47 protein-coding genes (1 of these 47 running past the window's edge) are annotated in these 57671 nt (G+C 54.7%); 11 read left to right on the top strand and 36 right to left on the bottom strand.

Features of this window, described 5'->3' with window-relative positions:
* Nucleotides 1–1002, bottom strand: the 5' portion of a protein-coding gene (mutL, locus tag J7E24_RS12335; protein ID WP_215138461.1) for a DNA mismatch repair endonuclease MutL. Its footprint begins 1086 nt before the window's first position; 1002 of the gene's 2088 nt are visible here — the first part of the coding sequence; it begins with the start codon at nucleotides 1000–1002; the stop codon falls past the left edge of the window.
* 456 nt (nucleotides 1003–1458) lie between these two features.
* On the opposite strand from mutL, the gene J7E24_RS12330 reads away from it, so the two are divergent.
* Nucleotides 1459–4413, top strand: coding sequence for a glycoside hydrolase family 3 N-terminal domain-containing protein (locus tag J7E24_RS12330; RefSeq protein WP_215138460.1), 2955 nt, complete (start codon nucleotides 1459–1461; stop codon nucleotides 4411–4413).
* 134 nt (nucleotides 4414–4547) lie between these two features.
* Nucleotides 4548–5684 (top strand): N-acetyl-alpha-D-glucosaminyl L-malate synthase BshA, encoded by a 1137-nt coding sequence (bshA, locus tag J7E24_RS12325; RefSeq protein ID WP_215138459.1) that lies wholly within the window; start codon nucleotides 4548–4550, stop codon nucleotides 5682–5684.
* A 517-nt stretch (nucleotides 5685–6201) separates the two neighbouring features.
* On the opposite strand, the gene J7E24_RS12320 is transcribed toward bshA, so the two are convergent.
* Nucleotides 6202–6741 (bottom strand): hypothetical protein, encoded by a 540-nt coding sequence (locus tag J7E24_RS12320; protein WP_215138458.1) that lies wholly within the window; start codon nucleotides 6739–6741, stop codon nucleotides 6202–6204.
* Between the two features lie 217 nt (nucleotides 6742–6958).
* On the opposite strand from J7E24_RS12320, the gene J7E24_RS12315 reads away from it, so the two are divergent.
* Nucleotides 6959–7312, top strand: coding sequence for a HesB/IscA family protein (locus J7E24_RS12315; protein WP_215138457.1), 354 nt, complete (start codon nucleotides 6959–6961; stop codon nucleotides 7310–7312).
* 138 nt (nucleotides 7313–7450) lie between these two features.
* Here J7E24_RS12315 and J7E24_RS12310 read toward each other — a convergent pair whose 3' ends face one another.
* The 3 genes from J7E24_RS12310 to J7E24_RS12300 form a co-directional block, all read right to left on the bottom strand.
* The gene (locus J7E24_RS12310) at nucleotides 7451–8797 is read right to left on the bottom strand and encodes a DUF2254 domain-containing protein (protein ID WP_215138456.1); all 1347 of its coding nucleotides are present in this window, start codon (nucleotides 8795–8797) and stop codon (nucleotides 7451–7453) included.
* A 71-nt stretch (nucleotides 8798–8868) separates the two neighbouring features.
* Nucleotides 8869–9387: a DUF421 domain-containing protein gene (locus J7E24_RS12305; RefSeq protein WP_215138455.1), complete on the bottom strand. Its 519-nt coding sequence runs from the start codon at nucleotides 9385–9387 to the stop codon at nucleotides 8869–8871.
* A gap of 23 nt (nucleotides 9388–9410) precedes the next feature.
* Complete coding sequence (locus J7E24_RS12300) at nucleotides 9411–10358, bottom strand: mechanosensitive ion channel family protein (RefSeq protein WP_215138454.1); 948 nt, start codon at nucleotides 10356–10358, stop codon at nucleotides 9411–9413.
* Between the two features lie 99 nt (nucleotides 10359–10457).
* Here J7E24_RS12300 and J7E24_RS12295 point away from each other — a divergent pair, with 99 nt between their 5' ends.
* Nucleotides 10458–12689, top strand: a complete 2232-nt coding sequence (locus tag J7E24_RS12295) for a penicillin acylase family protein (RefSeq protein ID WP_215138453.1) — start codon at nucleotides 10458–10460, stop codon at nucleotides 12687–12689.
* A gap of 199 nt (nucleotides 12690–12888) precedes the next feature.
* A complete protein-coding gene (locus tag J7E24_RS12290; RefSeq protein WP_215138452.1) occupies nucleotides 12889–14457 on the top strand; it encodes a glycerol-3-phosphate dehydrogenase/oxidase in 1569 nt (522 codons plus the stop codon).
* A gap of 25 nt (nucleotides 14458–14482) precedes the next feature.
* On the opposite strand, the gene J7E24_RS12285 is transcribed toward J7E24_RS12290, so the two are convergent.
* From J7E24_RS12285 to J7E24_RS12260, 6 genes are all read right to left on the bottom strand, one after another.
* Nucleotides 14483–15121 (bottom strand): hypothetical protein, encoded by a 639-nt coding sequence (locus tag J7E24_RS12285; protein ID WP_215138451.1) that lies wholly within the window; start codon nucleotides 15119–15121, stop codon nucleotides 14483–14485.
* Nucleotides 15122–15231: 110 nt separating this feature from the next.
* Complete coding sequence (locus J7E24_RS12280; protein WP_215138450.1) at nucleotides 15232–16104, bottom strand: ChaN family lipoprotein; 873 nt, start codon at nucleotides 16102–16104, stop codon at nucleotides 15232–15234.
* 126 nt (nucleotides 16105–16230) lie between these two features.
* A complete protein-coding gene (locus J7E24_RS12275; protein WP_215138449.1) occupies nucleotides 16231–17619 on the bottom strand; it encodes an ABC transporter permease in 1389 nt (462 codons plus the stop codon).
* 313 nt (nucleotides 17620–17932) lie between these two features.
* Complete coding sequence (locus tag J7E24_RS12270) at nucleotides 17933–18877, bottom strand: ABC transporter ATP-binding protein (protein ID WP_215138448.1); 945 nt, start codon at nucleotides 18875–18877, stop codon at nucleotides 17933–17935.
* 139 nt (nucleotides 18878–19016) lie between these two features.
* On the bottom strand, nucleotides 19017–19559 hold the full coding sequence (locus tag J7E24_RS12265; RefSeq protein ID WP_215138447.1) for a hypothetical protein: 543 nt from the start codon (nucleotides 19557–19559) through the stop codon (nucleotides 19017–19019).
* A 95-nt stretch (nucleotides 19560–19654) separates the two neighbouring features.
* Entirely contained in the window at nucleotides 19655–20170 is a 516-nt protein-coding gene (locus tag J7E24_RS12260) for an RNA polymerase sigma factor (protein WP_215138446.1), read from the bottom strand.
* Nucleotides 20171–20430: 260 nt separating this feature from the next.
* Here J7E24_RS12260 and J7E24_RS12255 point away from each other — a divergent pair, with 260 nt between their 5' ends.
* The gene (locus J7E24_RS12255; protein WP_215138445.1) at nucleotides 20431–21330 is read left to right on the top strand and encodes a TraB/GumN family protein; all 900 of its coding nucleotides are present in this window, start codon (nucleotides 20431–20433) and stop codon (nucleotides 21328–21330) included.
* Nucleotides 21331–21421: 91 nt separating this feature from the next.
* Here the strand turns inward: J7E24_RS12255 and dnaJ are convergent, their stop codons facing one another.
* The 7 genes from dnaJ to J7E24_RS12220 all read right to left on the bottom strand — a co-directional run bounded on the left by dnaJ (nucleotide 21422) and on the right by J7E24_RS12220 (nucleotide 29402).
* Nucleotides 21422–22564: a molecular chaperone DnaJ gene (gene dnaJ / locus J7E24_RS12250; RefSeq protein ID WP_215138444.1), complete on the bottom strand. Its 1143-nt coding sequence runs from the start codon at nucleotides 22562–22564 to the stop codon at nucleotides 21422–21424.
* A gap of 180 nt (nucleotides 22565–22744) precedes the next feature.
* Nucleotides 22745–23287 carry a nucleotide exchange factor GrpE gene (locus J7E24_RS12245; RefSeq protein WP_215138443.1) on the bottom strand — a complete coding sequence of 181 codons (543 nt, stop codon included), beginning with the start codon at nucleotides 23285–23287 and terminating at the stop codon, nucleotides 22745–22747.
* Between the two features lie 160 nt (nucleotides 23288–23447).
* Nucleotides 23448–24443, bottom strand: a complete 996-nt coding sequence (gene obgE / locus J7E24_RS12240; RefSeq protein WP_215138442.1) for a GTPase ObgE — start codon at nucleotides 24441–24443, stop codon at nucleotides 23448–23450.
* Nucleotides 24444–24595: 152 nt separating this feature from the next.
* A complete protein-coding gene (locus tag J7E24_RS12235; RefSeq protein WP_215138441.1) occupies nucleotides 24596–25219 on the bottom strand; it encodes an adenylate kinase in 624 nt (207 codons plus the stop codon).
* 121 nt (nucleotides 25220–25340) lie between these two features.
* Nucleotides 25341–25973, bottom strand: a complete 633-nt coding sequence (gene hpt / locus J7E24_RS12230) for a hypoxanthine phosphoribosyltransferase (protein ID WP_317195657.1) — start codon at nucleotides 25971–25973, stop codon at nucleotides 25341–25343.
* Between the two features lie 90 nt (nucleotides 25974–26063).
* Nucleotides 26064–28268 carry a sodium-translocating pyrophosphatase gene (locus J7E24_RS12225; protein ID WP_215138440.1) on the bottom strand — a complete coding sequence of 735 codons (2205 nt, stop codon included), beginning with the start codon at nucleotides 28266–28268 and terminating at the stop codon, nucleotides 26064–26066.
* 219 nt (nucleotides 28269–28487) lie between these two features.
* Nucleotides 28488–29402 carry a M20/M25/M40 family metallo-hydrolase gene (locus J7E24_RS12220; RefSeq protein WP_215138439.1) on the bottom strand — a complete coding sequence of 305 codons (915 nt, stop codon included), beginning with the start codon at nucleotides 29400–29402 and terminating at the stop codon, nucleotides 28488–28490.
* Nucleotides 29403–29636: 234 nt separating this feature from the next.
* Between J7E24_RS12220 and J7E24_RS12215 the strand changes: the two genes are divergently transcribed.
* Together J7E24_RS12215 and J7E24_RS12210 are read left to right on the top strand one after the other, a co-directional pair.
* The gene (locus tag J7E24_RS12215; RefSeq protein WP_251047177.1) at nucleotides 29637–30827 is read left to right on the top strand and encodes a tol-pal system protein YbgF; all 1191 of its coding nucleotides are present in this window, start codon (nucleotides 29637–29639) and stop codon (nucleotides 30825–30827) included.
* A gap of 52 nt (nucleotides 30828–30879) precedes the next feature.
* The gene (locus tag J7E24_RS12210; RefSeq protein ID WP_215138437.1) at nucleotides 30880–32250 is read left to right on the top strand and encodes a hypothetical protein; all 1371 of its coding nucleotides are present in this window, start codon (nucleotides 30880–30882) and stop codon (nucleotides 32248–32250) included.
* Here J7E24_RS12210 and J7E24_RS12205 read toward each other — a convergent pair.
* A complete protein-coding gene (locus tag J7E24_RS12205) occupies nucleotides 32202–33269 on the bottom strand; it encodes a glycosyltransferase (protein WP_215138436.1) in 1068 nt (355 codons plus the stop codon). The genes J7E24_RS12210 and J7E24_RS12205 overlap by 49 nt on opposite strands.
* Before the next feature lie 139 nt (nucleotides 33270–33408).
* Between J7E24_RS12205 and rffA the strand changes: the two genes are divergently transcribed.
* Nucleotides 33409–34569, top strand: coding sequence for a dTDP-4-amino-4,6-dideoxygalactose transaminase (rffA, locus tag J7E24_RS12200; RefSeq protein WP_215138435.1), 1161 nt, complete (start codon nucleotides 33409–33411; stop codon nucleotides 34567–34569).
* Between the two features lie 241 nt (nucleotides 34570–34810).
* Here the strand turns inward: rffA and J7E24_RS12195 are convergent, their stop codons facing one another.
* The 13 genes from J7E24_RS12195 to J7E24_RS12135 form a co-directional block, all read right to left on the bottom strand.
* A complete protein-coding gene (locus J7E24_RS12195; RefSeq protein WP_262898875.1) occupies nucleotides 34811–35953 on the bottom strand; it encodes a glycosyltransferase family 4 protein in 1143 nt (380 codons plus the stop codon).
* A gap of 34 nt (nucleotides 35954–35987) precedes the next feature.
* Complete coding sequence (locus J7E24_RS12190; RefSeq protein WP_215138433.1) at nucleotides 35988–36794, bottom strand: glycosyltransferase family 25 protein; 807 nt, start codon at nucleotides 36792–36794, stop codon at nucleotides 35988–35990.
* Between the two features lie 188 nt (nucleotides 36795–36982).
* Nucleotides 36983–38206, bottom strand: coding sequence for a glycosyltransferase (locus J7E24_RS12185; RefSeq protein WP_215138432.1), 1224 nt, complete (start codon nucleotides 38204–38206; stop codon nucleotides 36983–36985).
* A gap of 53 nt (nucleotides 38207–38259) precedes the next feature.
* On the bottom strand, nucleotides 38260–39459 hold the full coding sequence (locus J7E24_RS12180) for a glycosyltransferase family 4 protein (RefSeq protein WP_215138431.1): 1200 nt from the start codon (nucleotides 39457–39459) through the stop codon (nucleotides 38260–38262).
* 11 nt (nucleotides 39460–39470) lie between these two features.
* Nucleotides 39471–40574, bottom strand: a complete 1104-nt coding sequence (locus tag J7E24_RS12175) for a glycosyltransferase family 61 protein (RefSeq protein WP_215138430.1) — start codon at nucleotides 40572–40574, stop codon at nucleotides 39471–39473.
* A 127-nt stretch (nucleotides 40575–40701) separates the two neighbouring features.
* On the bottom strand, nucleotides 40702–41649 hold the full coding sequence (locus J7E24_RS12170; RefSeq protein WP_215138429.1) for a glycosyltransferase: 948 nt from the start codon (nucleotides 41647–41649) through the stop codon (nucleotides 40702–40704).
* A gap of 47 nt (nucleotides 41650–41696) precedes the next feature.
* Complete coding sequence (locus J7E24_RS12165) at nucleotides 41697–42644, bottom strand: glycosyltransferase family 2 protein (protein WP_215138428.1); 948 nt, start codon at nucleotides 42642–42644, stop codon at nucleotides 41697–41699.
* 170 nt (nucleotides 42645–42814) lie between these two features.
* Entirely contained in the window at nucleotides 42815–43774 is a 960-nt protein-coding gene (locus J7E24_RS12160; protein WP_215138427.1) for a glycosyltransferase family 2 protein, read from the bottom strand.
* Between the two features lie 109 nt (nucleotides 43775–43883).
* Nucleotides 43884–45665, bottom strand: coding sequence for an ABC transporter ATP-binding protein (locus tag J7E24_RS12155; RefSeq protein ID WP_215138426.1), 1782 nt, complete (start codon nucleotides 45663–45665; stop codon nucleotides 43884–43886).
* A gap of 506 nt (nucleotides 45666–46171) precedes the next feature.
* Nucleotides 46172–47335, bottom strand: coding sequence for an acyltransferase family protein (locus J7E24_RS12150; protein WP_215138425.1), 1164 nt, complete (start codon nucleotides 47333–47335; stop codon nucleotides 46172–46174).
* A gap of 127 nt (nucleotides 47336–47462) precedes the next feature.
* Nucleotides 47463–48581 (bottom strand): acyltransferase family protein, encoded by a 1119-nt coding sequence (locus J7E24_RS12145; RefSeq protein WP_215138424.1) that lies wholly within the window; start codon nucleotides 48579–48581, stop codon nucleotides 47463–47465.
* A gap of 45 nt (nucleotides 48582–48626) precedes the next feature.
* On the bottom strand, nucleotides 48627–49538 hold the full coding sequence (locus J7E24_RS12140; RefSeq protein WP_215138423.1) for a glycosyltransferase: 912 nt from the start codon (nucleotides 49536–49538) through the stop codon (nucleotides 48627–48629).
* A 303-nt stretch (nucleotides 49539–49841) separates the two neighbouring features.
* Entirely contained in the window at nucleotides 49842–50960 is a 1119-nt protein-coding gene (locus J7E24_RS12135; protein ID WP_215138422.1) for a DegT/DnrJ/EryC1/StrS family aminotransferase, read from the bottom strand.
* Between the two features lie 395 nt (nucleotides 50961–51355).
* On the opposite strand from J7E24_RS12135, the gene J7E24_RS18020 reads away from it, so the two are divergent.
* Together J7E24_RS18020 and J7E24_RS12125 are read left to right on the top strand one after the other, a co-directional pair.
* Nucleotides 51356–51988, top strand: a complete 633-nt coding sequence (locus tag J7E24_RS18020; RefSeq protein WP_215138421.1) for a helix-turn-helix domain-containing protein — start codon at nucleotides 51356–51358, stop codon at nucleotides 51986–51988.
* An 89-nt stretch (nucleotides 51989–52077) separates the two neighbouring features.
* On the top strand, nucleotides 52078–52491 hold the full coding sequence (locus J7E24_RS12125) for a hypothetical protein (RefSeq protein ID WP_215138420.1): 414 nt from the start codon (nucleotides 52078–52080) through the stop codon (nucleotides 52489–52491).
* 256 nt (nucleotides 52492–52747) lie between these two features.
* Here J7E24_RS12125 and J7E24_RS12120 read toward each other — a convergent pair whose 3' ends face one another.
* The 4 genes from J7E24_RS12120 to J7E24_RS12105 all read right to left on the bottom strand — a co-directional run bounded on the left by J7E24_RS12120 (nucleotide 52748) and on the right by J7E24_RS12105 (nucleotide 57497).
* Entirely contained in the window at nucleotides 52748–53716 is a 969-nt protein-coding gene (locus tag J7E24_RS12120; RefSeq protein ID WP_215138419.1) for a hypothetical protein, read from the bottom strand.
* A complete protein-coding gene (locus J7E24_RS12115; protein ID WP_215138418.1) occupies nucleotides 53701–54117 on the bottom strand; it encodes a sugar 3,4-ketoisomerase in 417 nt (138 codons plus the stop codon). Before J7E24_RS12115 ends, J7E24_RS12120 begins: the two co-directional genes overlap by 16 nt.
* Nucleotides 54118–54637: 520 nt before the next feature.
* Nucleotides 54638–55567, bottom strand: coding sequence for a glycosyltransferase family 2 protein (locus J7E24_RS12110; protein WP_215138417.1), 930 nt, complete (start codon nucleotides 55565–55567; stop codon nucleotides 54638–54640).
* A gap of 355 nt (nucleotides 55568–55922) precedes the next feature.
* Nucleotides 55923–57497 carry a hypothetical protein gene (locus J7E24_RS12105; protein ID WP_215138416.1) on the bottom strand — a complete coding sequence of 525 codons (1575 nt, stop codon included), beginning with the start codon at nucleotides 57495–57497 and terminating at the stop codon, nucleotides 55923–55925.
* Between the last annotated feature and the right edge of the window lie 174 nt (nucleotides 57498–57671).

Here is a 57671-nt window from a genome sequence, read left to right as displayed (position 1 = left end):
CGAAGGGGCCATGTTGTGCAGGCCCAGGCTCTGTTTCACGGCCGAGCGCACAATGGCGTACACCGTTTTTTCGTCCTCGAACTTGATTTCGGTTTTGGTAGGGTGCACGTTGATATCGATGCTCTTCGGGTCGAGGTCGAGAAACAGCACGTAGAACGGATGCGTGTCCTTGGGCAACAGCCCCTCGTAGGCCGTGAGCACGGCATGGTTGAGGTAGGCCGAGCGGATAAAGCGGTTGTTGACGAAGAAGAACTGGTCGCCCCGGCTTTTCTTGGCCGATTCGGGCTTACCGATAAAGCCGCGCACCGTCAGAAACGGGGTTTCCTCCTCCACCTGCGCCAGCTGCTCCTTGTAGCCGTTGCCCAGCAGGGCCACAATGCGCTGCCCGAGCTTGCCGGCCGGCAGGTTGAACACCTCCAAATCGTTCTGGAACAGCGAAAACGCAATCTGCGGGTTGGCCAGCGCCACGTGCTGAAACTCGTCGAGGATATGGCGCATCTCCACGGCGTTGCTCTTGAGAAAGTTGCGGCGGGCCGGCACATTGAAAAACAGGTTTTTCATGCTGATGCTCGTGCCGTCGGGGCAGGCCACGGGCTGCTGGCTCGTAATCTGCGAGCCTTCTACCAGCAGCAGCGTGCCGGTGTCCTGGTCGCGGGTTTTGGTGCGCAGCTCCAGCTGGGCCACGGCGGCAATAGAGGCCAACGCCTCGCCCCGGAAGCCCAGTGTGCGGATGCGGAACAGGTCGTCGGTGGTGCGAATTTTGCTGGTGGCGTGGCGCTCCAAGCTCATGCGCGCGTCGGTGGGGCTCATGCCGGCGCCATTGTCCACCACCTGCACCAGCTGCTTGCCGGCGTCTTTCACAATCAGCTGCACCTGGGTGGCACCGGCATCCACGGCGTTTTCGAGCAGCTCTTTAACGGCCGAAGCCGGGCGCTGCACCACTTCGCCGGCCGCAATCTGGTTGGCCAGGTACTCGGGTAGCAGTTGAATAATATCGGGCATTTTATTTTGGAAGGAGCTAAGAGTTGGGAGCCAGAAGATAGGAGCTGGAGAGATAAAGGACCTGTCATGCTGAGCGAAGGCGCAGCCGTAGCCCAAGCATCTCTACCGCCAAAGCATTCCTGATTTTAAGGTTTACTGTTGCAGTAGAGATGCTTCGGCTCCGCTCAGCATGACGAGACTTTTTAGGCTTTTTTTCCGGCCTCTCCGCGGGGTTATCCGCCTGATAACAACCGGCGTCGGGAAATTCTCCGTAAGTTTGTAGCCAACTTTGGCAGGCCGCGCCGACACCAATCGGCTAGCTTCGGCGTTGGGCGGGGTGAGCGGCCGGGTTGTAAAGGCAGTGGCGGTGGTGTAACACGCGGCCAACTATTGTCCAGACCTTGGTTGAAGGAGCAAAATTACTGTTTTTCGGCTCGTCATCCGCTAGTACCAATTTAGTCAGAATCACCGGGGCCGATGCGCAAAGAATTTAGGATTGGGCTTTTTTTGCTGGTCCTGGCCCTCACCGGCCTGTTTGTTTCCTCCTCCGCCCCACCGCCGGCCGACATGGGCCGGCCCATGACTGCGGCCGAGCAGCACTGGGTCGATAGCGTGTTCACGGGCCTCACGCCCGAACAGCGGCTGGGCCAGCTGTTTATGGTGGCCGCTTACTCCAACAAAGACCGTAAGCACGTTCAGTACACCGAGTTTCTGGTGAAGAACTATGGCATTGGCGGGCTGATGTTTCTGCAGGGCGGGCCGCGCCGACAGGCCCACCTCACCAACCGCTACCAGGCCGCCTCCAAGGTGCCGCTGCTTATTGCCATGGATGCCGAGTGGGGCCTCGATATGCGCCTCGATTCGAGCATGCACTTTGCCAAGGGCATGACCCTGGGTGCCATGGACGACGACGAGTACGTGTACCAGATGGGCCGCGAAATTGCGCTCAACCTCAAAACGCTGGGCGTGCACGTGAGCTTCTCGCCCGTTATCGACGTCAACTCCAACCCCAGCAACCCGGTTATCGGCAACCGCGCGTTTGGCGAAGACAAGGAGCAGGTGGCGGCCCGCGGCGTGCGCTACATCCGCGGCCTGCAGGACCACGGCGTAATGGCCGTGGTCAAGCACTTCCCCGGCCACGGCGACACCGACGTGGACTCGCATGTAGCCCTGCCAGTTATCAACTCCGACCTGGCCCGGCTCACCAACATCGACCTTTACCCCTTCCGCCGCGCCATCGACCAGGGCGTAATGGGCGTGATGGTGGGCCACCTTTATGTGCCGCTGCTCGATACCAGCCGCACGCTGTCGGCTACCATTTCGCCCAACCTGGTTACGGGCCTGCTCAAGGAGAAAATGGGCTTCCGGGGCCTCGTATTCACCGATGCGCTCAATATGAAGAGCGTATCGAACCTGTATAAGGGCGGCGAGCTGGATGCGCTGGCCCTGCTGGCGGGCAACGACGTACTGCTATTTTCGGAGGATGTGCCGATGGCCGTACAGAAGATAAAGGAGGCTATTGCCGACGGCCGGCTGGCGCAGGCCGACGTGGATGCGCGGGTGCGCAAAATGTTGCGGGCCAAGTTCTGGGCCGGCCTCAACCACTACCGCCCCATCGATGTGCCCAACCTGATGGCCAACCTGAACCGGCCCCTGAGCCGCATGGTGCAGCAGCAGATTTATGAGCACGCGGTAACAGTCGTGAAGAACGACGACGATATTCTGCCCTTTCAGCGCCTCGATACACTGCGTATTGCTTCCATTACCATTGGCTCGCAGGCGGACACCTACCGCGAAACGATGGGCAAGTACCAGAACGGGCCGGTATATGCCGTGCCCAACCGCTACGCCCCCGACTCTACCTTTGCGCGTATTGGCCGGCAGCTGGCGCCCTACAACGTAGTGGTGGTGAGCCTGCACAACATGAACAACACGCCGGTCCACAACTACGGGCTCGGCGACGGGGCACTCAGGTTTCTGAAAACACTGCAGGCCAACCCGCGTCTGAAAACGGTGGTGGTCGTGTTTGGCAACGCGTACGCCCTCAAAAATGTGGAAACCAGCCGCAACCTGGTGTGCGGCTACGAAGACAATTTTGCCTCGCAGCTGGTCGTGCCGCAGGTGCTGTTTGGGGCGCTGCCCGCCAAAGGCCGCCTGCCGGTTACGGTGTCGGAAACCCTGAAAGCCGGCCAGGGCCTGCCCACACCCGATTTCCGCCGCCTGCGCTACGGCACGCCCGAGGAAGTAGGCCTCGACTCGCGCATTCTGGCCCAGATTGATAACGTGGCCCTGGAGGCCGTGGCGTACGCCGCCGCCCCCGGCTGCCAGGTGCTGGTTGCCAAAGACGGTATGGTGGTGTTCGACAAAAGCTACGGCTTTTACACCTACGACAAGAAGCAAGCCGTCAACAACGGTACGCTCTACGACTTGGCCTCGATAACCAAGGTTGCCGGCACGCTCCAGGCCATTATGTGGCTCAAGGATGAAGGCCGCCTCAACCTGGACGAAAAGGTAGCCACTTACCTCACGGAGCTGAAAACGACCAATAAAAAGGATATGACGGTGCGCGACGTGTTGATGCATCACGCAGGCCTCAAGGCCGGTATTCCTACCTGGGAGCGAACCATTACCAGCGCCGGGCCTAAACCCGAGTTCTACGCCAGCACCGAATCGCCCAAATTCGCACGCGAGGTAACGCCCAACCTGTTCAGTGCCACCTCCTCCGATGATGCCGTGTGGGGCTGGGTGCAGGAGTCGGCGTTGCTGCCTAAAGTCAAGGGCAAGTACCCCATCGAGTATTCCGATCTGAGCTTTATTGTGATGAAGCGGCTGGCCGAAAAGCTGCTTAAGCAGCCCCTGGAGCAATTTTTGGCCAAGCAGTTCTACCGTCCGCTGGGCCTGAACTCGATGACCTACAACCCGCTGGCCAAGTTTCCGAAGTCGTGCATTGCGCCCACCGAAAACGACACCTACTACCGCCGCACCCTGCTGCAGGGCAGCGTGCACGACCAGACGGCTGCCCTCGTAGGTGGCGTAGGTGGCCACGCCGGCCTGTTTGCCAACGCCAACGACCTGGCCGTGCTCATGCAGATGAACCTGCAGAACGGCCGCTACGGCGGGCAGCGGTTCTTCCAGACGCCGATAGTAACCGAGTTTGCCCGCGGCGTAGAGGCCGGCAGCCGCCGGGGCCTAGGCTGGGACCGGGGCGACCCAAGCAAGCCCGAAGGCCCCACCAGCAACCTGTCGCCGGCCAGCACGTTCGGCCACACCGGCTTCACCGGCACCTGCGTCTGGATGGACCCGGAAAACAAAATCCTCTACATTTTTCTTTCTAACCGCGTATATCCAGACGCCGGCAACAAGAAGCTGGTGCAGTACAACATCCGCACCCGCATCCACGACGTCATCTACAAGGCACTGCAAAAGTCATGACCTGTTGTCCGGCATTTCCGTTTATTTGACTCCGCAACCGGCGGCGAGGCGTTCTGCTTATAGAACGCAACTCGCCGCCGGTTTTTTTCTCTTTCGCGTAGCGCTGTTACGCTTCTTCTCGCCCACTCCCTCTCATGAACATCGGCATCGTTTGTTATCCCACTTTCGGCGGCTCGGGCGTCGTGGCCACCGAGCTGGGTAAGGCCCTGGCGCAGCGTGGGCACCGCGTCCACTTCATCACCTACAGCCAGCCGGTGCGCCTGGATTTCTTCAACGAGAACCTGTTCTACCACGAGGTCTATATTCCGCCCTACCCCCTGTTTCAGTTCCCGCCCTACGAGCTGGCGCTGGCCAGCAAAATGGTGGACATTGCCCAGAACGAGAAGCTGGATGTGCTGCACGTGCATTATGCCATTCCGCATGCCTCGGCTGCCTTTATGGCCAAGCAGATTCTGCTTACCCGCGGCATCCGCATTCCGGTAGTCACCACGCTGCACGGCACCGATATTACGCTGGTAGGCAAAGATGCCAGCTACGAGCCGGTCGTTACGTTCAGCATCAACCAGAGTGATGGTGTAACGGCCGTATCGGCCGATCTGCGGCGCGAAACCTACGAGTATTTCGCCATCGAGAAGGAAATTGAGGTGATTCCGAACTTCATCAACCTGGAGCGTTTTCAGAAGCAGGCCAAAAACCACTTCAAGGCGGCTATTGCCCCCGAGGGCGAAAAGCTGCTGGTGCACACCAGTAACTTCCGCTCGGTGAAGCGGGTGGACGATGTGGTGAACATTTTTGCCGGTGTGCGCAAGCAAATGCCCGCCAAGCTGCTGCTGGTCGGCGACGGCCCCGACCGACCGCGCATCGAAAAGCTCTGCCGCGACATTGGCCTGTGCCAGGATATCCGTTTCCTGGGCAAGCTCGAAGCCGTGGAGGAAGTGCTCAGCATTGCCGACCTGTTCCTGATGCCTTCCGAGAAGGAAAGCTTCGGCCTGGCCGCGCTGGAGGCTATGGCCTGCGAGGTACCCGTAATCAGCACCAATGCCGGCGGCATTCCCGAGCTGAACGAGCACGGTGTAACCGGCATGGTCAGCAACGTGGGCGACGTGGCCGACATGGTAAAAAATGCCCTCTACGTGCTCGAAGACGAAAACCTGCCCCGCTTCAAAGCCGCCGCCCACGCCCGCGCCGAAACCTTCGCCCTCGATACGGTAGTGCCCCTCTACGAAGCCTGCTACCAGCGCGCCATCGACGCGGTAGCGGTGGGTGTATAAGGGCTGTCATTGCGAGGAGGCACGACGAAGCAATCCGTTCGGTAAAGCGCAAAGCCCTTATAAGCAGAAAGCCCCTGACGTCCGTGCTGGCGTCGGGGGCTTTTTCATTTGCAACGAATCGTTCTGGACACGGGCTGCATGGCTGCGCACTACAAATCTTCATCCGTAGACGCGGGGCTGGCGCTTATGTACGCCATACCGGCCGTTACTGCTAGCGTAACTAGAAACAGTAGCAGCGGCGTAGTGCCCGAGTTGCTTCCCATAGCGAGGTATATTCCTAGCCACCAACTGATGAAGGCCATGAGCAGGGTGGCAACACAACTGGGACGCTTATTGGTTGCCTTAGCTACCACTACCGGCACCAGCAGTCCTATTCCAAGTGGAACACCCACTGCCAGCAGAATAACGGCCCATAGTATTGAGCCCATTGACTGACCCTTAAGCATTTCAGCATGTGCGGAGCCACTCATCAATACCCCTGCCATAACAACTATTATTAACCGGTTGCGCATCCGCATCAGAACATAGCCACAGCCTCGCGCTTCACAGCCAGAATGGCGGCGGCGGTGGGGTCGGGCAGCTCATCGTTCATCATGGTTTCGAGGATGCGGCGCGCCAGCTCGGAGCCGCGGGCTTCGGCAGAGTTGGGCAGCTTTTGAAACTGGCTGCTGATGAGGTTGCTGACACTATTCTGGGCCAGCCGGACGGCCGCCCAGGTTTCGGGCTGCATGTATAGCTGCTGGCTGAGGTTGTGCTCCACTTCAGCCCGGATTTCCTGGAGCAGCAGCCGGTGGTAATCGGCGGCCGATTGGTTGGCGCTGCTGATGCGCACCAGCAGGTTCTGGGGGCTGAGGCGCTCGAGCAGCAGCGTCACGCGCTCCAGGGCCTGCAGGCGGAGCGGCAGCGTGGTTTTGCTGGCTTCCAGGCGCATCTCAATCAGGCGGCGCTGCTGCTCGCGCTCCAGAAACTGCTGAAACAGGAAGTAAATGGCGCCGGCCACAATAAGGGCCGGCAGAATGATTTTGAGCAGGTCGAAGATATAGGCGGTAGTGTCCATGCAGCTAATTAGAAGTAGAAACGAGTACCTAAGCGGTACCCGGGGCAGCTCGTTGCGGAGGTAAAGATAGGCGGTGAACCGCCGGGGCCAAGCCGTTGTTGTAGCCTCAAACGCCATCCTGCCGCCGCCGAGTGTGCCGGGAGGTCTTTGCCGGGGCTTCTGCCCAACTACCGGCGGCGTTGTATCTTTGCCCCTCTTCTTCTAAACCGAACGCATTATGGCAACGGCCGTTTCCACCAAACTTGCTCCCATCAGCCTCACTCCCCGCGCCCTGGAGGAGGTTCGCAATATTCTCGTTGAAAAGGCGGTTCCCGGCGAATACGGCCTGCGCGTTGGCGTGCAGGGCGGCGGCTGCTCGGGCATGAGCTACCTGCTGGGCTTCGATAAGCCCAAGGAGCAGGACGAGACCTTCGACATCGACGGGGTGCTGCTCATCATGGATAAAAAGCACGCCATGTACGTGCTGGGCATGGAAGTCGACTTCCAGGACGGCCTCAACGCCCGCGGCTTCGTCTTCAGCAACCCGCAAGCCAAAAGCACCTGCGGCTGCGGCTCCTCGTTCTCGGCCTAATTCAGGCGGTTGGCTGGCAGTTGCCGGCTGCTTTCTGCCAATGGTAAAATCCTCCACCAATGCATCGGTGGAGGATTTTTCTTTTTCAGGCTGTCACTGTATCGGCCCGGCAGGCAACAATATGTATGGCGGCGGTGGCTAAACCATCGGTATTTGCGGCAGTAGAGCCTGGGCCAGAAATGCCCGCACCTCTAGCAGCCGCTGCCGCACCTGAATCTGCTCGTACTCGCGGGTGAGGGTGGTGTCGATGGCCTGCTCGATGAGGTTGCACTGCTGGCGCAGGCTCTGGCGGCGGGTGTAGGAGCCGGTGCGGCGGGCCACGGTTTCGAGGGCCGACAACAGCCGCATCAGCACGGCCACATTATCGTCACCGTTGCTCCGAATCTGGTCGAAGGCCAGGCATACAAAATCGTTGAAGTTGCGGGTGCGGGCAATTACGCGCACCTGGCCGGCCTGGGCCCGCAGGGGCTGATCCAGCTCGCGGTTGGCCAGAAACGTCAGCATCGTGCCCAGCCAGTCGATGCACATAACGGCGGTAGTGGTGTCGTTGATGCCAGGCGACAGCGCTTTGAGGGCAATATCCACAATCTGGCGGAAGCCAAAGGCTACATCCTGCTGGTTGATGCTGCGCTGCGTGTCGATGGTAAAATAGCCGTTGAACTGCTGCTGCTCTTCGTTGGAGGGCTCGTGGTCGGCGCCGTAGCTGGCCACCGACAGCAGGGGGGTGTCCTGGGTAACGAAGTCGCCGAGGCGGTGTTCGAGGCGCACCACCAGGTTCTGGTCTTCGGCGTGCTGGAGCAGTTCCTCGCTGGCCACCCCCTGAATGTAGCCCGATGCTCTGGCCACGATAGGATGCCAGTGCAGGTCGGCTTCGCGGAAGTCCTTTTCTGCTTCGGAGCCGGCTTCTTCGCCCACCTGCTTGGGAAAGATGCGGCTCATGCCCTTCATGGTTTCGCGGGCGGCTTCGGCAATAATATTGCCCGCCTGAATAGACGTGGCAATATGATGGATAAAAAAAATCAGCATGCCAATGCTCACCAGCGCCATAAGCAGGGCAAACGACACGGCCAGCGGCGGAATAAAGCCGCTTTCGTCGCCCCCACGGACTGTGCGCAGCACCACCAGGCAATACACGAAGATGCTCACAAAGAAGCCCATCACCACCTGGTTGGCCCGGTCGCGCATGAAGTTGCGCAGGATGCGCGACGTGTACAGCCCCGAAACCGTGGCCAGCGTGGAGAGCGTGAGCGAGAAAATGAGGGCGGCTACCGTAATGGCAGAGCTGGCAATGGCCGACAGCATCCCCCGGGCCCCATCGGCCCCGGCCCCGAATAGCAGCGGATAATCGCGCGTCCATTTATTGCTGGTACCGGCATCAAGCAGCACTAACCCATAGGCCAGCAGCAACGCCGCCAACACCATCAGGGTAGGCACAAACCACAGGCTTGCATTGATATTGATCCACCAGCTCTTAATTCTTATCATACACGAGGCGCCACCGCAGTGGGCAGGAAACAGGATTTACAGGGGCAGCAGCAGCCTGGCAGCTGGTTTTGCTATGGCTTGGAAACGTTACGCAGGGCCGAATCGGGGGCGTCGGCCACTTGCCCGATGGCGTTGAGGGTTCCGTCGTTTTCGAGTACCACTGCTGCGGCATCGGCCAACGACGCAATGCCCCGCTCGCGCAGGCTGGCCAGGATTTCTCCTTCCGTAACGCGCTCCGCTTTCATGACGGCCGGTATGAATTGGCCCCGGTACACAAGCAGGGCAGGCTCCGATTTAACGAGCTTGTCCACCGTCTGAAACCGCACCGACAGCCAGGTAATGCCGTATTGCAGGCCAATAAGCAGCCCCATGCCCAACAGGCCATCGGCCAGGGCCACGCTTTTGCTGAGCAAGGTAGAAGCCAGCATGGAACCCAAAGCCACCGTCACGATGAGGTCGAAGGCGTTCATTTTGGAGAGCGTGCGCTTGCCCGAGGTGCGCAGCAGCAAAATCAGGCCGACGTACGCCAGCACGCCGATTACTACAATCCGAAGCAGGCTGCTCCAATTGGTAAAGAAGAATTTTTCCATAGGTTTCTGGTGAAAATGAACCGCTAGACCGCCCCCGGGCTATCCCCCGATTTAACGGCCGGCTTCTTGGGGTCTTCGGGCGGGTCGGCAAGCGTACCGGGCTCGGCCATGGCCACCTGAATGGGTACGGCCGGCATTTTGGTGGGCAGGCGCAACTCCAGAATATCGGGTGGCAGGGCGTAGCCGCCGGCCATAAGGGCCTTTTTCACCCGGTTCATCACCCGGCTGCGCAGTTCCAGTGTAGCCCGGCGGTAATCATCAGTGTCGGTCCAGAAAAACACTTTCAGGTTCACGGTGCTGGCGGCCAGCTCATCGACGACGGCAAATGGCTCACGCTCAGTTAACACTTCCGGCTCTAAGCGCACCTGCTCCAGAATGAGGGCAATGGCAGCGGCCACATCGTCGTCGTAATCTACGCCTACCACAAACTCCTGGCGGATGAAGCCGTCGCGGGTGTAGTTGATGAGCGGCTCCTTGAGCACAATGGCATTGGGAATGGAGATGTCGCGGCCGTCGAAGGTGCCCATTTCGGTGGTGCGCAGGTTGAGCTTGGTAATCTGCCCAAACATGTCCTGAATTTTCACGGTGTCGTTGACGCCGAAGGGGCGGTTGAAAGCCAGGATGATGCCGGCCAGGAAATTCTCGGCAATGTCCTTGAAAGCAAAACCCACCACGAAAGCCGACAGCCCCGCCGCCCCCAGAATACCGCCCACCACGCCCGAAAAACCCAGGATGTTGAGCGCCACCACCAGCCCTACCAGCACCAGCACCCAACGGCCTACCTGCGTCAGAAAATCGGTCAGCAGCGGGTCGTCGGAGTGGGCGCTGAGCTTGGCTGCCAGCCAGGTTCGCAGCCGACTGGCCCCTACCCATACCACGCCCATCACAACGGCCGCAATCAGCAGCCGCGGCAGCATGTACAGGAGCTGTTCCCAATAAGTATTGATTACCTGACTGAATTCGTCGGACATTCGGATGGCGTAATAGTGTAAGTGGTGCTGTGTGTACGGGGGCGTTGGTTGTCAGTTGCCGGGCACGGGTAACTAGCCGTTGCCGCCTATATTGCGCCCATGCGCCTTCCCATCCTTGCTCCACTCCTGCTGCTGAGCGCCTTCGGGGCGCGGGCCCAGGCCTTTCAGCCCGCCGAAATTGCCCGCTGGCAGCGCCAGGCCCGGCAGGTCACCATCACCCGCGACACCTGGGGCGTACCCCACGTAAGCGGCAAAACCGATGCCGATGCCGTGTTCGGCCTGCTGTACGCGCAGTGCGAAGACGATTTCGCGCGCGTAGAGGCCAACTACCTCGATGCGCTGGGCCGCCGGGCCGAAGTGGAGGGGGAAAGCGTGCTGTATCACGACCTGCGCGCCCGCCTGTTCATGGACAGTACCCGGGCCATTGCGCTCTACCAGAAAAGCCCCGCCTGGATGCGGCAGCTGCTCCAGGCTTTCGCCGACGGCACCAACTACTACCTGCACACCCACCCCCAAACCAAGCCGCAACTGCTGCGCCGCTTTCAGCCCTGGATGCCGCTGCTGTTTTCGGAAGGCAGTATTGGAGGCAACGTAAGCGTAGTGCCTGTCGAGCGGCTGAAGACCTTTTACAGCCGCCAGCTGGCCCCCGGCACCGGCTGGCAGCCTCCGCAGTTGCCCGTCAAAGAAGACCTGCTGGACCGCTCCTCGCTGGGCTCCAATGGCTTTGCCATCACGCCGCAGCTCAGCGCCAGTGGCCACCCACTGCTGCTCATCAACCCACATACCTCGTTCTATTTCCGGCCCGAAGTGCAGATGACCAGCCAGGCCGGCCTGAACGCCTACGGAGCCGTCACGTGGGGCCAGTTTTTCATCTACCAGGGCTTCAATGAGCACTGCGGCTGGATGCATACCTCCAGCTACGCCGACTCGATGGACGAGTATCTCGAAACCGTGGCTCAGCAGCCCGACGGCCGCTATACATACCGCTACGGCGCCGAGCAGCGGCCCGTACGCCAGGCGCCCGTGCGCGTGGCCTACCGCGCCGCCGATGGCACCACCAAGCACCGCGAGTTTACTACCTACCACACCCACCACGGCCCGGTAGTAGGCCAGCAGCCCGACGGCCAGTGGCTGACGGTGCGCATGATGGACACGCCCGTAGCGGCCCTGGAGCAGTCGTACCTGCGCACCAAGGCCACCGATTACGCCAGCTTTCGGCAGGTGATGAAGCTGAACGGCAACGCCTCGAACAACACAGTGTTTGCCGACAGTAAGGGCACCATTGCCTACTGGCACGGCAACTTCATGCCCCGGCGCGACCCGCAGTTTAATTGGAGCCGGCCGGTAGATGGTAGCAACCCCCAAACCGAGTGGCAGGGGCTGCACCCGGTGGAAGACATTGTACAGGCGAGAAACCCGGCCAGCGGCTGGCTGCAGAACTGCAACGCCACGCCTTTCACGGTGGCCGGCCCCGGCAGCTCCCCCTCCCCGGCCGCCTACCCCGCCTACATGGCTCCCGACGCCGAAAACTACCGCGGTCTGAATGCCGTGCGGGTATTGAGTGAAAAGTCAAAGTCGAAATTCACCCTCGATACGCTGTTGGCCGCCGCCCGCGACCCGCACCTGACGGCCTTCGACGAGCTGCTGCCGGCACTAAGCGAGGCCTACCAAACCGTAGCCGACGGCCCCGATGCCCCCCAGGGCGACATCCGAGAGGCTATAGCGCTGCTGCGGGCCTGGAACCACAACTATGCCACCACCTCGGTGGCCCAAACCGTGGCCACCTACTGGGCCGAGCGGCTGCTGCGCCTGGCCCGCCCCCGCGTGAAGCCCGGCCAGCCCCTCGACCAGCTGGCGCTGATTCGGTTCGCCATCAAAACCACCACGGCTCCCGAGAAAGTAAACGCCCTGCAGGAAACCCTGGATGAGCTGACCGCCTCGTTCGGCAACTGGCGCCAGCCCTGGGGCGACATCAACCGCTTCCAGCGCCTCACCGGCCGCATTGAGGAAGTGTACGACGATAAAAAGCCCAGCCTGCCGGTGGCCTTCACCTCCTCGGCCTGGGGCTCGTTGGCTGCCTTTGGCTCGCGGGCCCGGGCCGGCACCCAGAAACGCTACGGCGACGTGGGCAACAGCTTTGTGGCCGTAGTCGAGTTTGGCCCCCGCGTGCGGGCCCGCTCGGTGCTGGCCGGCGGCATTAGCGGCCAGCCCGCTTCGCCCCACTTCACCGACCAAGCCCCGCTGTATGTGCAGCAGCAGTTCAAAGACATCTGGTTCTATCCCGAAGACATCAAGCAGAACGCCAAGCGCACGTATTCGCCGGGGCAGTAAGGGTGAGTGCGAGGGTGAATGTAGAGTAAATAGAACGTCATGCTGAGTGCAGCCGGAGGCGAAGTCGAAGCATCTCTACTGCAATGGTAATTCTGTCGAATGCAACGAAGCGGTAGAGATGCTTCGACTTCACTCAGGATGACCGTTTTTCCCTTCTCCCTTGCCACTCCACTTTTCTCCTTATCACTCCCGCTCTTCCATGTCTCATTTCCACCGCCCTACCCTACTGGCCCGGCTCACCAGCCAGCCCCAATGGGATGTACTTGTTATTGGGGGCGGGGCCACGGGGCTGGGGGTGGCCCTCGATGCCCTGAGCCGGGGCTACCGCACGCTACTGCTGGAGCGCGACGATTTTGCCAAGGGCACCAGCAGCCGCAGCACCAAGCTTGTGCACGGGGGCGTGCGCTACCTGGCCCAGGGTGATGTTGGGCTGGTGCGCGAGGCCCTGCACGAACGGGGCCTGCTGCGACAGAATGCGCCGCACCTCGTCAGCAATCAGGAGTTTATCATTCCCAGTTATAGCTGGTGGGGAGGCCCGTTTTATACCGTTGGCCTGAAGCTGTACGACTGGCTGGCGGGCCGCCGCAGCTTCGGCGACTCGCGGCACCTGAGCCGCACCGAAACCCTGCGCCGCCTCGGCAACCTGCGCCCCAGTGGCTTGCGCGGGGGTGTGCTCTACCACGACGGCCAGTTCGATGACGCCCGCCTGGCCGTGAACCTGGCCCAGACTGCCCTCGAAGCGGGTGGCACCCTGCTTAACCACTGCGCCGTAACCGCCCTGCGCAAAGACACAACCGGCCACCTGACTGGCGTAGAGGCGCTTGACCAGGAAACCGGCCGAACCTACGAGCTGCGGGCAAAGGTGGTAGTGAATGCCACCGGCGTGTTCGTGGATGAGGTGCTGCGCCTCGATGAGCCCACGGCCCGCCCGCTGGTGCAGCCCAGCCAGGGCGTGCACCTGGTAGTAGGCGCCGATTTCCTGCCCGGCCACTGCGCGCTGATGATTCCGAAAACCGACGACGGCCGGGTACTATTTGCCGTGCCCTGGCAGGGCCGGGTGCTGCTAGGCACCACCGACACGCCCCTGCCCGCCGCCAGCACCGAACCCCGGGCCCAGGAGGCAGAAATCGACTTCATCCTGCGCACCGCCGGCCGCTACCTCACGCGCGCACCCGGCCGGGCCGATGTGCTGAGTGTGTTTGCCGGTCTGCGCCCTCTGGCCGCTCCCATTGACGGCACCACCAGCACCAAGGAGATTTCGCGCAGCCACAAGATTATTGTTTCCGAAAGCGGCCTACTCACCATTACGGGTGGTAAATGGACCACTTACCGCCGTATGGGCGAAGACGTAGTGGACCGCGCCATACTGCTGGGCAGGCTGGCCCCGGCCCTCAGCCGCACTGCCCAGCAGCCCATCCACGGGGCCCACCCCACCCCCGACCACCACGCGCCGCTGGCCGCCTACGGTACCGATGCCACGGCCCTGCGCCAGCTCATGCGCGAGCAGCCTGCTTTGGCCGAAAAGCTGGTGCCGGAGTTCGCTTTCACACGGGCCGAAGTAGTGTGGGCGGCCCGCTACGAACTGGCCCGCACCGTGGAAGACGTGCTGGCCCGCCGGGTGCGGCTGCTGTTTCTGGATGCCCGCGCCGCCAGCCGCGCCGCGCCAGCCGTAGCCGAACTGCTGGCCCACGAACTGGGCCACGATGCCGCCTGGCAGCAGCAGCAGGTGGCAGAATTCACGGAGCTGGCCCGGGGCTACGTGCTATAGCGCCCGGCAATAAGCACTATGCCGGCTAATCCAGTGCGTGCGGGTAGCCGATAATTTCGGCTTCGGCGGCCAGTTGGGCCCAGTCGGTCAGGTCGGCATTCAGGGCCTGGGCGGTGGCCTGGGTGAGAGGCTCGTGGCGGTAGAAGCGGGCTACATCGGCTCCTTCCAGCGGCTCGCGCTCGGTTTCGTCGAGGTAGTAGCCGTTAGCCCAGTCGGCGTAGGTTTCGGGGTTATGGTCGAACATGGCCAGCAAATCCTCCGAACCGTCGTCCTCCGCCTCATCCACTATGCCGGTCTGCCAGCCGTGGGCGGGCGTGTACCACAGGCAGAAGTTGGTACCGATAGAGGCCACCGGCTCACCGAACATAAACTCTTCGAAAGCAGCCGGCAAGCCTCGGGTAAGCTGCCCCTTATCGGCTGCCTCATATCCCGAAAGCGAGCCGTTGATGCAGCAGCCCTCGGGCCGGAATAGCACCAGGAGTTGGTCGCCCTCGCCGTCATTCATTTCCAGCAGCTGCTCGTCGGCGTCCCACTGCGGGTCGTAGGTGTAGTAGCGGTACTCGGGGTCGGGCGAGTTGATGGCGTCGAGCATGGCCAGGGCCTGGCCAAGGCGCTGCAGGTCGGCGGCGGACGGCAGGGCGGCGGGGTTGAGGCTGGAAATCATTTTCTGGAGCTTTTTGCTGACAGTTGGTGGCCGTTAGCTGATGATCGGGTGGAACAGAACGGATGCTAGCGCCGGGCGTATGCCCACGGGCTTCTACCGAAACCGGCGGCTCAGTACGTTTTGGTCATATCGGCCGGCACTACCAACACGAAATCGGCTTTCTGCTGGTTGTCTTTCTCCAGGCTGGCTAACTGTTCCTGCCACACCGTACTGATGGTGAGCACCTTCAGCTGCGGGTTCTGCTGGTGTAGGTAAGCCAGAATACCATCGTGGTTGTCGGAGTGGTAGCTGCCGTTGAGGTGCAGCAGCAGGTGGCTGGCAGGGCGGGCCTGGTTAAGAAAGAAAGCCATGGTGGCATCCTTGAGGGCCTGGGCCTGGATGATGTTCTGCACCCCGGCGGCGTGGGCCGCATCGCCCCCGAACATTTTCACCATATTCTTATAGCCGGGCAGCTCGTAATCCACCGTTAGCGGCAGCGGAACCAGCCAGGCTTTGGTAGCGGCGCTCAGCGTGTCGAGGGCCGCGAGGCTGCCTTTGGCCACCAGCGAGGCGTAGCGGCGCGGCACGTTGGTGCCCACCACCCGAAATTTCTGCTGGCGCGCCAGTTGCAGCAGCGGTTTGTAGTCGGTGCGGTAGTTGGGCCAGGGGCGGCTGCTGGCCTCGAAGGCCTTATCGTCCAGCTCGCCGGTGATGTACTGGTCGACCAGCGGCTGCACATCGCGCTCGAACATTTCGAGGCCCAGCACCAGCTGGCCCTGTTTCAGGCGGAGCAAATCTTTGGTGAGCTGCAGCTGCAGCCAGTGCGCCATGGGGTCGTTGTGCTGCTCGCCGAAGAACACCACATCGGCGGCAGCCAGCTTTTTCAGCATGGCCTCATAGCCCACCGGCTTGCCAGCGGCCGCAAACAGACGGTAAGCCGGCCGGTCCTGGGCCCTGCCCAGCATGGGGCCGATGAGCAGTAGCATAAAGAGGAGAATACGCATACCTCAAAGATACGTCTGCCACTGCGCCTTCTGCGAAAACACTGCGTCCTCTGCGGGCTAAGTCGTTGTTACGATTTTAGCCCGCAGAGGACGCAGTGTTTTCGCAGAAGGCGCAGTGCTGTTCGGTTAGCCTTTATAAAACAGCCATTTCGACAACTCTTTGTAGGTAACCTTCTTGCCGTACATGAGCACGCCCACCCGGTAGATGCGGGCGGCCACCCACACGGTGCCAATGAAGCCCACAATCAGCAACGCAACCGACAGGGCCAGCTGCCACACCGGCACGCCAAACGGCAGCCGGATAACCATGGCAATGGGCGAGGTAAACGGTATCATCGACATCCAGAAAGCCACCGGCCCATCGGGGTTGCGCAGAATCACACTCACGCCGATGATGTAGCTCAGAATCAGGGGCATGGTAATCGGGAACATAAACTGCTGGGTGTCGGTCTGGTCATCGACGGCTGCCCCAATAGCCCCGAACAACGCCCCATAGAGCAGGTAGCCGCCCAGGAAGTAAATCACGAAGCCAACCACAATCATGCCCAGCGGCAGACCGCGCAGGGCCTTAAACACGCTGAACCGCTCCGATACGGCGGCGGCCGGATCGGCCGGCGTGGCGGCGTTGTCGGCGCTGGCTACTTCGGCACCGCCCATTACCTGGGCCGCCCGCTCGGTACCGCCCGGGTTGGCCGCCATTTCGGTTTTGGCCGTGGCAGTCAGCTTATCGGCAAAAAGGGCAGTTATGGCCGAGGTGGCACCCACCGACAGCAAGCCCCAGAGCAGAAACTGGGTGAGGCCCACCCCCGCAATACCCACAATTTTGCCCATCATCAGGTCAAACGGCTTCACCGATGACAGCATCACTTCCATAATCCGGCTCGACTTTTCCTCCCCCACGCCGCGCATAATCTGCACGCCGTACATGAAAATGAACAGGTAGATAAGCAGCGCCAGCGCGTAGGCAATGCCCGAGGTGGCCAGCGCGTTGCTGTTCTTTTCTTTACCGGTTTCGTCGAGGTTGATGCTGGCCACATCGATGTTGGTTTTCAGCGCATCCAGCTTTTCCTGCGACAGGCCCGAGGCGCGCATTTTATCTTCCGAAAACAGCTTATCGAGGGCGTTTTCCACGGCCTGCTGCTTGCGGATGCTCACATTGCCCTTGGCATACAGCTGCACCCCCTTGGGGGCCTCCAGGCTCAGGCCGGCCGGCAGGTACAGCAGCCCGTCATCCTCCGATTTGAGGTAGTCCTTTTTCACCGTTTCCAGCGGGCCCTGCACCGGCGTAAATTGCATCTGCTTCGTCGATATGAGCCGCGCCCCCAGGCGCTGCCCGCTCATGTCGAGCACCTGCACAACGTCCTGCGTGTCGTTGTCGGAGGTGGCAATCTTGACGATAAAAAAGCCGAACGCGGCCACAATCAGCGGCACGAGCAGCGTCATAATCAGGAAGCTGCGCTTTTTTACCCGGGTCAGATATTCGCGCTGGGCAATGAGCCAGAAGTTGGAAGGCATAGTTTTCTGAGCTGTTAGCTTTTAGCTGGTGGCTATTAGCTTTTGTTTCGGTTGATTGATAACTGCTGTTACGCAGTGGTTTCGTTGAAGTGCTGCTAGGTAAGTAGCGCGAACTTTGTAGTTCGCGTCCCCCGCGCCGTTCACGCTGTTTTAATGGCGCAGGGACGCGAACTACAAAGTTCGCGCTACTTCCCCCTGCGTAACAGCAGTGATAATTATGCTAAGAGCAACGTGGCGCAAAGATTCTCCGGTACGAATTCTTATTAAACGCATGTAGGAAAAAGCTATCCGCTATCAGCTAATGGCTAAAACCCTAAGCTACCGGCATTTCTTCCAGCAGCGTTTCGGGCATGGTTTCCTTCACCCGACGGATGAAGATTTCGTTGATGCTCGGAATCAGCTCGCGGAAAGCGTGTACCTCCACGTTGCCGATGAGGTAGCGCAGCAAATCGTTGGGCGTGGTGCCGGCGTGCAGCCGGATGATGTCGTGGAAGTGGCTGTTTTCGCGCTCATGATGCTCCAGCACCTCGAAATCGGGGTGCATCACCATCAGCCGGCCCTTGCCCTCTACCGAGTAGGTCTGGGTGCGGAAGGTGTCCTTCACGGTGCTTACCGGCCCGTCGAGTACCTTGCGTGAGCGGTTGATGAGGGCAATGTTGTCGCACATTTCCTCTACCGATTCCATGCGGTGCGTGGCCAGGATGATGGTCGCGCCCTTGTCGCGCAAGGCGAGTATTTCGTCCTTGATGAGGTTGGCGTTGATGGGGTCGAAGCCCGAAAACGGCTCATCCAGAATGATGATGCTGGGCTCGTGGAGCACGGTGGCGATGAACTGCACCTTCTGCTGCATGCCCTTGCTCAGGTCCTCTACGTTTTTCTCCACCCAGGGTGCCAGGTCGAAGCGCTGAATCCAGGCCTTGATGCGCTGGGTAGCGTCGGAGCGGCTCAGGCCCTTTAGGCGGGCCAGGTACAGCAGCTGCTCGCCCACTTTCATCTTCTTATACAGGCCGCGCTCCTCGGGCAGGTAGCCGATTTCGCCGATATGCTTCGGAGCCAGCTTCTCACCGCGGATGCGGATTTCGCCACCATCGGCCCCGGTTATCTGGGTGATGATGCGGATGAGCGAGGTTTTGCCGGCGCCGTTGGGTCCGAGCAAACCGTAAATGCTGCGGTCCGGTATTTCCAGGCTTACATCGTTCAGGGCGACGTGCTCGCCGTACGTTTTGCGCACGTTCAGGGCTTCGAGGGCTGCTTGCATTTTTGTTTTGAGCTGTTAACCTTTAGCTGATTGCTAATAGCTTTCGTTCGGAAGGAGTAAGACTCGGGAAAACTTGCGGACGCTTAAATGTAGCGTTTTCTGAATTCTTGGTTTGGCGAATTTCAACCAACCGGCCGCCTCAGTCCCGCAACTCGTGCAGAGCCGCTTCCAGCTGGTCGAGGTAGCGGCCGTAGCGGCGCTGGTGCTCCTTCTGGCCCATGCGGTAAGCCGCGTATAGCAGCAACAGCAATAGCACAACGCCCCCGGCCGCAATGCTCAGGTGCCAGCCCCAGTTGGGTTGGCCGGGCTGCAGATAGGCCCACAAATAGGTTCGGCGCACTATTACTACAAAAACTGCCAGCAAGGCCAGCGACCCTACGCCCACATAGTCGTGCAGGCGCATCAGGTGCCGAAACCGGATGATGCGGGTAGTCAGGAACTGATACAGGTTGGGCTGCTGCTGTTCCATCTGGCCGATAAGCTTAAGCCGCTGGTACACAATCAGGCCCACCAGACACAGCACGGCAAAGATGCCCGCCGCAAAGAGCTGCAGCTTTACCGCGTCACGGAAGAAGATAAGCGCATCGAAAACGATTAGCACCAGCCCCATACCTACGAATTTCAGCTCCCGGGAAGCGTTTTTCTTCAGCCTAACCAGCGGATTAGAGGAAGTATAGGACATGAGCATAGCGCGGAGGGATTGTTCAGAGGTAAGGGTATCTGCAGAAGGAACAACGGGCTGGTCCTGCCAGCGGCTCCGAAAATCATCGAGTTCCATCAGGCGGGTTGGGTTAGGAGTTGGCGGAGCTTGTCCTGCACGCGGTGCATCTTCACGCGCACATTGTTTGGGGTGATGCCCAGGATATCGGCCATTTCGGCGTAGGTTTTCTCTTCGAGATAGAGCAGCACAAAGGCTTTTTCGACGTCGGAGAGGCGGGTAATGGCCCGGTAGAGTTCGGCCAGGTCGTCGGGGTCGGGGCCTTCGGGCGGGGGTGCGGGTACCTCGGGCAAACCTTCGGGGCCGGGCAGGTGGTCGGCGGCAGGGCGACGGGTGCGGCGGCGCAGGTCCGATATAGCCACGTTCAGGGCCACCCGGTAGAGCCAGGTGCCCACCTGCACGTCGGGCCGGGCTTCGTAGCGTGGCCACGCCCGCCACAACTGCAGCACCATTTCCTGGTATAAGTCCTGCCGGTCGTCGGCATCGGCGCAGTACAGGCGTGCCACCCGCCGCAGCCGGGGCTGGTGGGCATTCAGGAGTTCCAGAAAATCGGGGGCTACCGGAGTCGGCGACATGCAACGTAGTTTTGCCAGGTATATCGGCCAAACTCAGCAGGCATTACACGCCGGGCCGAAAAAATTTCTGGCAGAAATTGATACCTATGTATGCGGCGTTAGCGGCCGCCTAGCCTTGCTCTTTGCTCATTTCACTATCTGCTGCAAATAAATATTGCCGGGTTGTGTAATGTACGCTGTACTCGGCCGATATACAGACAGAACAAAGCTGTCGGTTCGTAATTTTCACGCATTTATTTCCTCATCTTTTCCCATCAAACATGCGCCTTACTACCCTTTCACTGGCTGCTGCCTTTCTACTAGCCAGCCCCTTGGCGCAAGCCCAAAAAACAGCAAAAGCCCCCAAAACAGCGGCTACTGCGGCAACCACCAAGTCCTTGCTCTGGGAAATTTCGGGCAACAAGCTTGCTAAGCCATCCTATGTGTTCGGTACTATCCACCTGCTCTGCGCCGACGACCTCAAGGTGAGCGAGGTGGTGAAGAAGGCCATCGACAACTCGCAGCAAATTGCCCTGGAGCTGGATATGGACAGCCCCACGATGATGGAGGAAATGCGCGGGCAAATGATGCTACCGGCCGGCCAGACCGTGCAGGGCTGCATGACCAAGGAAGAGTACGCCGCCGTAAACGACTACTACACCAACGAGCTGAAGATGCCCTTCGCCCAAATGGGCACCATGAAACCCTTCATCCTGTCGTCGTTGATGTACCCCAAAATGCTGGGTTGCCCAATCGGCAGCTATGAAGGAACACTGATAGGCATGGCCAAAGCCAAGCAAGTGGAAGTTATCGGCCTCGAAACGGTGGCAGACCAGATGGGCATTTTCGATAAAATCCCCTGCGATAAGCAGGCGCAAATGCTGTCGGATATGGTGGTTAAGCGCAGCGAGGCCCAGCAGGAATTTAAGGCCCTGTTCCAGCTGTATCAGGCCCAGGATGTAGAGGAGCTTTTGAAGGCAACGTTAGCCAGCCAGTTCGGCATGAAGGAGTACGAGGACGAGCTGCTGACCAACCGCAATAAGCGCTGGATACCCCTGATGGCCCAGCAAGCCACCAGCAAACCGACCTTTTTTGCCGTTGGCGCCGCCCACTTGGGTGGCTCGAACGGCGTGCTGGCGCTGCTCCGCCAGCAAGGGTATCAGGTAAAGCCCCTGCTGTAGCCTCGAATAACTCTCAGGCAGCAAAAAAGCCCGCTTTCCAGTCAAGGAAAGCGGGCTTTTTTGTCAAACAACGTTTTCGACGAGGATAGCTCTACGCGAAATACTCCTTCACTTTCTCGAAGAAGCCTTTGTCATTCTTGCCGGGGCTGGGCATGAAATTACGCGAGTCGCGCAGCTTTTCAAGCAGTTCCCGCTCCTCGTTGCTCACGCTCTTGGGCGTCCAGACGTTGAGGTGGATGAGCTGGTCGCCGCGGCCGTAACCGTTGATGTCTTTGATGCCCTTGCCGCGCAGGCGCAGGATTTTACCCGGCTGGGTGCCCGGCTCTACCCTTATTTTCACCTTGCCCTCGATGGTAGGCACCTCGATGTTGGAGCCCAAAGCGGCGTCCACGAACGAGATGTACTGCTCGAACATGATGTTATTGCCCTCGCGGCGCAACAACTCGTGCGGCTCCTCCTCAATCTGAATAAGCAGGTCGCCGGGCACACCACCACGCTCGGGGTAGTTGCCCTTGCCGGTCATGCTCAACTGCATCCCTTCGGCCACACCCGCCGGAATGTTGATCGGGATGACCTCCTCGTGCAGCTGGCGGCCATCGCCCTTACAAGTGTCGCAGGTGCTGGTTACTACTTTGCCCTCGCCCTCGCAGGTTGGGCAGGTGCTGGCGCTTACCATCTGGCCGAGCATGGTGTTCACCACGCGCTTCACCTGGCCCTGGCCGTTGCAGGTGCCGCAGGTTTTCAGGTCGGTGCCGTTTTTGGCGCCGGTGCCCGAGCAGGGCTCACAGGCCACGTAGCGCTTCACTTTTATTTTCTTCTCAACGCCGTTGGCAATTTCTTCCAGATCGAGCTTGAGCTTGATGCGCAGGTTAGAGCCTTTGCGCGCGCGTCGCCCGCCCTGCTGGCCGCGGCCGCCCCCAAAGAAGCTCTCGAAGCCGCCGCCACCGAAAATATCACCAAACTGGCTGAAGATGTCCTCCATGTTGGGGTTGCCGCCACCATTGCCACCCATGCCCTGATGACCATACTGGTCGTAGCGGGCGCGCTTCTGCTCGTTGCTGAGCACCTCGTACGCCTCGGCCGCCTCCTTGAACTTGTCCTCAGCAGTAGGGTCGTCGGGGTTTTTGTCGGGGTGGTATTTGATGGCCACCTTGCGGTAGGCCTTCTTGATCTCGTCGCCCGCCGCGTTTTTGGCCACGCTCAGCACCTCGTAATAATCTCGCTTCGTTGCCATGTTTGTTAAGCTTTTAGCTGACAGCTACTAGCTGTTAGCTTTTGTTCTGCTTCTCGTCTTCGACTGATGATTAAATCGAAAGCGGCATGTAGTTGTTCATGAGCGCCTACTCGCTCTTGTTGAGCTCAAGCACAGTCTATGGTCAAACAGCACGAAAGCTATCAGCTAACAGCTCAAGTTCTACTGACCCAATACCACTTTAGCGTGGCGTAACACCTTATCACCCAGATAATACCCTTTTTCTACTTCGTCTACTATTTTACCTTTCATGTCCTCTGATGGGGCCGGAATCTGGGTAATAGCTTCGTGCAGCTCGGGGTCGAAGGCAGTGCCCACAGCATTCATCGGGGTCAGGCCCTTTTGCTCCAGCGTCTTACCAAGTTTGTTCTGGATAATGTCGAAGGCCTCGCGCACGGTGCCGGCATCGTCGGTGGTCTGCGTGTGGTGGCGGGCCCGGTCTAAATCGTCGAGCACGGGCAGTAGCACCGCCATCAACTCCTGGTTGGCGCTCTTGAACAAATCGATGCGCTCCTTGCTGGTGCGGCGCTTGTAGTTCTCAAACTCAGCGGCCAGACGCAGGTACTTGTCCTTGAGGTCGGTCAGCTCGGTGCCGGACGCGGATGCGTCGGTTTCGGGCGTCGTCTCGTCGGTCATTTCGCCAGCCACATCGGCGGCGGGGTCGGTCAGGTTGTCGTCCTGGGGCAGGTTCTGGTCGTCAGCCATAGTCGTAAAATATCGTCGGAAGGGGTTTTTCACTGGATTAGCCGATAGGCAAGAGGCGGGGTGCAAGCAACAGGCCAAAGCGTGTTGGCTGTCAGTTTGGCACAAACAACGGGCCGGGCGCAGGAGTCGTTCCTGCACCCGGCCCGTTGTAGTTGGCACTCTACTCCGCGTGCAGCGCCGTCCAGATCATGTCCTTCAGCGGCTGGATGTTTTTGTTGGTCAGGCTGGAAATGAACACGGTAGGTAGCTCCGTGGGTAACGTGGCCCTGATTTCCTCCTCTAATTCCTCATCAAGCATATCGGACTTAGTGATGGCCAGCAGACGCTTTTTGTCCAGCAGTTCGGGGTTGAACTGCTTCAGCTCGCTGAGTAGCACCTGATATTCGGCATTGATGTCGGGCGAGTCGCAGCTGATCATAAACAGCAGAATCGAGTTGCGCTCGACGTGGCGCAGGAAACGATGACCCAGGCCTTTCCCCTCAGCCGCGCCCTCGATAATGCCCGGAATGTCGGCCATCACAAACGACTTGTAGTCGCGGTAGGCCACTACGCCCAGGTTGGGCGTGAGGGTGGTGAAGGCGTAATCGGCAATTTTGGGCGTGGCGGCCGACACGACGGAGAGCAGCGTGCTTTTGCCCGCGTTCGGGAAGCCCACCAGGCCCACATCGGCCAGCAGCTTCAGCTCCAGAATCACCCACTCATCAATACCATCCTCGCCGGGCTGCGCATACTGTGGGGCCTGGTTGGTAGCCGACTTGAAGTGGTCGTTGCCGAGCCCCCCGCGGCCACCGGGCGTCAGAATCAGGCGCTGGCCGTCTTCGGTAATTTCGAGTTTCTTTTCGCCGGTTTCGGCGTCGCGGGCTACGGTGCCCAGGGGCACCTGAATAATAATATCCTGGCCCTGCTTGCCGGAACGCAGGTTTTCGCCCCCGCCCTCGCCCGCCTCGGCAATCAAATGCTTTTTGTACTGCAGGTGCAGCAGCGTCCAGAGCTGAGAGCTGCCTTCCAGAATAATGTGGCCGCCGCGGCCGCCGTCGCCGCCATCGGGGCCGCCGTTGGGCAGGCCCTTGGCCCGGAAGAAGTGGTGCGAGCCCGCCCCGCCCCTGCCCGAGCGGCAATTGATTTTAACGTAGTCGATGAAGTTATTGGAAGCCAAAATTTGAGGAGCTAGGAGTTGGAAGGCAGGAGACAGAAGCACTACCATCCTTAAAAAGGACTGTCATCCTGCCCAATCCGCTATTTGAGCGGAGTACGCAGGATGACAGAAGAAATATTCTGCCGCAGCCTGGGAGGGCCACAGCTACAAAGTTACGCTTTTACTTCCTGGGCAGCCTGTTGGCTGCCGCTGGGAGTAGCAGGCAAGTGCTGATCGAGGATGGCGCAGATCTGGCCGAAAATATCCTCAATTTCTCCAATGCCATTCAGGGCATGAAATTTATTTTGCGTGGCGTAATAGCCGGCAACCTGCGCAGTTTCGGTGTTGTACACGGTTACGCGGCGGCTGATTTTGGCTTCATCCTGGTCGTCGGGGCGGCCCGAGGTTTTACCGCGTTCCAGCAGCCGCTTTACCAACTCCTCCTCCTTTACTTCCAGCGCCACCATACACGACACCTTGGTATTGTGGGTGGCCAGCAGCTGGTCGAGGCTTTCGGCCTGGGGCACAGTGCGCGGGAAGCCGTCGAAGATGAAGCCCGCCGCCTGCTCGTTCTCTTTGAGGGCCGAGCCAATCATGCCAATCACCACTTCATCGGGCACCAGCAGGCCCTCGTCCATGAGCTTTTTGGCTTGCAGGCCCAGCTCGGTGCCGCGGCTGATCTGGGCCCGCAGCAGGTCGCCGGTCGAGAGGTGCACCAGATTGTAGCGGGCAATCAGCTTCTGACTTTGCGTGCCTTTACCGGCCCCGGGAGGGCCAAATAGTACAAGATTAAGCATGAGCAGCGAGGAGTTACGCGGAAAGGTTGAAATGGGCGGGTTTGGGAAATATAAGCACGAAACGGCAAACGCCCCGCGCAAAGCTACGGCCGGAATCCGGTATCGGAGGCGAATATCCGGCTTATACGGCCTGGTAGACGTCGGGGTAGTTGCGGCCCAGACCGTCAAAATCGAGGCCGTAGCCCACAATGAAGTCGTTGGGAATGGGCAGGCCCACGTAGCGCAGCGGCAACTCGTGCTGGAGGCACTCGGGCTTGAGAAACAGCGTAGCAACTTCCAGCGAGGCCGGCGCCTTGGCGCCGAGCGTATCGAGGAGCATGCGCATAGTGTGGCCCGTATCCACGATGTCTTCTACCAGCACCACATGGCGGCCCTGCAGCTCCTCGGTCAGGCCCAGCACCTCCTTGATTTCGCCGCTGCTGCTGGTGCCCGTGTAGGAGGCCACCCGGATAAAGCACACTTCGCAGGTCAGGCTGATGTGCTTGAGCAGATCGGCCGCAAACATGAACGAGCCGTTGAGTACTACCACAAACAGCAGTTGCCGGCCGGCATAATCCTGGTTGATGCGGCCGGCGACGTCGGCAATGGCCGCCGTCAGCTCCCGGGCCGACAAATAGGGTTTAAACTCCTTGTCGTGCAGCGTAATATGGTCGGGGTTCATCCGCTTGAGGTTGGGCTCGAAGTCACTAGGCAGGTCAAAGGTAGAGTTTAGTACCGGGATGGCAGGAGTCGGGGGCTGAAAATCAGCTGTCATTCTGCACCTGTGAAGGACCTTACTACACCAAAACGAACGTTTCTGGCATGGTAAGGCCCTTCATAAGCGCCGGATGACAGGCGGGTTTCTCTACTGCGCCGCTGCTACTACCGCCACCGCAGCAGTTGCCGTTGGCACGGTCCGTACGTGGGTGGCCGGCACCTCGGGAGCCTGCACCACGCCGCGCGAGGGAGCGGCAATGTGGGGCGCAATAACCAGCGAAACGATGCTCATCAGCTTGATGAGGATGTTCATGCTGGGGCCCGAGGTGTCTTTGAACGGGTCGCCTACTGTGTCGCCGGTTACGGAGGCCTTGTGGGCATCGGAGCCTTTGTACTGCATCACGCCGTCAATCATCACCCCTTTCTCGAACGATTTTTTGGCGTTGTCCCAGGCCCCACCGGCGTTGCTCTGGAAAATAGCCATCAGCACGCCGCTTACTGTTACGCCGGCCAGCGTGCCGCCCAGCACCTCGGGCCCGAAAGTGAAGCCCACCAGCACTGGCACCAGCAGGGCAATGGCCCCCGGCAACATCATCTCGCGGATGGCGGCGTCGGTAGAAATAGCCACGCATTTTTCGTACTCGGGCCGGCCGGTGCCTTCCATGATGCCCGGAATCTCGCGAAACTGCCGGCGTACTTCCTGCACCATCGCCATAGCTGCCCGCCCCACGGCCGAAATGGCCAGGCCCGAGAAAATGAATGGAATCATGGCCCCCACGAACAGCCCTGCCAGCACCCGCGCGTTGCTGATGTCGATGCTCGTGATGTTGGCCGTGCCCATAAAGGCGGCAAATAGGGCCAGGGAAGTAAGGGCCGCCGAAGCAATAGCGAAACCCTTGCCGGTGGCGGCGGTGGTGTTGCCCACCGCATCCAGAATATCAGTCCGCTCGCGCACTTCCTTGGGTAAGTCGCTCATTTCGGCAATACCACCGGCGTTGTCGGCAATGGGGCCGAAAGCATCGATGGCCAGCTGCATGGCCGTGGTGGCCATCATACCGGCCGCGGCAATAGCCACGCCGTAGAGGCCGGCGAATTCGTAGCTGAGGATGATGCCCGCCGCCAGTACCAGAATCGGCAGCACTGTGCTTTCCATACCCACTGAGAGCCCACCGATAACGGTGGTAGCGTGGCCTGTGGAGCTTTGGCGCACGATGCTGAGCACCGGCCGCCGGCCCATGGCCGTGTAGTACTCGGTGATAATGCTCATCAACGTGCCTACTATTAAACCCACAACCACGGCCCAGAACACGCTCATGGCGTTGAATGTAACACCCCGAATCACAAGGTCTTCGGTGGGCAGTATCCAGCGGATGATGAAGAACGAGGCTAATGCCGAAACGGCCACCGACACATAGTTACCGAAATTAAGCGCGCCCTGTACATTACCGCCCTCCTTCACGCGCACCAGCAGAATGCCAATCAACGAGGCCACAATGCCCATGCCGGCAATTACCATGGGTAGCAGAATCGGCGAGAGGCCCTGAAACTGGTCGCCACGGGCAATTACCTCGCGCCCCAGCACCATAGTAGCCAGAATGGTGGCCACGTACGAGCCGAACAGATCGGCGCCCATGCCGGCCACGTCGCCCACGTTGTCGCCCACGTTGTCGGCAATGGTGGCGGGGTTGCGGGGGTCGTCTTCCGGGATGCCGGCCTCAACTTTACCAACCAAGTCGGCCCCCACGTCGGCGGCTTTGGTGTAGATGCCGCCACCCACCCGGGCAAACAACGCAATGCTTTCGGCCCCCAGTGAGAAGCCGGTGAGCACCTCCAGGGCTGTTTCCATCTCAATACCGTTGGCCGTGCCTCCCTTACTTACCACAAACAGCTGGTAGAAGACGATGAACAACGACCCCAGCCCCATTACGGCCAGGCCGGCCACGCCCATACCCATCACCGAGCCCCCCGAAAACGACACGTTCAATGCCTTGCTCAGGCTGGTGCGAGCCGCCTGGGCTGTGCGCACGTTGGCCTTGGTGGCAATTTTCATCCCGATATACCCCGCCAGTGCCGACAGAAAGGCCCCGATAATGAAGGCAATGACAATCACCGGGCTTGATTTCTCGCCGGTGCTACCCAGGTAAAAAAGGAAGGCCGAGGCAATGAGCACGAAGATGCCCATCACCCGGTATTCGGCCCGCAGGAAGGCAATGGCTCCATCGGCAATGTAGCCGGCAATGGTGCGCATCCGCTCGTCGCCGGCGTCCTGCCGGCTTACCCAGCCCGAACGCACCCAAGTATACACAAGCGCAAAAAGCCCCAGTACGGGCACAGCGTAAAGAACAGGCATCATAAGCGGTGGGAAGTGATTTTGGTTGAGGAAGAGTTTAGATGGGGTAAAATAGAGCTTATTCGCTAATACCCAATACTTCCCGTCCTATAGTCCAGATTCCTGCCACCCTAAAAACCAAGGCCGCGCCCAAACAATCGTCGGACGCGGCCTTGGTTTTACTCGCCTGCTACAATCAGGCTTATCATACGGAAGACATGCATACTTACCCCGCTTCTTCTCCTATAGCTCACGCATCAACACCCGATAAAGCGCCAGCATGCTTTCAATGTCGCGCTTGTTCACGATTTCATCGGGAGAATGCACGTTATCCTCGGGGGCTCCAACGAAGCACCAGTCCCAGGGCTGGGCGCCGTGCTGCAGTTCTTTGGCATCGGAGCCGCCGCTGCCCTCCACTTCCAGCTGGTGCGCAATGCCGGACGCTTCGGCAATCCGACGGATACGGTCGACGTAGGCGCGGCGCGGAATCAGCGAGTCGCGCAGGCTGATGGCCACACCCTGGCCGGGCTGCACGCCTTCGGTTACCCAGGTGATGTCGGAAATCAGGGCCTGGCGCACGCCGTAGGTTTCGTAAATATACTTGGCCAAGTAGGCCACCGAGCCCCCGCCGTGCTCCTCCCAGCACGAGAAGACGACGATGCCGTGCTCCACTGTTTCACACAGCCGCAGTGCGTTCCAGACACCCAAGCGGTTGTCGAGGTAGCAGCTCTGCACGGTGGTTTCGGTTTCACGAAAGTCGCAATGGAACGTTAGCTCCGTACCTCGGTCGATTTCCCGGCTATAATCGTAGCTCAGCGCGCCGGTATTCTCATCCACCACCAAGGTGCAGTCAATTTTGCCTCGTGAGTCCTCACCTACCAATCGGTAGCCGGTTTCGGCAGCCGGCCCACCAATGCGTACTAGCTGCCGGCCGTAGCGTACAGTGAAGCCTATACTATCGAGGTGAGCAAAAACAGCAGTACGCGGACTACCGAACACCAGAATAATACAATCCTGAAATTTATCCCCTGCCAGTACAACAGGCTTAGTACACCACTGGCCCATGTTTTGCTCCACGTAGCGGAGCACAAAATCAGTGAGTTGGGTTTCGTGCCCAGCAGGGGCCTGAATATGGCACATAGTGCGTAAAAGCTCCATCCGGTATATTTTTTTTGTCCAAAATAGCGCTAAAAGTTCTACTTTAGCCTTTCCGTCGGGCCGCAGCGGGCTCATTTCCACTTCAGCCTGCCGCCGCAATTTGCCGAGCGTATGCACCAATTGTTACAATTATTATTTTTTCTGCTACTACTGCTTCCCTGGGTGGCCCGTGCCCAGGATCCAGCTGGTAGTCCTCCTTCACCGCCACCCTCTGAGGCCACGCGCTCGGAAACCATGGCCCCCGATCTTACGCGCCCTGACTTGTTACCCGACTCGACCCGGCAAGTGAAGCTGGAAAATGTTGATGTAGCCCCAGCAGCCGTTGACATTTCGGGTTGGCTGCTACTCGATAAGGATATCCAGACTGAGTTAGAAGGAGCCGTATATAACCTCTACAATTTTAAATACGACAAGGCCGAGCGGCAATTCAGGAGCCTGCGCCGCCGCTACCCTAACCATCCAATGCCCTATTTTCTGCTGGGGCTTAGCGCTTGGTGGAAAATTGTGCCCACTGGTATCCAGACCAAACTCTACGACCGGCAGTTTTTTGCCTATATGGATACCACGATAACTAGGGCGGAAGCACTCTATAAAAAGGATAACAGAAATTATGAGGCCTGCTTTTTTCTGGCCGCCGGCTATGGCTTTGATGCGCGCCTGCATGCCGAGCGGCGCGACTGGCGCAAAGCTACCGTCAGCGCCAAACGCGCACTCGACTACCTCGAAAAAAGCAGGGAAGCCAACGGTCTGAGTCCCGAATTTCTGTTTGGCCAGGCGCTATTTAACTATTACGCCGTGTGGGTGCCCGAAAACTATCCGCTGCTCAAGCCAGTACTGCTGTTCTTTCCGAAAGGGAATAAACAATTAGGCCTGCAACAATTGCGTAACGTAGCGGAGAATGGGTTTTATGTTGGCCCGGAGGCGCGCACCTACCTCATGCGTATTCTGCTCATCGAGGAAGACAAGCCAGCCGAAGCCCTGCCCGTAGCCCGGTATCTGGCCACTACTTACCCTGAAAATGCGTATTTCCAACGGCATTACGCCAACGCCTGCTTCCGCGAAGGTCAATTCCGCGAGTGCGAACGAGTCAGCCGAGACCTACTCGATAAGCTAGGTCGCGGCCTGCCCGGCTACGAGGCCAACGGTGGCCGCTACGCTACCTACTTTCTGGCCTATTTCATGCAACATAAGTATAAGGACCTTGCCAAGGCCCGCGACTACTACCAGCGCTGCATTGTGTTTGCCGAACAGAACGGTGAAACCAACTACGGCTTCTACGTGTTCTCCAACCTTGCTCTTGCCCGGCTCGCCGCCGACAGCAAGGATACTCGCTCTGCCCGCCGCTATTATACTGTAGTACTAGAAAAATCCGACCGTAAGTCCGACCAGTTCAAGGAAGCCCGGGAGTATTTGAAGGTGAAGTAAGAGCACCGTTTTAGGTTGGCCCTTCCTGCTAAATACAAGCGAATAATTACAAATGGATTTAAAAGACCTCTTCCTGACGCCGTTTTATCTAGCCCTATTCTATGGGCTGGCTTTCACGGTACGTAAGCGGTTTACAAACGCCTTAACAAAAAAGTATTTTATCCCTGCGCTGTCGGTCAAATTTCTGGGTGCTGTTTCGCTGGGCCTGATTTACCAGTTTTACTATGGCGGAGGGGACACGTTTAACTATTATGACCACGTAAAAATAGTTTACCAGGCCTTTAGCGACTCCCCTGCACTAGGCCTCAAGCTAATCTTCGGGCCGGCAGTTTACGATCCGTTAACGATAAAATACACCGGTCAAATGTACTGGTACGACTCGTCAACTGAATACTTTGTCGTCCGGGTAGCGGCAGCATTTGCTATATTATGTTTTAACACGTATTCTATTATTGGTCTGTTTTTCGCGGCGCTTAGTTTCTCGGGAATGTGGGCAATGTATCTTACATTTCTTCGCATATATCCCCTGGCCTACAAGAAACTTGCTATTGCCGTATTCTTTTTACCCTCGGTGTTTTTCTGGGGCTCCGGACTATTAAAAGACTCCTTGTGTATGGGGGCATTAGGATGGATTTTTTACGGTTTCTATCATGCACTCATCGAACGCAAAAGCATACCGACTGCCCTCACTCTGGGTAGCATTGGCATATATGTGCTGATTTCGGTGAAAGTGTACATCCTGCTCTCTTTTATGCCACCAGCTCTGCTATGGGTATTCAACGAGAATAACCAGCGCATCAAAAGTGCTTCGGTGCGCTTACTACTAAAGCCTTTGTTTTTGTTGGTAGGCCTGGGCTCGGCTTATTTTGGTGCCACCAACCTGACCGCTGGCGATGAACGGTTTGATGTTGATAAAATAGGGGAACGCACTAAAATCACGCAGGAGTATTTAAGCACATATGTTAGTAGCGGATCCGCTTATAATATTGGGGAATTAGATGGCTCTCTCGGCTCTATTGTAAAAGTTGCACCACAGGCTATCATCGTCTCCCTATACCGCCCGTTTCTCTTTGAAGCGCGTAATCCCGTTATGCTTTTATCTGCCCTGGAAGCATCGCTCTTTATCTACCTAACAGTCTCTTTATTCTATCGAACGGGCCTTTTTAAGGGGTTACGCTTAATTGCGGCGCGTCCTATTCTATTATTCAGTTTTCTATTCTGTCTTATCTTCGCCATTGGTGTGGGCGTCAATAGCGGTAATTTCGGCACTTTGGTGCGCTACAAAATCCCGTTGATGCCGTTTTACTTAGCAGCGCTGTACATCATGCAGTCGATGGCTCAAACCAGGAGCCGGCCCAAAACAGGCACCGCGGTTCAGCTGAACAAAGCCAGGAAATTTGGTTCGTTAGCCACTACCGAGTAGCGTTGCTCCACCGTCCGGCGGGCCGCCAGCCCCATTCGGGTGCGCAAAGCAGAGTCAAGTAGCAAACGGCGCAGGGCAGCTTCCCACTCGGCCGGCGTCGTGCAGATGTTACCGTTCAAGCCATCCGTTACCACTTCGGTGTTCATACCAACCGGCGAAACCAGGGCCGGCTCGCCCAGAGACATGTACTGCAGGGCCTTAAACGCGCACTTGCCCTGGGCCCACTTGTCATCCTCCAGCGGCATCAGCCCCACGTGAAATGCTAATAGGTCGGCAATTTCCGTTTCCTTGCGCCAAGGCTGGTACACTAGGCTGCGCAGAGGTAGTTCGGGAGGCTGGTTGGAAATTACCCGGAACTCAAAGTCGAATTCCTGTTCCAGTTTAGCCAGCACCGGTACCACTTGCGCAATGTACTTGAGCGTGGAGTGCGTGCCCGTCCAGCCAATAATCAGGCGACCCGGGGCAGCTTGGTCGCGCACTTGGTTGTGCAGGTGCACGGTGTCGATGGTAGTAGGGTTGATTACGGCCCTTGGGTTGAACTGCCGGGCATAGTCCCGCAGGTAGGCATTGCCGCAGCTCACCTTGTAGGCCCAGCGACAGATGCTGTCCACCTTGTGATGCCACTTGACACCCGCCACGATTTTATTGGCCGCCGAGGTATTGGGAATCCAGATGGCGTCGTCGAAATCATAAATAATTTTCTTGCCCCATACTTTTGCCAGCAGCCACTCGAATACGGGTGGCCCGATGGGCGAGGCCTCCCGATGAATGAAGACATAGTCGTAGCTGCCTGCCGTAAGCAGTTGGGCCGTACGCCGCACAAAACCGCCAAGGATGCCCAGCGCCTTGCGTACCTGGTGGCCGGGCAGGTACAGAATGCGCCAGGTAGCTTCCGAAATAAACGGCGCTACCCGGTACTTATAGCCAACTTTATCAAGGGCGTCGAAGTATTGCTCGAACCGGAACCGTTGCGATGGGGCCTTGCCAGTGGGATAAGGAACCAGAAAAAGAATCTGCATACGTAACGATAAACTCCGGGCGGAGGCGCAATCCGGCAGTAGGCAACAAAGGTAACGCGGTTGGCTTCGATACGCTGCCCGGCCGTGCAGCCTATGCTTCGGCACCGACTGGTATCTTTGAGCTAGCCCCCTTACCCCCATGCTGCCCTCGCCCCTGCCCGCAGATTTTATTCCCTTCAACCACCCGCACTTAGCCGGGCCGGAGCTCGAATATATCCGGCAGGCGGCCGCCGCCGGCAAGCTCTCGGGCAACGGCGAATTCACCCGCCGCTGCCAGCAGTTTTTCGAGCAGCAGTACGGTATTGCGAAGGCTTTGCTCACAACCAGTGGCACTGCGGCGCTGGAAATGGCGGCCCTGCTACTCGATATCCAGCCCGGCGACGAGGTTATTGTACCCAGCTACACCTTTACTTCCACGGCCAACGCATTTGTGTTGCGTGGGGCCCGCATCGTGTTTGCCGACAGTTGCCCCGATCATCCCAATCTGAATGTTGTGCAGCTTGAACCCCTCATCACGCCCCGTACCCGCGCTATTGTGCCCGTGCATTATGGTGGCCAGGCCTGCGATATGGCAGCCCTGCTGGCACTGGCCGAGCGCCACAATTTGTGGGTGGTGGAAGACGCCGCTCAGGGCATTGAAGCCAGCTACCAGGGCCGTCCATTGGGCACCTTCGGTCATCTGGCCGCTTTCTCCTTCCATGAAACCAAGAATCTGAGTGCGGGCGAAGGGGGCCTGCTGGCCGTCAACGATCCACGGCTGGCGACCCGCGCTGAAATCATCTGGGAGAAGGGGACCAACCGCGCCGCCTTCGCCCGCGGCGAGGCCGCCCGCTACGAGTGGGTGGACATAGGCTCTTCCTTTTTACCTTCCGAGCTGAACGCCGCCTACCTATGGGCCCAGCTCGAAGCCCGTCATGCTATCCAGCAGCGGCGGCAGCAACTATGGGAGCAATATGAAGCAGCCTTGGCCCCGCTGGCTGCGGCCGGGGCTTTCGGGCTGCTGCCCCCCTCACCCGCCGACACCTGGCCCAACTGGCACCTGTTTGCCTTGCTTTGTAGCGACGAGAAGGAGCGCGACACCCTGCTGGCGCACCTGCGCCGCCAGCATATTCTGGCCGTTTTTCACTACCTGCCCCTGCACGCCAGCCCTTACTTCGCCGCCCGCCACGACGGCCGCCCCCTCCCCCACGCCGTCCGTTTTGGCCAGACGCTACTGCGCCTGCCGCTCTACCATGACTTGCAATCCGAACAGCAGGAACGGGTAGTGGCAGGTATAAGGAGTTTTTATGCGGCTGATTAGTCACTGCTGACAATCAAGCTAATCCACCGCAAATTTCAGGTTGCCGTAGTACGGGCTGTAGAGACGCGACCCATCGCGTCTCGGCGTTGCTGACGTTGTTTAGGCCGCAACGCGCGGCTCATTCAACGCCGAGACGCGACTCATCGCGTCTCTACAGCCGCCACACGAACTCGAAAACGACTTTAACTCAGATAACTTTTCTGAAGAACAGTAGCGGGCAAGCTATACCGGCAACTGCACCTCACTTTTTCAGCACTTCGCTATACAGCTTCCCGAGCTGCTCATATGTAGCCGCCGCCCGGAACTTATGGCGCACGAACTCCCGGCCGGCCGCCGCAAACTCCCGGCGCAGCTCCGCATCAGCAGCTAGCCGAAGCAGCGCCTGGGTCATGGCGGGCACGTCGCGGTTGGGCACCAGCAGGCCCGAGCGGCCCGACTCGAACAGCTCGGCCGGCCCGCCGCAGTCGGTGGCAATAAGGGGCGTACCGAAGTACAGCGCATCGAGGCAGGTGAGCGAAAAGGACTCCGATTCGGAGAAATTCAGTACGATGTCGGCCTGCTTGATAGCCGCTTCCACATCCTGCACGAAGCTGCCGAAGGTCACCACCTGTGTTAAGCCGGCCGCCGCCACTGTGGCTTCGAGCTGCCGACGGTAGGCCCGGTTTTTCTCCAGGCCCATGTCGCCACCCGCGAAGTGCAGGCGCAGGTTGGGCTGCTGCGCATAAGCCGCTTTAAAGGCTTCCACGGCGAAGTTCTGCCCCTTGCCCATAATGTAGTTGCCCAGAAACAACAACCGCACGGTACCGTCGGGCCGCGGAGCCAGGTCGGTGGGCGGGTACTTTTCGCCCTCGGGAATCGGGTCGAAAACGACCTGTACCTGGGGCAGCGGCCGAAAATACGAGTACACTGCCTCCGACACGCAGACGACCCGCTGGGCCAGGTGCTCCGCCACCCAGCGCCAGGTGCGGGCCAGCGGCTGCAGCTGCGTATGCGGCAGGAACCGCACGTGCGTAATCAGCGGCCGCCCGGTCAGCAGCCGCGCTATTACGCCCGTCAGGTTATAGAAGTCATTCATGTGCACGGCGGCTGCCCGCTCCCGCCGCACCAGCGCCGCCAGCCGCCAGCCGTTAAGCAGCAGCATGGGTACATATAGCAGCAAATCTTTGGGGCGGCGACTAATCTCAATGAATGGTATTTCGTACGTCGCGTACCCCCTGTGCGCTAGCGTAGCACGTGCTTGACTACCAGCCGGCAGTACAAATTTAAATGAATACTCTGACGACAAAGCTTGGCAGGTATGTAAAATAGCGTGTAAAGCTCCCGTAAGGGCCCGGGAATTATCTACAATCAAAATAATGGGAACAGATTGATGATTTTCTTTCATATAAAAGCATCGATTAATCAATTTTAGCAGGTTTTCAAATAGAGAAAATTTGCGTTTTGAATGGATCTTCGTCCACTAATAAATAGTTCTGCATCTTACGCAATGACCTTTTCCGTTTTGCACCTAGAACTTGCTTGAGCACTGGAAATTTATACTTATCAATGGCATTTGCCAATCTAGCATACAGTGAGCCTTCTTTAAGATAGTCAATCTCGCTTTTCAGTCCAGCAGGACGAACTGGAAATGGTAATACACACCGAAAATAATTAAATGCTCTTTCCTGCTTAAACGTAGTCCATGAATCAGCTACAGTATGGATCGGATGTATGATCTGCATCATCCGTTGCGCTACACTTTTCGTTAGTATATATGCACCAGCAGCGCCTACCCATCCATACTTTATCATATATTGTAATTTATGGCCGTCAGACATGTCAACGGCTTTCTGAGCAGTAATTTCAACGGGGTTCTTAGATTGAAAATACAGCATTATTAAATCCTCTGTTGTTATGGTATCTTTAACCCGTCGCAAAATACCTTTTAATGATGGGGATATTATCACGTCATCTTCCATAATCAGCGCAACTTCAATACCCTCTTCTACCATTTTTTTATAAATGCCATAATGACTAAGGGCGCATCCGATAGCGCCACGATTAAGAAAGTTTATTTCTTGACGCACTAATACGATATTAGTGTTTTCTTCTATATATTGTTCAGTCATGGCCCGGCCATCCACCGCGTCAAAAAACTCAAAGGGTAAACTAAGCTTGTCTAACTGCTGCTGGATAAACTTGCGGCGTTCTATTGAGCGCTGAAGACTGATTACAAATGTTCTCATCGAAGGTGAAAGCGACTAGTAGAAAAGAGAAAACAATCGGATGGTTGATTTTTTATACTAAAATTTCCTCTATAGCGGTTTCGTGAACGGTGTGTTCAGACCGATTCTACCTGATGCCCCAGGGCTAAACTCCTAGGCTATGTAGTGGCTTACCAAGTCTACATCGTTCACGAAACTGCTATAACCACCTACTTGGTGAGTACCTCTTCCAATAGGGTTACCCATTGACTGAAAATCCTCTCCCGAGTGAAATCCTGCATACGTTGTGCGGCAAGTCGGCCCAGTCGTTCACGCCCGGCCGCGTCATCAAGCAGCTGGTGTAAGGTTTCCGTCCATACCTGCTGGTCACTAGCCAAGCTAGCGGGCTGGTTGAGCATAGGCATCAACATACCGAACTCAGCGAGTTCAGCCTGCCGTATGGCCTCTTTAGGAGTAGCGGTACTAGGAGCTAACATTTCGCGCGGTCCGGTAGGACAATCAGTGGTCACGACGGGAACCGCGCAAATCATAGCCTCGCCTAGTGCCATCGGAAAACCCTCCCAGGCCGAAGGAAACACGAACAGAGCCGCGGGCCGGATATATTTGAACGGATTCTGCTGAAGCCCCAGAAAATACACGTCGTATTCGGGCGTAAGTTTGGCGTCCCGGTTCCATGCCTCATAAACGCGCAGGCCCAGTTGCCGAGCGTGCACTGTCAACTCGTCACGCAATTCGCCGTCGCCAACGAACACCAGCTTGGCCGACCGGCGCTTTATAAGTGCCGCAAAAGCGTCGAGCAGCGGGGCTTGGTTCTTCTGAATAGTGAGACGCCCTGATGTTACAAGTATAGGAGCCGAATCATAGACGGCCTGCTCCGCCGTCGAAAGTAGCTCCTGAGCCTTCTGCTCAATCTGGGCTACTTCGAAAAAGTTGTTAATCGTTATCAGCTTCTCCGGCTTTACGCCAAAACCTTCAATCAATTCCGGATTAATATCCCGGCTTACGGTCACGATTTTGTCGGCCCGATTGTAAAGCTTGGGGATGAGCACTTTCTTACGCAGCCAGCCCACCGGGCCCCGAATGTTGGCGTCGTGCAATTTGGAGCCATGCACGCAGAGGATAGTTTTACCAGGGCCGCCGCTCAGCAGGTTCACATAATCGGCCCCTTCCAAGTGGCTGATAACTACGGCGGGCTGGAGTCGCTCGCGCAATTGCCGCAACCCGCCGATGCGCCGCCTGAAGTTTTGCACCTTGGCTAACAGGCCTCCCCCCCCCTGCACGTTAAGACTCACTACCGGGTTACCACTGGGGTACAAGTCACCGCCCTCCAGATTGAATACAGCTTCAGTAACGGCGTAATGTTTGGCTAGCCCTACACTATGGTCGTGAAAAACGCGCTGAGCACCGCCTAAACCTAAGTTCGGAATCAGCATCAGCAGGTTGGGTAGAGACTTGGCCGAGTTTGTAGAGCTCATACGAATTCTTTTTAAATGGTACGAGCCTGTCGAAATAGCTCTTCATATGCCCCCAAGCAATGAATCATGCGGAATTTTTCGAATGCCAGAGTTGCCCGCCGCTGATGTTCGGCTAGCAGAGCGGGCTGGGTAAGGTAATCCCGTATGGCCTCAGTGAGTTGACCAGGGTCAGTTAACTGCCAATTGGCCTGATCCAGCACTACGCCCGCCAAGCCCGCTTCTGACTCCAGCATAGCTGGTACTTCACCAATCCGGCTGGCAATAACCGGCTTGCCGCACGATAGGTATTCAGCAATGGAATTGGGTAAACTCTCGGCGTGAAAATAGCTGGGTAGTAAACCAACATCAAACATATCCACCCAGTCGATGGGATTGTGCGAGAAGCCGGTGAAGTGCAGGCGGGGATGCGGATGTTGCTTGTGCAGTTCTGTGAGGTAGTCACTTTCCCCTACCAATACCAGGTGTAGCTCTGGATGAGCTGTTTCAAGAGCCAAAAACGAATTTACGGCGTGGCCCCAGCCCTTCTCGGGAATACCGCGGGCGACCATACCGAATACCGAGGCGTTGGCTGGAATTCCCAGTGCTGCCCGGCTATAATTCGACTTGTCGGCAGACAACTGCCCATCGAAGCCATTGTAAATCTTCTGGTTAAGTAATGAACCCAGGGGCCGGACACCAGGCTGCTCAAAAATCTCCAGATTCTTGCCGGTTAGATAAACCAAAGCCGAGGCCTGCTGTAGCGCAAACTTGCCTTTAGGTGCCACTTCTGGCGCATCAGCCTTGTGTAGAAACAACTCGTAGCAACCGTGCATAGTAACCACCAGCGGAATGCTCAGCCCTTGTAGTGCCTTGGCCGCTGCGTAGTCAGCCTTAATGGTATGACTATTTACTATATCTGGACCGAGCCGCTTGATCGTCTGCCGAAGGTGCCGAATCATCTGCTTCTCCCACAACCAACTCGGCCGCCCCAGCCGACGCCCTAATCCAGCCGCTTTTCGCAGCATCACATCGAGTAGCGGTGACTCTGCACCAAAGGAAACAACAGGCACGCTGGGCGCTAACTGTTGCAGCAGAGCCTGGTTCTTCAAGTGGGCGTATTGATTATACAAACACACAGTGTGTCCTGTTGAATGTAAAGCTTCCGCTAACCGCAAAGCAAATGTCTGGGCACCTCCAGTGCGGATATCCTCTAGGACTATGAGAACTTTCATACGAACTAAACTCACTGTATCATATGGGCTATTCTTCTTTCTAGCTCATCAATACTAATTGAAAAATTCCCATTAGGATCGTCTGGGGTATCAGATCCGCCTGCTACCATACTATGATAAGAATAACCATATTGCTGACACATCCAAAAGTAGGGAGGATTAAAAAAATCTTTTGAAAATATTTCTAACAAGGACATTTCTTTGCCTCGTCTATAAACAATATTAGTTAGCCCTGCTCCATGAATACCAATAACATATAGCGAATTAGAAAATAAATCCGCTTGCTGTTGCACAGTCATATCGTCGCATTCAACTATTTCAAAATTGAAATTATTTAGCACACGCTTAACTTCAGCTATATTCGTTATGTTCCTACCTCGCGCAGACTTCCTGGAGATAAATATTCTTCTATTCGAGGAAGTACTTACAGCACCCAAGCCAATTGAATTTACAACATAGTCAAAATTTTCCTTATGTGCCCAAAACGTATTGAACAGATGAACTGATTCACAAACTATTTCAGTATCTTTTTCCTGAAATATCCACTTCCTTTCATTAAATATTTTTGACTCCTTAACAATCTGCTTGAAATAATTTGCATTTTCTAACCCACAATTAACAACAATAGGAACACTAAGAGGAACTTTAAAATCGTTTGCAATCTTCAATTGACCTAATATATCGTTATAGAAATGCCAATAATTATTCCAAGCATAGCTCAGAATTATAGCCGACTCTAAATAAACCTTTTTCCTATTAGATAGTTTAAATCTTAAATAAGAGGGCTTAATATTATTAACGTAATTATTCCAAAGAGATTGAGGAATAAATTGCATCTTTTTATTCACTACCCACCCTGATATAGGCTCGACAGTACAGGTTTCGTTATAAATAAAATAAAATTTATCAAACCGCCATTCTGTTTGACATTTTTCGAAATATTCTTTCACTATACCTGGAGTACTATCCAAGCCTTGATTGGAGTATAGGTGCGTTACCGACTCAGAGTGCATATAATATTTTTCCCATTCGCTCTGCGGCAAGTAATCAATAGGAATCTTGGTTTCCAAAACCTCTACCAAATTCTTAAAACGATTTAAGAGAAATTTTTTCATTGTATAAACTTATTGATTGAATCATACAAACCATTGCCCCGCTTACCAGCTAAACAATTGCTCAAACAAACATGACTAGCGTTTTACTTTCAACAGGATATAAGACCCATCCATGTTATGAAATAAATTAGTGAAAGCGCTTAATCAAACCAATAAATGAGCTGTACTTAATTCGCATAATTGAAAGCAAGTAGAATAAAGCTAGTTTCATTATCTTAGTCTCTTTGAACGCAAATAAAAGGTTTATTGAGGCGTATCTTCCGCCACTCGCATAATAATGCTCCGCATGATTAGCTAAATTATAGCGGGCAGCAGCCCACTCATCTGGTCCCTCAAAATAGCCTTTGCGGTAAATTTTAAAATAGGTTTCGTTAAGCGCTGACCTATTGGTATGCACCGCAGAGAGGCGATGTACACGATAAGCCCCAAAATTACCCGACATATAGGCAAAATCAAACAAGCGTGAGATCCGCAGCCACATATCCAAGTCTTCGGAGAAGAGACTTTCATCATGAGGGCCGACGGCAATCAATGCCTCCCGTCGCACCGTAGTGGTGACAGTCGGCAGGTATAGGCCTCTTAGTAAAGCTACAATTAAATTCCCCTCCGGCGGGCTCTCGGCGTAGCTAGGGTTAAAGTAACGCATAAAGCTAGGAGCAATTTCTACCCCTTGTGCATCTATTAGCCGACAATCAGTGTATATGCCTCCACATCTAGGTCCTCGGCGATTAAATTCCGCTACCGTTGCAGCGACAAAATCAGGATCTAATATGTCATCAGAACCTACCAACGATACGTAGTCGCCGGTAGCTAACTGGGTGCAAGCGCTGTATGTACGAACTAAGCCCTGGTTCTTTTCGCGCTTTATAAAAATTACCGGGTAACCAGTTTTCGCAATCCATTTCTCTATAACAGTAACTGAGTTATCAGTGGAGCAGTCATCAATTACAATCAACTCGATAGCAGAGTAACTTTGCAATCTTATGCTATCCAGCAGTTCTTCTATATACAATTCATTGTTATAAGAACCAATACCTATACTAACTACGGGGTGAATCATCTCAGTAGCATCCAAAGCATCACTGTTTTACTATATTGATGTGAGTACAAATGCACCCACTATTAAAGGGTCTGCCTGATAGTGTTCCAGCGTATTTCGTGCCAATAAATTGCAGTTGAGTAAACATTGAATAATCTGAAGTACAAAGATGAAGATTGCCTTTTACTGGATGCTTTGCTTAACAGGTCTCTCAATGGCTCTAAAAATGCGTAAACGGTGACTCCATAGAACAACTTATAGCAGTAGTTACGATTTGAAGGCGCCAGTCGGTTCTTGCCTTCGTTGACTAATTTAGCTTCTATACGCCACCGCTGCTCTGGAATTTGCCAATCATTGAATTTATCCCATTCATTATGTAGCAAGACATTGGTAGGGTCTACAAAGTAACTAATCTTGGCGCCTAGTATTCGTTTCAAAAAGTCTACACCTTCGCTGCCAAAGTCAAACTGCTCATTCATACCACCGATCCGTAAGTAGTCAACACGGCGCATTGAGAAGCAGGCTTCCCAGAACATTGTCGTCATAGCACTTTGAAAGACTGCTTCATCCTGCCAGTCTTCTACTATTGAAGCAGCTTCGTAACGTGTTTTGAACGAATCGTTGGGTAATTGTTTACCCAACATATATCCTAGAAACGTAGTTTCTTTTAGCTCTTGTACGCGAGGTGAATGCTCCCACACTGCTGATACTACATACGGCACAAATGTGTTAGCTTCAACCATTTGAAACCGACGGATATTAGCTACCGAGAGAAGCATGTCGTCATCTATAAAACATAGCAGGTCATTGGCAGCTAATTTAGCACCTAAATTGCGACTAGCTGAAACATTATTGAAATCTACATCGATTAATTTAAGCCTTGAATCAATAATATTAATAACCTTAGATTTGTTTTTAACAACAATTACTTCTCCTGATACGCTACCAAGAGAAGCTAAGGCTGAATTTATCGTATCTATCAGTATCCCTACTCGTTTGCCTGTAGAGGGTATTACGATGGAAATACACATATTAAATCCTCATTTATACGGTGAACCAATCTTGTGATTTATAGTATAACCTGTGCTTGACAGCATAGCAAATGCTATAAGTGAAAGGTAGGAGTGGTTCGTACTATAATTGCTGATTTTATATTTAATTTGGAAAAATTCCTCGGTAGTTTTATCAGCGGCTTAGCAACCTAATTGCTACCTTTAATCATTCGTAAGGCAAGCTGTGCGTGAAGCCTAACTGCGAATAGTGGCGACCATAAGAATAGCCGTTTCATGTATTTAGCTAGCAGCATCGGCTCCCAATAGGTGCGGGTGCAACGGTAGATAATAGTAGCATATTCATTAGCAGCTTGTTCCAGCCGCTGTTGCTGGTGAGTTGCCGAGTCTGCCCTCTCATAGATGAAGCCAAGACAAAGAACGCGCTCCAGAAGTAGTGCACTATTTTCTTCTGCCTGTTTGCTAACATTCTGCGAGTGGTTGCGATAGAAGTTCAATGGAGCTGACGAGTATGCAATTTGGTACTTCATCGCCACTTTCAAGTATGTGAGCCAGTCACCGGCATAGCGGAAGCTGGTGTCCACGTCCCCGATGCTTAGCAATGCTTCTTTGCGAAATAGCACGGCACTTGCGTTATTAATAGTACAGGTGCTGCCTAAGTAGCTTTCGATTTCAGCTACTCCATCGTTGATGAAAGACCTCTCCCAACGATCTGAATTAAAGAACTCCCTTTTCCAGTCTATCATGTTTCCTGTAACATGACTCTCATCATCCACTATTATAGAATTACTGTATGCTAAGCCGATAGCATCGTCCTTCTCAAGAATTGGCACCAGCGTCTCCAGGAAGAACGAATCAGCATAATCGTCACTTTCTGCTATCCACAAATATTTACCCCTGGCCAAGGCAATTCCCTTCTTCCATTGCTGAAAGGTGCTACCACTATTCTTTTCGTTGAATGCTAGTTGAACGCGAGGGTCAATAGTGTATTGAGCAAGAATGGCCCGGCTCGCATCAGTTGAGCAGTCGTCCATCAGGATCAACTCAAAATCAGTATAAGTCTGATTTATGATTGAATCTATTCGGGCCGCCAAATATCTCTCGTGGTTGTAGTTGGGTACCAGAACGGAAACTGTAGGACGGTCCACCATCTTTCTAGGTTGAGCAGGTAACTAGTTGCTGGCTAATGTTCTGCTAAATACTGGTACAATAGGGCCTGTATAGCTATAGTAAGCAAGAGCTAGCGTTGACAAATGCCAGCTAAATAAACTTCTGCACCAATTCTGCATACTGATGCTCGGCCCACACTTTTCCCTCTTTCAACTCATAAATACGGTCGCAATCACGGAGCGTGGTGATGCGATGCGCGACAATGAGAATCGTAATATCGGTATGCGACAGCTTGTTGATGGCTTCGCTCACCTCCCGTTCGGTTTCATTGTCTAATGCACTGGTTGCTTCGTCCAGAATCAGCACTTGGGCCCGCTTGTACATGGCGCGCGCAATACCGATGCGCTGCCGTTGCCCGCCCGAAAGCTTGGAGCCACGCTCCCCAATCGGAGTGTCGACACCAGCAGGTAAGCTGGCAATAAACTCTTGCAGCGACGCCTGTTCCAACGCATAGAGCAACCGTTGCTGATCTACCTGCTCATCACCCAGCGTGATGTTATCCCTGATGGATCCTTCCATCAGGAAAGTATCCTGCTTTACGTAACCAATAAGCTCATGCCAGGCGTGCAGGTACTGGGGAGTAAGCGGTTGGCCATCCACGGAAATCTGACCACTCTGCTCCCGGTAGAATCGCAGCAGCACGTTCATGAGCGTGGTTTTACCCGAACCAGAGCTGCCCACGAATCCCACCTTCTCGCCTTTGCCGATAGTGAGGCTCATATCGCGCAGTGCGGGCACAGTGGTGTTGGGAAAGCTGAAAGAAACGTGCTCGAATGCCAGGCTGTGCTCAAAATTCAACGGCAATTGTTCGGGGTGCGAAGGTTCGCGGTATTCCTCGTCCCGGTACAGCTCCAGGTTTTCCACCGTGTACTGGTATTGCTTCAGCGTTACCAGTCCTGTCAGTATCCGGTTGATGGAAGGCATGAGCCGGTAGGCCGCCGCGGCGAACAGCCCTACCAGCGTAATCAGATTACCAGTGGCGTTAGGCAGCAGGATAGAATACAGAAAGATGATCAGTACGCCCATGATGGCCACCATCTCGATAATGCGCAACGGTAATAGCCCGTAGAGGTAGGCCGTAGCTTCGAGCCCCTGAATGTCGCGCTGATTGCTTATCAGCTCATCACGTAGCTTGTCCTGCTTGTTCGCCAGCTTCAATTCAACGAAGCCCGTGAACAGGTTGTTGCTGATAGCGAACGAGGTAGGACGTAGCCTGTTCAGGTTGTGGCCTACCTCTTGGGAACGGACCCGTAAAAAGCGGTAGGTAAGCAGCATGGTTGGGCCCAGAATTAGTGCCAACAGCCCGATTAGCAAAGGTTTGTACAGGAGAATACTAATAACGATAACCGCAATAATAATCAGCTCCGAAGAAACCACTATCAAGGGTCGCAGTATTCCGGCAACGTAGCCCGCCGGGATATTGAGCACACTATTGATCAGGCCCACCGAGCCTAAATCGTTGAAGTTCCAGAAAGGGAAATTCAGATACTTGGCTAACTGGCTTTCCGTGATGGTGACCCCTATCTCGGCCGTGAGCTTGGTCTGCATGTAGTTGACCCAGACAGAGAACAGATTTTTCAGGAGGAAAAATACCAGCAGCGCCGCAATCAGAAACAACAGGAAGTTGCGCTCCGCCTGAAAGTTGAGCAGGTGATACACATAAGCGAAATACTTGTTCTTGAGTACCCCGCCTGGCTCCGCGGCCACCAGCATCACCGGAATCAGGGAGGCCAGGCCTGCCACATCCAACACGGAGGCGACCAGCGACAGGACAAACATCCAGACTGTTTTTACTTTCTGGGAACGGGTAAGGTAGTATCGAATGCTGCCGATACTACGGCCTATGATTCCTTTCTCAGCTTTAACTGTCATACTTTAATAGCGCAACCAACAAGAAGTAGGCATCAACAATCACACCCGCAGCGAAAGCCTGGGGCACATTGCTTGCCACCGCAAAGGTAAGTGATTAATCCGCGTTACACAGGTTGGTAAGAGCCCGGTGTCTTACCCTTAGTGACACTTAGGCAGCGCTTGGTAAGCATCAGTTGGCCGTCGGCCGAGACAGGCTTAATAGCTCTGCTACCAACATATGCAGACTACAGCAGGTATTCCTAGCATAATATGCATCTCGAGCCGGAGTAGGGATAGGTCGTGTTAGCGCCCATAAGTTCGAACTGAGGTGGCCTAGTTCCGCTGACATTAGGCTATCTCCGCCCATGACGTTGCGACATCTTTAATAACAACCACTTAAAAACTTAGGCGGAGACAGCTAATGCTCACATTAAGATTTATTTAAAATAAACTAATCACGAAAATAAGTATGATGCCTACCGCTGAGTGGTTGACCGATGTAGAGGATTTATTCTATCCTTATAAGGTTACTGCTGGGGGTTTAGCACATGCTGGCTTTTGAAGCGTCGCAATATGGCTGTATGAAATGGGTGCTCTACAAGCTTATAAAGTAGAATTGATGCAATATTTGACAGCAAAAATAAAACAAGTACATTTCCTCCTATCAGTTGAGTTACCAAATCACTAAATAGGCCAAGATGAATTAGATAGAAGGCATAAGAGCTTTTTCCTAGTATATTAAAAAGAGGAGTACTTAATAGACGTCGAAACCACGTTTCCTCATGCAATAAGCCATGAAATAAGACAAAGACTCCTAGAGGTAATATTAAGTTATTAATCATTAAAGTACTAAATGACAATGGCAAATTGTCGGCAATTTGATATCCCCAATTGGTCATTACCATAAATACCAAGCATACAACAATAAAAAGAACACCTATTAGTGTCGTACCGCTTTTTGCTGGTCCATTCCCACGCTTACGAATCCAAAGAGCAAGGCCGATACCCATCATAAATTCTACACATCGCCCAAAATAGGTGTATCCCAAAACGAACGTGACTGGCCTCATGAATGAGCCGTATAAGTCCGTGAGCGTAGACATGAACGTGAGTAAGAAGCCGCTACTAAGTAGTAATAATGCAACTAAGACTAAGCGGGTCGGACGCTTACGCACGAATATGAGAATGAAAGGCGCAGAGAGATAAAAGCACTCTTCAACTGTCAGCGACCAAGCAGTTGGCACTCCGATGAAGAGCAGGTTTTTGAAGAAAGCACGAGTCAGCGTAAAATTTGCAAATACCGATATTACCTTGTCGATTGAGGTAGTTGTTGCATTCCACTCATAATCCGGGTGTACGTCCCGAATTGGCATTACGATAAAAGTAATTAATGTTAGAATAAAGAATAGAGGATAAATGCGGGCGAAGCGATTAATCATGTATTTCTTTGCCCAAGTGATTGTAGGCTCGATCCGATCAACATAGCGAAAGGCAATTAGAAAGCCTGAAAGAACAAAAAATATGCTAACGCCTATATGTAGTTGATCGACAATTGCTTTGCCAATTTCAATACTATAGTTGTTAGCAAAACCTTCGAATGGATTGAAATGATGTATAAATACTAGGTAGGCAGCTACGGCCCTTATACCAGTTAAGGCTGGGAAGTAGGCCTTCGTGGATTGATTAATCATTAAATAGAGCAAAAGAATTAGTTCTTGCGCAAGATTTCAAATAATAGTCGAAGCTGTTTTCCACTTTTTTACATATTATGTAGTTGCTTGATTATCAATCCGAACCAGAAGTATACTTAAGACAACACTACAAACTTGGGGATGATGGTTGCATCCGGAGCTTGAAACGCAATGCCTGTTTTTCAATAAGGTGCCACGAGAGCGCACCGCAGCCGTATGTGACAACGATGGAGGCAGTCATCAGCTCGAGCAGCGAAAGTTGAAATAAGGCCATAAGCGTTTGCTGGACGAAAAAGCCGTACAGGTAAATCCCATAAGAAAAATCGCCGTAGTTGCGGACCCACGAGAGCATGGGCGTATTTAGCGTACCAAAACTGATAACCAGCACGGGAAGGGCTACAAATTGCACGTAGCTATACCCACCAAGTAAAAGGCTGGTCACCCATGCAACGGCTGCAACCAGCGCCAATAGACGGCGAATCTTCACGGTAGGCATCGGCACTAAGGCCCAGATTGCGCCACTGATAAAGAATGCGCCCAACTCAGCTAGGTGTTGTCCCTGCAATGGCCAGAAAGGCAATTGAAATGCTTTTAAAGACGGTGTGGCAGTTAAGTAGAGGCTTGCCAGTCCAATGAACAGCCCGGCAAAAACCCAGCGCAACAAGCGGGTATGCGTACGGATGAAGAAGCAGACGGACAATACGATATAGAAGAAAAATTCATACGGAATCGTCCACAAAGACCCATTCACGGCATCAGGATAAGGGTTGTTACTAAATACACCATCTATGATATACTGCGTTTTCAGCAGAGCATTATAGATAGCGTAGTCACGAGTAGAATAGTGTGTGAGGTAGCCCAGCAGCGTTTTTCCGCTAAAAAAAAAGCATACTATTAGCGTAATACCTAGCATAGCCCATAAGCCAGGGAAAACCCGCAGAGCACGCTTGTAATAGTAATCAAGCAAACCCTGGCTACGGAAGAGGCTTTTAGCAATAAGGAAACCGCTGATAATCAGAAATCCCTGTACTCCAGTGTGCGACAGTGAGGCTTGTCCATGGCTGAATTGGAACAGCAAGTCTTCTTCTCTCATACCAATAAGTGGGTATGAATGGGTCACCAACACTGCCAAGGCAAAGAAGAGTCGGAGAAAATCAAAATTATTGATGTGGCTCAAAGCTGGCTTTCTAATTGTTAAAGATTGAATAGCAAAATCAAAATACCAATTATAGGCTTGAATGAACAAGCTTATTCTTAAGCACAAAAAAAGCGCAATTAAATTACACCAAACTTAATTTATAAATTTACCAAAAATACGCTTAATCCGCGTTAAATAATAATATGACAGTCCTGATGATAAAGCTATTTCCAAAGGAATTTCACGAGAGAAATATAGACGATATTTCTTATAATATTTCTCTATTTTAAGTGATTTCAAATCATACATTCTAACCAAATAAGCCAATAATTTTATTCTAATAATTTCATCGTATTTACCATTCTCAATACCAATATGTTTGTAGAATATAGCGAAATTAGATTCAACTCCAGAAATACCTTGCAGTGATTTATGCATATTTGCATCATGCACACGGTATTTTACAGAGGGATAATTTGAAAAAACGAATTTAAATTTCAATGAAACTCTGAGCAGCATATCGTAGTCTTCATAAGCTAGCTCTTCGTCAAATCTGCCACATACTTCAAAACATTTTTTCCTCCATAACATACTCATAATTGGGATAAAATTACCCTCAAGAAGTTCCTCAAATATATAACCTTCAGGTATTTTAAAAAAATGCCTGTGCCATTGAATAAATCTACCGAAGAGAATGTCACCTGAATTATCAACTAGATATGCATCACTATATAGTCCACCTACATCAGCTGATTCATTCTGCATTATTGATACTTGCCGACTTATTTTATCAAAAATCATTAAGTCATCCGATGCAATTATCGATACATATTCACCTAAACTATTTTCAATCAATAAATTAGTCACTTTACATAGTCCAAGATTTTTTTCGTTTTTGATAAATTTATACCTGATATCATTCTTACTAAACCATAAATCAATAATTGACACTGAGTTATCAGTAGAGCAATCATCAACAACAATAAGCTCTATATTTTGGTAATCTTGCTTAGCGATACTATCTAAAGTATCGACAATGTAATGAGCATTATTGTATGAGGACATACAAATGCTAACAAGTGGCAAAGACATGGCATTTAAGAAATCAAGAAGAAGAACAGATAAAATAGTTATTTATCTAAATAACAATTATCCGGTTCGTACTTTGCTAGTTTAATCGAGTCCAAATTAATTTCTTGTATTTAATCGCAATTATTCAATATCAATATAGTTAATACAAAAAGAACAGTATTTCACAAATCGTGTTTTTTTTGCAGTGTTATAATAATACGGATTGCACATTATAAACTTCACCTATAATGTGCAATCCGTATTATTACACCGAATCAAATTATTCTTCCTCTAAACTCATCCTTTAGAATTATTAAAATAAAACCCGCGCACCGTAGCCGCAACAGCAGCTACATGCTCCTCATTCATGCCCGGCCACATGGGCAGGCTGAGGGCAGTATTCGCAATTTCTTCGGCAATGGGGAAACTACTGGCAGCCATAGCCAAGTGTGCATAGGCCTGCTGCCGGTGCGGGGGCACGGGGTAGTGGATGAGCGTACCAATGCCTTGCGCCGTCAGGTGCTGTTGCAACGCCTCGCGCCGGGCCGTGCGCACGATGTAGAGGTGATACACGTGGGTAGCCCCGGCTGCTACGGCCGGCAACACCAAATCGCCCAGGCCCGCCAGGTGCTGATCGTACCAGGCGGCAACCTGCTGGCGCTGGGCCGTCCAGGAGGGCAGGTGCTGGAGTTTCACCCGCAGCACAGCGGCCTGCAGCTCGTCGAGACGTGAGTTCTGGCCGATTACTTCGTTGTAGTATTTCTGCTGCGAGCCGTAGTTGCGCAGGGTCCGGATTTTGGTTGCCAGCCCTTCGTCATTGGTCGTTACGGCTCCGGCATCACCCAGCGCGCCCAGGTTTTTACCCGGATAGAAGCTTGTGCCGTTCGCGTTGCCGAAGGTGCCCGTCAGGCCGCCCTCCCAGGCCGCGCCCTGGGCCTGGGCGTTGTCTTCCACCACCCATAGGCCATGCTTTTTCGCAACCTGCATAATCGGGCCCATTTCGCAGGCCTGCCCGTACAGGTGCACGGGCATAATGCCCTTGGTACGGGGTGTAATGGCTGCTTCGAGGCGGGCCGGATCAAGGTTATAGGTCTGCGAGTTGGGCTCGACGGGCACGGGCACGCCGCCCACGTACGACACGGCCAGCCAGGTGGCGATATAGGTATTGCTGGGTACAATAACCTCGTCGCCGGGCTGCACATTGAGCGCCAACAGGGCCAGATGCAGCGCATCGAGCCCATTAGCTACGCCTATGGTATGGGCAACCTGGTTGAAGGCGCTATACTCGGTTTCAAAGCTTTTCACCTGCTCGCCCAGTACGTACCATTGCTTGTCGTATACGTCGGCAATAGCGGCCAGCACCTCGGAGCGAATAGGGTCGTGCTGGGGAGAGAAAGAGAGAAACGGAACGCTCATATTAGACAACGGACAACGGCTAAAATTAAGACGCAAAGATAGGTGCTAATCTTGGTAAGCCGAATACAGAGCGTTAACACTCATTCTGGCGGCATTCTTAAGTTGTGGCTGTTACCACTGCGCAGCAGGGCACGGTGCTTTGCCCGCCCGCCGTTGAATAAAACTGTTAGAGTCTGAATAATTATAATTTGCTGTTAAGCCTACCCCGAAAGTGCCTATGGTTTTTGGTGGCGAGCCTAAGTAGCTCAAGTTGCACACCAGAAACAAAAGCCAGCTCCTACTCCGCAACCTGGGCTAAGCAGTTGCTCGCCTGACAATGGCCAAAGTCCTACAAACTGATTAGGGATAATTTTTCTCTTGTCTTTTTGTAGCATTCAAAATATTTCCATTTGGGAATGCTACGAAAACCGGCAACTCGTTTTAAGGGCACGATGCCACAGAAAGCCATTCCCTCAAACACTTTAGCCGCGGCCGTTCGCGCTTATCTGGGCTTGACGCAGGAGCAGCTGGCAGACTATCTGGGCGTTTCGCGGGGGCAGGTGGCACACGTGGAAGCGGGGCGACGGCCTTTGCGGGCTGAGGCAGCCTGCTTGCTACGGAGGTTGGCAGCGCTACTACCACTGCCAGATTTGGTCGGCGGGGCAAACATAGAAGCGGTTAACAAGCAAACGGCTCTACCTCCGGCGGAAAAGCCCCTTTTAAGGCGCTGGGCTAAGTGCCGCTGGCAACTGGCGAACCTCCAGCAACGGCTCGACCAGTCGGAGAAGCAGGCCGAATTGGCCCTGCGCTGGCAGGCTCTGCCAGCTACTACACCGGAGCCACCGACTAAAGCCCCCGATGAGGCCGCAATACGGCGCGACCGACTGTTACGGGAGTGGGCGACTATGGCCGCCGATGCGTTGGCGCCAGCCACCGTGGCGGAGCGGCAGCTGCTGATGCTTCGCATCCAATTTTTGGCGGCAGAGGCCAGGGCACTGGAAAAGCTACTGACGGGATTAAGCGGCGCTAACCCACTGCCGGGTAAATAATTGCCGGGCCGTAACAGGTCAAACAATAACGAATAAATCCGGGGCGTTCAGGGAGTGTACTTCATCTTCCACCTCTTTCCCCTTATTCTATGGCTTACACCGTAAGTGCACTAACCACCGCGGCCGATTGCGACAAGCTGCTGGTCGACGCCGAGAGCGACCTGAAGGCGCTCCGGCACCGGGCTTCCAACCTGGATTACGCTCGTGACTCAACCAGTGAGGCAACCAGCGAAACCCAAGCAACGCTGGTAAGCCTCGACGCCGAGATTCAGGCCCTAACCTCCGTCATTCCGACGCTGGCCGAAGGAACCAAGGCGCGCAAAAACAACGAAATCGATTTGCGCACCGCCACCTACCGGCGGGCCCGGCTCACAGATAAGCAGGAGGCCCGCGGACCCGTAGCACTGCTCACCCGCGAGCGTGACCTGGCCGAAACCGAGGCGCAGGTAACAGAAGTCGAGGCTTTCATAGCAGCCATAACTGCCCGCAAAGCCAGCTTGTAGAGGCTATTCCAAACAAAACTGTCCGGCCCGGATTACTCCAGGGCGGACAGTTTTTTTGTGGAGCTCATTTCAGGTAATTGCTTGCGGTAATGGAACGCAGCAGTGCTAACGGTTACGCATAGGTAATAAATGAGCTCTTCAGTTTCAAGCCGTCACCAGAGATGGAGAATATTACCCAGCTCTGGGTCGTCAAATTAAACTACCTCAAGGCTGTTCTCACGTTTTAACCCGGTACGCGAGTAGATTTTGGAAAAGGCTACCGGTTGAAGTCACCGTGGCACGCTAATACATGGCTCGTGCTGCCCAATCGGAAACCCAGCTTCTCGCATGTGCGGAACACGGCCCCGTTGGTAGCCTGCGTAGTCATCAGCACTTGGGGTAAGGATAGCGCGGCAGCCCGACGCACGGTTTCGGCCACGAGCTTCAGGTGCCAGCCTCGGTTAGTGGGCCCTACGGCGGTCAGCAACACCCGCGACAAACCGCTACCTGGTATTCCAGCTTCCGCAGCCGTGTCACCGATAGCCAAAAACGAATCGATGGGTAGGCCCGGCACATCAGGCACCAACATGGCGTCGGCGTAAGAACCCTCGGTAGCAGCTTCGGCATAGCGGGCCAGTAGCGCATCGGCCCGGGCCTCGCCAAACCAGGGGTCGGCGTGAAATCGGTCGAATTCATTGCGAGTTGCGGCCGAAATGCGGCCAATGTGGGCCGCCTCGTGGGCGTGAGCCAGGCGCACCGATGCAGGCGCGGGCAGCGTAGCCTCGGCCACGGGGCAGTGGAAATTGAGTCGGGTTTCAACAAGTCGCCAGCCGCCGGCGGTCAGGGCCTGTAGCAATGCGGTGTCTTCGGCTGGCACTACACTGAAAGCATAGTACGGCCCACGGGCAGCCAGCGTCGCGCGCAGCTCCTGGGCCGCCAACGCCAGCGCAGATGGCAGGACGTCGGCATCGAACAGCCCCGTAAACAGGCGGTAGGTATCGGTACCAAAAAATTCTGTATCCCAGGGTAAATGCTCCAGCAGCCACTGGCTGCGGCCATCGGCCGCTGTTAACACCTGCTGCCCCACCCCAACGCCAAAGGTGGCTGCCACCCCGGTGCCGTACCGTTGCTGCTGGGGCTCCGTGGGTAGATGCCGCAGAAAATGCGTGGGGGAATACCGGAACAGTACATCAGCGCGGGATTTTATCCACTGGGCTGAGGGAATGGTTATTACTTCGGGGTCCATATCCGCTTAAATTCATCGTGTTCGCGGATATAATCACTCTCTTCGTACACCGCTGAGGCCAGTACCAATTGTACCGCGGAGTGCGAATACTGCATTGTATGCCAAGCGTGAGGTGGTACGTAGAGACCAACGTGGGGGTCTTCGAGCCGGAATAGCTCAATTGTACCATCAGCCAGCTCAGTCGTCACCGTAATGCGGCCGGCGCCGGCAACCAAAACCTGCTCGGTACGATGGTGGGCGTGGCGGCCGCGCACAATGCTTTCGGGCGTGTAGTAAGTCCAGAAAATCCGGCGTACTTCAAAGGGAACCAGCTGGCTCTGCTCGGTGACGGAAATGTAGCCAATACCCGGCTCTCCCAGCTTAGGAAACTTAATCAGGTACGGATTAGGGTATTCAGACATAAATCGGCGAACAAGTACAGCTACAGGCAGCCCTCATAGCGGGCGTAGCAAAAGTAGCGTATCACTCGTAATCATCGGCTTTAGGCCACGCGCAGTTGCTGTGAACCCTAACGCCGCTGCTAGCTTCAATTACGGAAGTAGAAAGATATAGTCAACTGCTATATAGTTGCCTCCTAAGGTGGCGGACTATCATAAGTTCATAAAAGTACCATGCTTTGCGAAAACAAGATGTCCGTAAGTCCACCATGCCTCGCCGCTGAATATAAATCCTTGGCAGTACTCGTGGGAGCCGTTCAGCTACCCGACGCTATAGTTACTAGCAAGGCGCTTCGCAGCCAGTACATAGCGGTTTTGCGAATCGCATACTTTTCTATCTACTCCGTAGCCCAGGGCTTTAGCCCTGGGATGTTAGGGCGAGGGCATAGGGTTTACGAAACCTCTGTAACATTCTGTTTTACTGCATTGAACCAAGTGAAATCCGAAGCTTTTACTTCAAAAACTATCTTGGCCATAGCAAGGATTACTCATACACCTCCTTCACTACATAAAGCGGTCGGTTACGGGCAGCATCAAGGCCTCGCCACACGTATTCGCCAATAACGCCCAGGGCCGTCATCTGGAAAGCAGATACAAACAGGATTACCACCATTAATGCCGACCAGCCTTCTGGCTTTTGACTACCAAACAGGTGTAGCCCAATAATATATAAGCCGTAACCGAAAGCAGCCAACCCCAGCCCCAACCCCAGCACCGAAATGGCACGGATCGGAAAAAAGGAGAATGCCAGAATAGAATCGATGAACAGCTTCATCTTTTTCTTCAGTGTCCAGCGCGATTTTCCGATTTCGCGCTTGCGCCGTACATAAGGGATATTAACGTACGGATAACCCAGCCAGACCATGAGGTAAAACAGGTTACTGTTGCGCTCGTGCAAGCGCAGAATATGCTCGGCTACTTGCCGGTCGAAGAATACGAAGTCGAAACCGCCATCGGGAATATTAGGTAGCGCGATTTTCTTCATTAGGGCGTGAAAAAACTTAGCAAAAAGCTGCTGGAGGCCAGTTTCTTCGCGGTCTTGCCGGTTGCCAATAATGAGCTTAAGCCCCTTTTGCCAATAGTCGTACATCTGCACCATCAACTCGGGCGGATCTTGCATGTCGGCCGTAATGATGGCCATGCAGTCGCCGGTGGCTTGGGCCATACCAGCCACGATGGCATTGTAGGATCCCACGTTACCAGCCAACTCTACTATTCGTACGCTGTGAGGGTAAGCGGCCCGGAATTCGAGCAGTGCTTTTAAGGTTCCGTCCTCCGAGCCATCATCCACTAATACGTACTCGAAACTTACCTCTGGGGGAAACAGGGCCTCATTGGCAATGAGTTCTCGGGCAGTAACAGGAATGTTTTGTTCGTTGAAGTAGCACGGGATAATAACGGAAAGTTTGGGCATACTGTGGAAAAGCAAAAGATGGTAACAGACCGCTGATAAAGACTTAACGCGCCCAAAGATGGGCCATCAGTCAATGGCTTAAGCAACTTGACCAGGTAATAAGTTGTACGGCGTCCATTTCACTCCGTGCTTAGCCTTGGCTTACCCTTTTGCTGAGCGTCAGTCGCCAACTGGTAGGCTGGGCTATTGAGACTGCTTAGAAAGTCAGTGTAAACCATCAAAGAATAATGCTGAGTATAGTCGTTGGCTTGACTTGCCTCAGCACGACATACTGGAGCACCTTTAGAGTCAGTATACCGGCGGTGGAGACACCGCAGTTGATATCTCCACCGCTGGTATACTGACTTAAAATGCGTTATAGGCTTAGACGGCTTCGAAACAACAAGTGCTTTTGCTCTGTCCGTGCGGCAGTTGTACTATTCTGTTTTAATAGTGGTGTTCCATATAAATGCCTCACCACAACCAGCAAGAACAAAAGCACTATGCCTTGAATCAGTAAAAACTGGTTGCTGGTCCAGGGACCAATGTTCATCCAATAGGCTTGGTAAGGGGAGTTCCAAGCATATTCTGCTCCAGGCGTCCCAACGTTGATTGGAAATTTGTCATTTAGTTGACCCAACGTGGAATCAAACCAGTTGATATACAGCCATCCTTTCGATAAGACCAACCCAATAAGTAGGCTATAGGCAATGGCGCGTGGCGGCGGAGCTAACTGTTGCACAAGCAGCGCCGTAACCAGCACCAGCACCGGTAATAGGTTAGGGAGTTGCCGGGTTTCGCTGTTAACGGATAATAGCAGCAGCAGTACAAATACCCCACCTACAGCAAGGCCTAGCTGCCGGATAATACCTCCTACTTGGCACCAGTACACCAAAGCTAGTACTACCGGCAAACCATAGTAGCTGGCGTGGCTAATCAGGAACTGCGCGGGGCGGTTGATGGCTCCGTACACTATATTCACCAAAAAGGTCTTTCCGTTCAGATGCTCGTTGCCCTGAGTACCCAGTACCTTGGTAAGCAACAAGTAACAGCTTACTAAAAGCCCCACCGCTAACCACGTCCCGCGGCGGACCCAGAGAGCTTTCCCCATCTGGCGTAACTGCGCGCTGTTACCCAGCAATGCACGTGCTATGGCGTATTGGGTAATAACTAGATAAGCCCCGGCTATACCAATACTAAGCGGTAACCATGCGGTAGCCGTAGGGGCAATTGTTGCGTCATGAATTCGCTTGATGTAGACAACGTAAACGCAGAGCGCGACGAACCCGAAGCCACTGCTTAGCGCCCACAACCTGCTTATACTGCGGTTGCCCGCAGTAGGGATTTGGGAATAAGGTGGCAGTAAGAGCAGTAGCAGGTTGCAGAATAATGCCGTAGGCCAGACAGCCAGCGAAGCCAGTGCCACCAGCAACAAACGAATGGTATGCCCGGCCAGATGATAATATAGGCTCATCAGCCCGACCAGAAGTGCAGTACGGTCGTAAGTGAAGGGAACATATAAATCGTACTTTAAGGTGGCACAGCTTATCAGCAGCCCCAAATAGCCCACCCAAACGGCAGCCAAGCCCAACCCAAGGAACTGGCTCAGACGGTGCCAATAGTAGATAACAGCTACCGCGACCAGCGCGTTGTAGAGCATAAAATACTGTAGAATCACCGCATCGGTAAGCGGAAGTTGTAGTCCACGCAACACGTAATGAGCCACCACGAACGGCAATATTCGCTGAATACTGTAAGCATTAATACCCTGCACTACCACCGCTTCATAGCAGTTTTTGGCCACTGCCTCGTAGAAGAATGCACCTTCGAAACCAAAGCCGCCATTATAGGGAATAATATCAGGGAAGACTGTATACCAAATAGAGAAGAGCAGTATGAAAGCCGTAAAGAACAATGTGGGGTTTCGATATATATTCATCATAAGGATCATGTGAATAGGATGATTATTGATGTCAACGGAAACCGCATGAGTTTAATATGCAGATTGTTGATTGTCATCACATGGGAAATTTATTTAGAAACTCCTTGAAAAAATGGGAGTATCATGCTCGGCATGCCGTTCTAGAGCTTTCTAAACAGCTTGGTCGTGTATTAGATAAGTAGA

It is taken from the genome of Hymenobacter sp. ISL-91, from assembly GCF_018613725.1.
Lineage (GTDB): Bacteria > Bacteroidota > Bacteroidia > Cytophagales > Hymenobacteraceae > Hymenobacter.
Note: the sequence above shows the minus strand (reverse complement) of the source record. Positions and strands in the feature narration are given on the sequence as shown.

Excerpts from the sequence above, each read along its gene's own strand:
- J7E24_RS12330 (WP_215138460.1), top strand. The coding sequence starts at position 1,459 with ATGCGCAAAGAATTTAGGATTGGGCTTTTTTTGCTGGTCCTGGCCCTC.
- bshA (WP_215138459.1), top strand. The coding sequence starts at position 4,548 with ATGAACATCGGCATCGTTTGTTATCCCACTTTCGGCGGCTCGGGCGTC.
- J7E24_RS12320 (WP_215138458.1), bottom strand. The coding sequence starts at position 6,741 with ATGGACACTACCGCCTATATCTTCGACCTGCTCAAAATCATTCTGCCG.
- J7E24_RS12315 (WP_215138457.1), top strand. The coding sequence starts at position 6,959 with ATGGCAACGGCCGTTTCCACCAAACTTGCTCCCATCAGCCTCACTCCC.
- J7E24_RS12310 (WP_215138456.1), bottom strand. The coding sequence starts at position 8,797 with ATGATAAGAATTAAGAGCTGGTGGATCAATATCAATGCAAGCCTGTGG.
- J7E24_RS12305 (WP_215138455.1), bottom strand. The coding sequence starts at position 9,387 with ATGGAAAAATTCTTCTTTACCAATTGGAGCAGCCTGCTTCGGATTGTA.
- J7E24_RS12300 (WP_215138454.1), bottom strand. The coding sequence starts at position 10,358 with ATGTCCGACGAATTCAGTCAGGTAATCAATACTTATTGGGAACAGCTC.
- J7E24_RS12295 (WP_215138453.1), top strand. The coding sequence starts at position 10,458 with ATGCGCCTTCCCATCCTTGCTCCACTCCTGCTGCTGAGCGCCTTCGGG.
- J7E24_RS12290 (WP_215138452.1), top strand. The coding sequence starts at position 12,889 with ATGTCTCATTTCCACCGCCCTACCCTACTGGCCCGGCTCACCAGCCAG.
- J7E24_RS12285 (WP_215138451.1), bottom strand. The coding sequence starts at position 15,121 with ATGATTTCCAGCCTCAACCCCGCCGCCCTGCCGTCCGCCGCCGACCTG.
- J7E24_RS12280 (WP_215138450.1), bottom strand. The coding sequence starts at position 16,104 with ATGCGTATTCTCCTCTTTATGCTACTGCTCATCGGCCCCATGCTGGGC.
- J7E24_RS12275 (WP_215138449.1), bottom strand. The coding sequence starts at position 17,619 with ATGCCTTCCAACTTCTGGCTCATTGCCCAGCGCGAATATCTGACCCGG.
- J7E24_RS12270 (WP_215138448.1), bottom strand. The coding sequence starts at position 18,877 with ATGCAAGCAGCCCTCGAAGCCCTGAACGTGCGCAAAACGTACGGCGAG.
- J7E24_RS12265 (WP_215138447.1), bottom strand. The coding sequence starts at position 19,559 with ATGTCCTATACTTCCTCTAATCCGCTGGTTAGGCTGAAGAAAAACGCT.
- J7E24_RS12260 (WP_215138446.1), bottom strand. The coding sequence starts at position 20,170 with ATGTCGCCGACTCCGGTAGCCCCCGATTTTCTGGAACTCCTGAATGCC.
- J7E24_RS12255 (WP_215138445.1), top strand. The coding sequence starts at position 20,431 with ATGCGCCTTACTACCCTTTCACTGGCTGCTGCCTTTCTACTAGCCAGC.
- dnaJ (WP_215138444.1), bottom strand. The coding sequence starts at position 22,564 with ATGGCAACGAAGCGAGATTATTACGAGGTGCTGAGCGTGGCCAAAAAC.
- J7E24_RS12245 (WP_215138443.1), bottom strand. The coding sequence starts at position 23,287 with ATGGCTGACGACCAGAACCTGCCCCAGGACGACAACCTGACCGACCCC.
- J7E24_RS12235 (WP_215138441.1), bottom strand. The coding sequence starts at position 25,219 with ATGCTTAATCTTGTACTATTTGGCCCTCCCGGGGCCGGTAAAGGCACG.
- hpt (WP_317195657.1), bottom strand. The coding sequence starts at position 25,973 with ATGACAGCTGATTTTCAGCCCCCGACTCCTGCCATCCCGGTACTAAAC.
- J7E24_RS12225 (WP_215138440.1), bottom strand. The coding sequence starts at position 28,268 with ATGATGCCTGTTCTTTACGCTGTGCCCGTACTGGGGCTTTTTGCGCTT.
- J7E24_RS12220 (WP_215138439.1), bottom strand. The coding sequence starts at position 29,402 with ATGGAGCTTTTACGCACTATGTGCCATATTCAGGCCCCTGCTGGGCAC.
- J7E24_RS12215 (WP_251047177.1), top strand. The coding sequence starts at position 29,637 with ATGGCCCCCGATCTTACGCGCCCTGACTTGTTACCCGACTCGACCCGG.
- J7E24_RS12210 (WP_215138437.1), top strand. The coding sequence starts at position 30,880 with ATGGATTTAAAAGACCTCTTCCTGACGCCGTTTTATCTAGCCCTATTC.
- J7E24_RS12205 (WP_215138436.1), bottom strand. The coding sequence starts at position 33,269 with ATGCAGATTCTTTTTCTGGTTCCTTATCCCACTGGCAAGGCCCCATCG.
- rffA (WP_215138435.1), top strand. The coding sequence starts at position 33,409 with ATGCTGCCCTCGCCCCTGCCCGCAGATTTTATTCCCTTCAACCACCCG.
- J7E24_RS12195 (WP_262898875.1), bottom strand. The coding sequence starts at position 35,953 with ATGAAAGAAAATCATCAATCTGTTCCCATTATTTTGATTGTAGATAAT.
- J7E24_RS12190 (WP_215138433.1), bottom strand. The coding sequence starts at position 36,794 with ATGAGAACATTTGTAATCAGTCTTCAGCGCTCAATAGAACGCCGCAAG.
- J7E24_RS12185 (WP_215138432.1), bottom strand. The coding sequence starts at position 38,206 with ATGCTGATTCCGAACTTAGGTTTAGGCGGTGCTCAGCGCGTTTTTCAC.
- J7E24_RS12180 (WP_215138431.1), bottom strand. The coding sequence starts at position 39,459 with ATGAAAGTTCTCATAGTCCTAGAGGATATCCGCACTGGAGGTGCCCAG.
- J7E24_RS12175 (WP_215138430.1), bottom strand. The coding sequence starts at position 40,574 with ATGAAAAAATTTCTCTTAAATCGTTTTAAGAATTTGGTAGAGGTTTTG.
- J7E24_RS12165 (WP_215138428.1), bottom strand. The coding sequence starts at position 42,644 with ATGTGTATTTCCATCGTAATACCCTCTACAGGCAAACGAGTAGGGATA.
- J7E24_RS12160 (WP_215138427.1), bottom strand. The coding sequence starts at position 43,774 with ATGGTGGACCGTCCTACAGTTTCCGTTCTGGTACCCAACTACAACCAC.
- J7E24_RS12155 (WP_215138426.1), bottom strand. The coding sequence starts at position 45,665 with ATGACAGTTAAAGCTGAGAAAGGAATCATAGGCCGTAGTATCGGCAGC.
- J7E24_RS12150 (WP_215138425.1), bottom strand. The coding sequence starts at position 47,335 with ATGATTAATCAATCCACGAAGGCCTACTTCCCAGCCTTAACTGGTATA.
- J7E24_RS12140 (WP_215138423.1), bottom strand. The coding sequence starts at position 49,538 with ATGTCCTCATACAATAATGCTCATTACATTGTCGATACTTTAGATAGT.
- J7E24_RS12135 (WP_215138422.1), bottom strand. The coding sequence starts at position 50,960 with ATGAGCGTTCCGTTTCTCTCTTTCTCTCCCCAGCACGACCCTATTCGC.
- J7E24_RS18020 (WP_215138421.1), top strand. The coding sequence starts at position 51,356 with ATGCTACGAAAACCGGCAACTCGTTTTAAGGGCACGATGCCACAGAAA.
- J7E24_RS12125 (WP_215138420.1), top strand. The coding sequence starts at position 52,078 with ATGGCTTACACCGTAAGTGCACTAACCACCGCGGCCGATTGCGACAAG.
- J7E24_RS12120 (WP_215138419.1), bottom strand. The coding sequence starts at position 53,716 with ATGGACCCCGAAGTAATAACCATTCCCTCAGCCCAGTGGATAAAATCC.
- J7E24_RS12115 (WP_215138418.1), bottom strand. The coding sequence starts at position 54,117 with ATGTCTGAATACCCTAATCCGTACCTGATTAAGTTTCCTAAGCTGGGA.
- J7E24_RS12110 (WP_215138417.1), bottom strand. The coding sequence starts at position 55,567 with ATGCCCAAACTTTCCGTTATTATCCCGTGCTACTTCAACGAACAAAAC.
- J7E24_RS12105 (WP_215138416.1), bottom strand. The coding sequence starts at position 57,497 with ATGATCCTTATGATGAATATATATCGAAACCCCACATTGTTCTTTACG.